Source organism: Deltaproteobacteria bacterium, from assembly GCA_020845895.1.
In the GTDB taxonomy this organism is placed as follows: domain Bacteria; phylum Lernaellota; class Lernaellaia; order JACKCT01; family JACKCT01; genus JADLEX01.
In genome coordinates this window covers 1-57,671 of record JADLEX010000017.1, presented here as the reverse complement: position 1 = coordinate 57,671, position 57,671 = coordinate 1, and the positions used below count along the sequence as shown (strand labels likewise).

Below are 57,671 nucleotides of genomic sequence, written 5' to 3'. Positions count from 1 at the left end.
GCGCTTCGCGAGGTCCTGCGTGTAGTACTTGCGCATGAGGCGCAGGACCTTGTCGTTGAAGCTCTCCATGCCGTACACGATGCTCTTGCAGCCAGCCTTGGCCATTTTGCCCAGGATCTCCGGCGTCATCTCTTTGCGGATGATCGCCTGCCCGCCCCACGCCACCTGATAGCCCGCCGCGATGATGAGGTCGCAGAACTCCTCGAGCACCTTCATGTGCCCGTTCATGAGCAGGTCGAGAAACGTGAAATGCACCGCGCCGCGATTGCGGACGTGCCACTCCATGTCCTCGAAGATTTCCTTGGCGGGGCGGTGGCGATACTTCTGGTAGATGTGGTGGTCGTTGCAGAAGGTGCAACGGCGCACGCATCCTCGACTACCAAGCAGCGGAACGGCAGTCCCCGAGTATTCCCACAGGTTCAACTCTTCCATCGTGGGATTCGGAATCGTGATGCCGCGCTCCACGATGGCTTTTTCGACCGTCGCGTAGGTGAAGCCGGATCCCACGCGGATGAGACCCTTGATGCCCTCCGGTTCGCGGCCGTTTTTCACGGCTTCGACCAGCGTCGGAAACCCGAGATCGCCCTCGCCGAAGAACACGTAGTCCGCTTGGTCGGGATGGAGCTGTTCGGCCTCGAAGCTGTTGGTCACGCCCGGCCCGCCGAGCACGATCACCTTGTCCGGCGACATCGCTTTCAGTCGCTTCGTCGTCTCGATCGTGAACATCCAGTTCGAGGTGCACGTCGAGAACCCGATGACCTTCGCGGGGTGCGCGGCGATCTGCTTCAGGTAGTGTTCCGTGAGCTCCCACAGCGACGCATACGTAAGTGGGAAATGCGCCGGGTCGGCCCACTCCTTGTACCGATCCATCCGCCACAGGCCGCGATCGTGGCAGCGGTTGTGGATCTTCACATTCAAATCGAGCGCCTGCACCGAGAACCCCGCCTCGCGGCAGCACTGCGCGAGGTAGGCGATCGCGAGCGGCGCGACATCGACGCCCCAGACGGGACACTTGATGAGCAGCACGTCGGTCGCCGAATGCGGCACGACCTCGAAGCGCGGCTCACCCTTCGCGGGATCGAATCCGTCGTCGTGATCTCCGCATCCCGACGTGTGCACCGACACGAGCGCCGCCTGCGCCGGCGCTGGCTCCGCTTCCGCGGGCGGCAGCACCGAAACATCCGCGGCGCGCTCCTGCGAATTCGTCACGCAGATGGGAATCTTCTCCGATTCGAGGAAGTTGAGGAATCGGGAGAGACGCCGTTCTCGCACCTCGGGTGTGTTCGATCCCAACACCCATTTCACATCACGGGTGGCGAAATCGGGCCACGTGATCCCCATCTTCGCCGCGTTTTTCTCGATCGGAGAATCCTCGAGCAGGATGAAGGAATTGACCGACGTGACGCCGCAAATGTTTGCGCGGTTGCGGCGCACGAACTCGATCGCCGCGTCGACGTCCTCTTCCTCCTCGCCGGGGAATCCGACGATGAAGTTGATCATCGTGTTGATGCCCGCGGACCGGATCTGGCCGAGCGCGCGCTCCATGTCGACGACGCGAAAGCCCTTGCCCATGCGCTTGAGGACGCGGTCCGAGGCGTGTTCGACGCCGAGGTTGAGCGTGTAGCACCCGGCGTGCGCGATCTTGCGCACCAGTTCGTCGCTCATGTCGCCGCGAGGTTGCGCGAGCGCGATCCAGCGGATGTCGAGGTTCTCCTCAATCAGCGTGTCGCACATCTGCTCCAGCACCTCGAGGTCGCCGTTGATGAGCAGATCGTTGAAGCGGAACCGCTTTCGCCCGAGCGAACGCGCCAGGTGCGCGACCTCGCGCGCCATATGCTCGCCCGGGCGCGTGCGAAAGCCCGTGTTCTTGTTGTTGTCGTTGCAGAAGGTGCAATGCGCGACGCACCCGCGCGAAAACTGCACGGGAATCTCGTCGTTGCGATACAGGTCGAGCGGCAACTGGTCGTAAGCAGGGGGCGGGACGGTCGTGAGATCGGCGATGCGCCCGCGCGGCGAAGCGCCCGCGAGGGTGGCCCCCACGAATCGGTCCACACCCGCGATCGCGCCGGCGTCGCGTCCGTCGAAGACCGCGTTCATGATCTCGACGAGCGCTTCCTCGCCCTCGCCCACCACAAAATAGTCGGCGATGTCCGGCGGGAAAAGCAGCCGCTCGTTCGACGTCTGCACCCCGCGCCCGCCGACCACGAGCACCTTGCCGGGATCGCGATCCTTGATGCGACGCATGACCTCGATCGTGAACAGGCGATTCGCCGAATACACGGTGAACCCGATGACGCGGCGATTCAGATCGACGATCCGCGCGACGAGGTTTTCGATGTCGCGGTCGAAGGCGCGAACGAGCCGCGCGCAGCTCTCCTCATCAGTCCAGTGGCGGAAACTGTTCTCCTCGAAGAACGGCTTGAGGTGCTCGGGCGAGCGCGCGAACAGCTCGATGTTGAAGTCGATCGTCGCCACGTCGTAACCGCGCGCGCGCATATAGCCCGCGACGGTGGCGAGTCCCAGCGGCGGGCTGTCCACGCCCCACACGGGGCATAGCACCAGGGCGAGCTGCCCGCGCCCGCGCACCGCACCGCCGTTTTCGCCGATGCGGGTATTCATTCGATCGGTCAGATCGCCCCAGTCCTGCGCGATCGCCGCGAGCCGCCGCGTCAACCGGTCCGCCTTTTCGGCGAACCGCATCTCGTGGGGCATCACTTCTTCCGTGTTCTGGAATTCCACCGCGATCCCCAGTTCCCGGAGGCGTTTGACCACCGTGCGCACGCGTGCCGCGCGCACTTCCGGCGTGTTCTCGTCCGATGACCAGTGCGTGGTCCATCCCGGCTCGTGGCGGTTCGGCTCGGCGATTCCGAAGCTGCCCGGTTTTCGCTCGATCGGCGTGCCGTGGATGATGACAAGGCCATTGACGCTGCGGATCAGATCGATGTGTGCGGCGTTTTGCTCCAGAAACGCGAGGGTCTCCTCAAACTCGATTTGCGTCTCGCGCGGGAACCCGACGATGAGGTAGAGCACCACCATGATTCCCGCGTCGTGCGCGTCCTTGAGCATCTGAGCGGCCAGCGGCGAGCGATAATCCTTGCCCATGCGCCGCAGGATTTCGTCCGATCCGCTCTCCACGCCGAATTCCAACCGGTAGCAACCGGCCTGGCGCATCTTGCGGAACAAATCGGGGCCGACCTCGCGATTCGGCGAAATCCCCGCAGCCCAGCGAACATCGAGCCCGCGCGCGATGATCCCGTCGCAGATCGCCTCCAGCGTCGGGACGTCGCCGTTCACCATGGGGTCGACGATGGAGAAATCCCGCGTGCTGTACCGGTCGGTCAGCGTCGCCAGTTCGTTCACGACGTGGCCCGCGGATTTGTAGCGGAAGCTCTTCCACAGGTCGTTGATGTTGCAGAACGTGCACTTACCGACGCACCCGCGATTCCACTCGACCACGAGCGCGGGTGATTCATAGAGTGACAGGTCGAAGCCATCGAAATCCGGTACCGTGAGCGCGTCCAAATTCGGCAGTTCCGCCGCCTCGTTCACGATTTCTTCGTCGGTCGTCCTGTTGAAGAGGACGAGCCCGGGCAGGCCGTCCCGCGGCGCGCCGGATTCGAGGCGTTCCAGCAAGTTCTCGAATGCCGCCTCTCCCTCGCCATAGAGGAACCCGTCGAACAGATCGCCGAGGATCGTGCGGATGTGCGCGCGCAGATCGGGGTGGCTCGTGTTCGGTCCGCCCACGAACACATGCACGCCGGGGCGCAGGCGGCGAAGTTCGCGCACGAAAATCGCCGTGGGGACTTCCTTGCGCGACACGAGACTGACGCCGACCACATCGACCTCGGCTTCAGCCGCTTCGCGCGCGAGACGACGCAGGCTCTCGCCGAAGAGTCGTTCGGCCGACGCCGCGTCGCTCCAGATTTCGCCGTGCTCCCACTGCCAAAGTTTGCGATCCGCGACATGCGCGTCGTGATAGACGCGTACGTTGGCGTCCATCACGGTCACGCGGCGCCCGCGCGCCTTCAAGTATCCCGCGATGGACGCGATGCCCAGCGGCGGCGCATGTACCAGCCACGGCGGCGGATTGAACAGGAGCGTGTGAAGTTTCGAGGTCGAAGTGTGCGCTGCGACCGGGCGCGATGGGCCATTTCTCGTGGCGACCGTCGCGGCAGCCGGGGTCGTACCGGATTGCGTTTCGACAACGGACGACACGAACCTCACGCGGGAGAACACCTGATCGGTCGGGATCGGCACCGGCGCTCGCGTGTCAACGTGAACGCCCTCGGCGGGGATGACGTCCTCGCAGCGAGAACACAAGAATCCCTCGGGGAGTTCCTCGCCCGAGCCAAGGTCGTCGAGGAAGGCGTTTCGACCGCGGCCACGCCAGACATCGAGGAGCGATCCGGCCTCGCGGATGTTGCCCAGCACCTTCGACCGTCGCCAATCCATGCAGCACGGCAGCACGTCGCCGTCGAAGAGAATGTGCGCCATTTTGTAGGCCCACAGCGTCCCGCATCCCGATGTCCGGCGAACATCGACCTGCACGTGACCCCAGACGTCCACGTTGCCCGCGCGGCTGATGTAGCCCTGATCCACGTCCACGCGGCGCACGCCCAGATCGCGCCAGTGCTTCGCCGCGCGCTCGAATTCCTCGTCGTCGATGAGCGGGCGCACCTTGGTGATGTTGACCTGAACGAACTCGCCGCCCCGTGCCGCCATCGCGCGATCCACGAACGTTTCGAGCCGGTCGCGGATTTTCCCGAAATCACCTCGCCCCGTGATGTTCTTATAAGTGTCGTTGTCGATCGCGTGGATCGACAGGCCAATCCACGACAAACCGGAATCGATGATCCGGTCCCCGAGTTCGCGGTCGAGCAGGATGCCGTTCGTGAGGAGATAGATCTCCGCGTTCGGCAACGCGCGGCGCACGCGGTCGATGCGTTCCGGCATCCGCCGGTCGAGCAGCGGCTCGTTCATCAGGTACATCATCACGCGCGTGAGATTTGGATAGGTCTTCAGCTCATCCACGAGCGACGCGAAAAGCGCGTCGTCCATGTCGCCCTGCGCCTGCGCCTTCGCCGTATCGGGCCACGGGCAAATCACGCACGCGGAGTTACACCGCGACGTGGTCTGGATCATCACGTGCTCGGGGAATGCGAGCGATCCGGCGTCACGCGCGTTCTTGAACATCCGCCTGCCCGCCGGGGAACGACGAACACATCATGGACCCGCCATGGGCCTGACGCTGCCGTTCGTGATTGCGCAAAAACTCCTCGTCCACCACCGTATCCGCCCAGGCGTCCGGCCCCGCGGCCAACGCCGACCCGTCGGCGACGAGCTCCGACTCGATCGTGATCCCGAGTTCGCGGATCGTCGCAAGCACGCGCTCGACACGGGCGGCGCGAATCGCCGGCGTATCCTCGCCCGCGCTCCAGTCGTCACGCCAATGCGTGTCCGACCGGTCGAGTTCGTCGATGCCGAACAGTTCCGCGCGGCGTTCCACGGCTGTCCCGTCTTCGATCGTCAGGCTCGACACCGAGCGCACCATATCGATGGCGCGCGCGTGGCGGCGAAGCCAGGCGATGGTTTCGTCCACCGTTTCGTCGGTCTCGCCGGGGAATCCGACGATCAAATAGAGCATGACCTCGATTCCGGCGTTATGAGCGTCGTCAATCATTTGTCCGGCGGCGTCGGCCCGATATCGTTTTCCCATCTTCTTCAGGATGCGGTCCGAACCGGAATCGACGCCGAATTCGAGCTTCCAGCACCCGGCGGCGCGCAATTTGCGGAACACCTCGGCCGACACGGTCTTGTTGGGCGAAAACCCCGCGGACCACTCGACGGATATGCCGCGCGCGATGATGGCGTCGCAAACGCGTTCCAAATGGTCGGGATTCCCGTTCACCATGGGATCGACCACGGTGAAACGCCGAATGCCGTGCCGCGTGGCGAGCGTCTCCAACTCCGTGGCGACCGCCTCCGCCGACTTGAAGCGGAACGCGTTCCAGTATTCATTGATGCTGCAATAGGTGCACCGCGCGACGCACCCCCGATTCCACTCGACGACGAGCGAATCGATATCGTACTCGGTCATGTCAAAGTCGCCGAAGTCGGGCACGGGAAGCCGACCCATATCGGTCAGAAACGGTCCGGGGCGAAATCGGCTCTCGCCCGATTCGTCGCCGGTCACGAATCCCGGCAGGTTGTCGGGCGATTCTCCCCGGCCGATGCGCGACAGCAGTTCGTGACACGTGATCTCGCCCTCGCCCACCACGAAGCCGTCAATCAGGTTCGCGGCGACGTGACGCATATGGTCGCGCGATTCCCGCCAGCCCGCGCCGGGGCCGCCGACGAACACAAGAACGTCGGGCTGCAACTCGCGCAACCGGCGCAGAAAGATCGCCGCGGCGGCCTCCTTGCGGTGCACCACGTTGACACCCACGACCGGCGCACCGATCGCCGCCGCATCCTCCGCAAGTGCGCGCAGCACATCGCCGAACGCTCGCTCGACGCGCTCGGCGTCCTCCCAAAACGCGCTGTAATCCCACAGCCACAGCTTGTGATAAGCGGAGGAACTGCGCCGATAGGTCTTGGCATTTCCGTCCAGAACGCGAACGCCCCACCCCTCGGCGCGCAGAAACGCCGACAACGCCGCCAGACCCAGCGGCGGCCCTGAGACCAGCCACGGCGGCGGCGAGAAGAGCAAGATGTCCGGCGCCCGGTCGCGCCGCGTGTCGGGCGCGCCTTCGCGCGGCGAATCCGTCACGCGATCCCTTTCACCACGAGGTGGCCGAGCACCAGATAAGGCAACCGCGCGGCGACGAATGCGCGCACGGCGTCTTCCGGCGTCATGACGATCGGTTCCTCGTGCATGTTGAAGCTCGTGTTGATGAGCGCGGGCAACCCCGTCTTCTCCTCGAACCGCTGCAGCAGGTCGTAGTAAGCGGGGTTTTCCTCGCGCGTCAGAATCTGCGGGCGCGCCGTGCCGTCCACGTGCACGACACCCGGGCACAGGCGTTTCATCAGGTCCGTGCAGTCAAAACAGATGTTCATGAAGCGCGCCGTGAACTCGGCACCGTCGACGCCGACGAAGCAATCCGCCGCGCGTTCCCGCCGCACCACCGGCGCGAACGGCATAAACTCCGTCCGGCGCAGCCGCTCGTTCAGCCAGTCGTTCACCTTCGGGTCGTCGGGGCGGTAGAGAATGCTCCGGTTGCCCAGAGCGCGCGGACCATACTCCATCGCCCCGTCGAATCGCGCGATCACATGACCGGCCGCGAGCAGATCGGCGACGTGATCCGGCCGGTCTTCGGGCCGTTCAACGACAAGTCCCGACGCCGCCGCCGCGCGTTCGATACGGTCGCGATCGTAGGCGGGGCCGAGGTACATCGTATCCACGGGGCGCGGGCGATTCGCGCCGAACGCCAGCGCCGCGCCCGCGCCGAGCCCGCCGTCCGACATATTGGGGAAGATGTACACGGCGCGCACCGTGTCGAGTTCGTGGATGCGCTGATTGAGCTTGACGTTCTCGAAGATCCCGCCCGCGAGCACGACATCGGGCACACCCGTCTTGCGGACCCAGTGGTCCACAAACGCGCCCATCTGAACCTCGAGGTTCCTCTGGCAGCCGGCGGCGATCAATTCCCGTGAATAATGCCCGATTCTCCCAAAGAATCCGTAGTGTTTCAAACCGGGATGCCAGAAACGGAAGGAATTGAAGCCCGGCCCACGAAAGTGCGCGGCGCGCTCGAAGTCGGACCTAAGCACCTCGGCGTCGCCGTAGGCTGCAAGGCCCGTCACTTTGCCCTCGTGGCGATTCGGAACAAAGCCGAGCAGCTCGGTCACGCGCGAGTAGTACGGGTTGAACGCGCTGCGTCCGTCCTGTGCCCAGATCCGCTCGATGCGCCCCTCGCGCGCAATTCCGACGGTGACCGAAACTCCGTCGCCCATCGCGTCGGCCGTGATGACCGTCGCGTGTTCGAACGGCGACGTGAGAAAGGCCGAGTACGCATGCGCGGTGTGGTGGTCGAGCAGGTGGATCTCGCACGCGAAACCGCGCTTGGTGAACTGCCGACCGAAGAGCGCGCGGGACAGGAGCGTTTCGATCCGCGTGGCGAGCCGCGAGTTGCGGACCAGAATCTGGTAGTAGATGTACAGATCGAAGAGCAGGCCGAACTGGCTGGCGCGCCGCTTGATGAACTGATGAAAAGGCCGAAGCAGCCGCAGAAAAAAGATCGGCGTGAACACGCTGCCGACGACGACGAGGTCGATGTCTCGCGGCGCGAGCCCTTCCATGCGCAGGACCTCGTCGATGGCGCCCCACGGGAACGCCAGCGAGTTTTTCTCGCGATCGATGCGCTCCTCGTTGACGGCCGCGACGAGACGCCCGTTTCGAACCAGGGCCGCCCCCGATCCGTGGTTGTCCGAGATTCCCAGGATATTCATATCGATCGATCCGCGCCGATCCGGCCGACTCGCACCGACCGCGCGCGGCTCACAACTCCCGCAGGGGTGGAACGGGATTTTATATCAGCGCGCGACAAGGTTGGCCAGATTCGGCGCGCCGTTCAGGCGACGGGTTCCGAGGCGTTTCGAGCCCAGTCGATCGTTCGCCGCAGGCCTTCTTCAAAGCCCACCTGCGGCTTCCATCCGAGCACGGCGGCGGCTTTGCGGATGTCGGCCCGCGTATGATCCTGATCCCCCGGTCGACGCGGTTCGAATGTTCGCGGATACGCATCCGCGTCATGACCGAGAACGCGGCAGACATGCGTGACCAGATCGCGCACGGCGATGCCCTGCCCCGAGCCCAGGTTGACCGCCTCGCCCGAAGCCACACCCGGCGTCGCCGCCGCGGCCCACGCGCGGGTCACGTCGTCGATATAGACGAAGTCGCGCGACTGCGCGCCGTCGGCATGGATCACGCACGGCTCGCCACGCAGCACATGGCCGATGAAAATCGCCAGCACACCTTGGTAAGGATTGGTCAGGCTTTGGCCCGGACCGTACACGTTGAACATGCGAAACACGGTCGCGTCGAAGGGCGCGGCGAGATCGCGACGCAAGGCGGTGGCGAGCACGAATCGCTCCGCCGCCATCTTGCCGATGCCGTAGTAGGAAATCGGCGCAAGCACCGCGTCTTCCGCCACGGGCAGCGTCGCCATCGGCCCGTACGCGGTCATCGAACCCGCGTACACGAGCTTGGGCACGCGACGCAGCAGGCACATCTCAACGACGTTGATCGTTCCGATCACGTTGACGTCCATGTCGAGCTGCGGGCGATCGAAGCTCTTGATGTTGCTCGCCTGTCCGGCGATGTGGAAAACGGCGTCCGGCGCGTCCGCGAACGCCTCGCGCAGGTCGTCGGTGTTTCGCACGTCGCCCTTGAAGTAGCGGCACTCGGCGGGGACGTCCTCGCGCCGACCGGTGCTCTCGTTGTCGATCACCGTCACCGCCCAGCCCTCGCTGAGCATGCGCCGCGCGAGATGATGGCCAATGAAGCCCGCGCCGCCGGTGATGAGTACGCGCCGCGTCATCGCGCTTCGCCCCGCACGACAAAACGCACCAGGTGCTCCCGCTCCTCGGCGCCGAGCGCCGTGAAGCGCGCGTGTTCGGTCTCGTTGTGCATCAGGTTGTCGCAGGTCCGGTGGCAGCCGATCTCTGCGAAATACGGGTGCGATTTTTTCTCGCGCAGCGCCATGCGACGAAACTCCCGATAACGGTGATCGGCCCAGATCTCGGTGAACGTCTGTTTGTGCAGATTCCCCATCGGTTTGTCCACACCGCGACAACACGGGACAACCTGCCCGTCCGGCGTGATTCGGCAAAACGTCCACCCGACGTAACATGGAATCGCGTCCACCGCGTGCGCGTCGTAGTCACCGCGCGTCGCGCCGATGCTCTCCAGCCGTCGCATCAGGCCGTGGTAGTTGTCGAGTACGAACGGCACCGCGCGCGTGCGGTTGAGTTCGTCCACGCGCGTCTTGACCTCGGCAAGGTGCTCGCGCAGCACGCGAATGTGCGGCGGCGTGAGCAACAGGCCGTCGGTGCGCGTCGCGACCGAATCGACGAGTGCGAAGTAGATGCCGTCCGCACCGCACCGGTTGGCGAGGTGGTACATCTCGCGCGTCTCGACGTAGTTCATCGAGAATAGCACGTTGGCGACGTACAGCCGCGCGTGACCGGGCTTCGACGCCGTAAATTCCTTGAGCAGCGCCTCGATCTTCTCGAACGTGCGCGCGGTCTTTTTCGGATGACTGCGCGCGTACATGTCCGGCGTTCCCGCCCAGATGCTCGCCGTGACCTCGTCCACGCCGATTTCCGCCATGCGGCGGACCTTTTCGGACGTCAGCGCCGTGAAGTTCGTCGTCACGCACGCGATCATGCCGCGCGATTTGACGTGTTCGAGAAACTCGATCATCTGCGGGTGCACGAAGGGCTCGCCGCCGCCCGTGAACCGAATTCGCCGCGTGCCCAAATCCGCGAGTTCCTCAATCGTCCGGTGCATCAGCTCCGGCGACATCTGCTGCCTGAACCACTCTTCCGGCGGGGCGGCGTCGCCGAGCAGCGGCGAATAGGTCCAGCACGCGAGGCAGTTGTTGTCGCAGCGGTTGGTCGGATCGATGACGACCTGCTCCGGCCCGACGAACGCGCGCTCACCGTCGAGAATTCCCGCGATATCGCGGTGATCGTAAAGAAACATCTCGAAGGGATCGGTCGGTCGTCGCGGGTCCGCCGCGTGACCATTTCCGTTTTTCGGATGTGCGGATAACCCTTCGTCCGAACGACTTGCGTTTTCGACCGCCGCGCGTTCGTAGTCGTCAGGCGAGGCCGCGTAAACCTCGAAGTGATATTCGAGACCGCCCCGCGCCGCGATGGGCAGATGCGCGACGTGCCGGCCGCTTCCCGCATGACGCATGCGCGTACGTTCGAAATCGCGGTCGCCCGGCCCTTTCCACAGCACGTCCACATGCCACGTGAACGGCAACGAATCGAGGTACTCGATCTCGACGAGCCCCTGTTCGAGCTGCTCCACGAAGGCCGCGCATTCGGCGTCACGGTCGGGCCCGAGGAACGCGCTGCCCATGCGGAATGCCGCGCCGTCGCGGCACTCGTCCAGAACGTAGTCACCGAAGAGCGCGAAGCCCAGCGCGAGGCCGTCATCCGACGCGGCGGGCTGGATGAAGATGTTGTCGAACCCCGCCTCGCGAAGAACGACGCCGTTGCCCACGGAGTTGAGCGCCACGCCGCCCGCGAGCACGAGGTTTTTCATCCCGCTCACGCGACGCAGGTGTTTCGCGACGTGCACCATCGCCTCTTCGAGGCGCGCCTGCGCGGCGTGCGCGAAATCCATGTGCCGCTCGGTGATAGGCTCGAAGAACTTGCGCCCCGGCCCGAAGGTCTTCATGAACGCGGTCGAAAGGCGACGTATGGAAACGGGGTCCTCGAGCACGTGCCGGTCTTGCCAAAAGTGCATCATGTCCGCGTCGATACGGATGCGTCCGTCGTCTTCGAGGCGAATCACCTCGCGCATGGCGTCCAGCATCGGCCCGGACTTTCCGTAGCTGGCGAGGCCCATGAAGTGCCCTTCCTCCATGTCGAGGAAGTGGCTGCACTGGGCATAGAAATACCCGAGAGACGACTGCGCGAAGTCGTCCCACAATTCGGTCATCGCCTCGCCACGACGGGCCGTCCCCGCGGTCAGGCTTTCGGCGGGATAGTTGCGCGCCTCCCCGCCGGGAAGCGCGGAGAGCAGTTCGGTCAGATGCGGATGCACGTGAGCCGCCCGAAATCCGCGCGCCATGAAATCCGTCTCGCGCGCCGTCATGCTCCAATACGCCTTGCCGGTCTCCGATTCCGCGATCGGCGCGATTCCCCCCGACGCGTCGATTGTCAGAAACGCCGCCTCGTCGAACGGGCTTGGCAAAAACGCGCTCGCCGCGTGGCCGACGTGGTGCGTGATCTGGTAGATGCGCGCGGGATCGGGGTAGTCGGGGAAGACCGGCACCGGCACGTGATCGGGAGCGAAGTAGTGGTCGGTGTCGCAGAAGATCGCCGACACGTCGCCGAGGCGAATGCCCGCCTCGGCGAGCACCGCCGTGAGCGCACGGCGAATCGAATTGCGCCGGTCGCCCTTGCGCACGCGACACAGGCGCTCCTCGTTCACGCACGCCACGAGCGCGCCGTCGCGCAGCAGGCACACGGAGCTGTCGTGATCGGACACGACCGCGCCGATGACGTAGCGCGGCGTCATCGCGCGCCCTCCGGGCGGATCTTTTGCAGCAGGCACGGGCCGATCACCAGGGCGTCGAGTTCCGTCTGCGCGAAACACGCGAAGGCGTCGATCGGCTTCTCCACGATCGGCTCGCCGTGATCGTTGAAGCTCGTATTCAGGATCATCGGCACACCGGTGAGCCGCTCGAACGCCTCGACCACGCGGTAAACGCGCGGCGAATCCTCCACGCGGATCGTCTGCACGCGCGCGGTGCCATCCACGTGCGTGATCGAGGGAACGAGCGCGCGTTTGTCCGCGCGCACGTCGCCGACGAGCAGCATATGCGGGCTCTCGACGGGCAGATCGAACCAATCCGGCGCGCGATGCGCGAGCACGATCGGCGCGAAGGGCCGAAACCATTGGCGGTGTTTGACACGGTCATTGAGGTAGTCGCGCATGCCCTCCCACCGAGGATCGGCGAAGATCGAGCGGTGGCCGAGCGCGCGCGGACCGAACTCGCCTCGACCCCAGAACACGCCGACGATGCGTCGATCGGCGATGAGGCGCGCGACCTCGTCCTCGATGCACGGCGGGCGCTCGACGCGAAACGCGGGCCAGCCGACCTTCCATCGCCGGCCGTCGCGATCGTCGTGGTAAACAAAGTCGTTCATGCGGGCGTCAGACGGAGAATGGTTTCAGGTACTGCCCCGTGGCGCGCAGGTAGAGCTGCGCCGCCTTGAGGACGGCGAGTTTGTACCAGGGCATCGCCTGCATGCGTCCCCAGAGGTGCTCGTTGCGACCCAGATCGTCGCAGGATTTGTAGCAGCCGCATTTCGCGTCGGGATCGTTGCCGATGTTCGAGAACCAGGGGTCGGATTTCGTGAAGACGTTGGTCTTTTTGCGAAACTCGACCTGATGCCGGCCCGTCCAGATGTCCTGGAATCTCCGCTCATGCACAGTCCCATGCGGAATGCGGTGCGACTTCAGGCAGCCGTTCACGTTGCCATTCGCGAGCAGTCGCGAAAAGCTCCAGCCGACCGTGCACGGCATCGAATCGATCACCAACCGGTCGTGCTCGCCCACCGTCGTGTGCTCGCCCGAGACGCGTCGCAGGAACTGGTCGTATAGGTAGAGCTGCACGCGCGCTTCCTTTTCGTCGTCCACGATCCAGCGCCGCACGCGCAGCGCTTCTTCGTAGAGCCACCGCTGCTGTTCGCCATTCAGGAGCAGCGAATCGGTGCGTCCGGGCATCGTGTCCACGACCGTGAACTCCACGCTCTCCGACTTCGTGTCGATCGCAAAATCGACCATCGCCTTGAACTCGTGGAAGTTCAGGTTCGTGAGCACGTTGTAGGTCTTGATGAAGGGAACCGTGTCCTTGACCTCGTTGAGATAGGTCAGCGATTCCCTCAGGTCCCAGTACGATTCCTCGGTCTTGTTGGGATGCGTGAGGACGTAGGTCTCGGGGCTCGCCGCCCACACCGATACGGTCATGAAGTCGACCTTCATGCGGGCGAGTTCGTGCGCGACCTTCTTGCCGACGTTCAGAAAGCTCGTGTTGATGTTGCAGATGAGCCCTTTTTCCTTGATCCGCTCGCACAGCGGCAGGATCTTGGGGTAGGCCATCGGCTCGCCGCCGCCCGCGATGTAGATCTCCTTCGTTCCCATGCGCACGAGGTCGTCGAGCACGTCGCACAGCACGTCGAAATCGAGGCGCTGCTTCTGCTCCTCGACCGGCATCGTCTTGTCGACGAGCAGCGGCGAGCGGCACCAGCACGCGATGCAGTCGTGGGGACAGGTGTCAGTGGGATCGAACTGCACCGTGTGCGGGCCGACGAATGCGACGCGCCCGTCGAGCACGCCGGCGATGTCGAGATTCCCCTCGACGAACCGGCGCAGCGGCGACAGCGGCCCGAGGCGGTAGTGCGGGGGCTTCGGCGGATTCGGCACCCAGGGCCGTCGTTCCGTTTTCCCGTTCACGACCGCGGCGGGTTTCGCGAGGCCGTTCGTCCCGTGACCGTTGCCGTTTCCGTTCGAGCGCTCGTGCGTGCCCGGCAGCCGCCGGGGCTCGGCGAAGGGCGCGTCCTCGGGGATCGCCACCGGGGACGCGGCAACGACGGTCTGGAGTCCGCCCTGGGCGCTCACGGACGATGCGCCGGAAATGAACTGCACGCGCGAAAAACCCGGTTCGGGCGCGGCGTGGACTCCGTGGCCGTTCGTGCCGGGCGATCCCCCGGTGACGGGCGACGGCGCGGAGACATTCACGTCCGGCATCGGCGCCGCCGGCGTCGCCGAACGCGTCAACGGCTTTTCCGCGGGCTTCGGCGTCAGGTATTTGCTTTTCGAGATCGGCCGGGGCGGCCCGGAGGGCTGCACAAAGAACGGAGTGCGCGCCTGACCCTTTTCGATCTTCCAGTTCAGCCATCGCGATTCGTCGAGAATCATCTCGTAGGCGGTCAACAAATTCTGCGCGGTCGCGCCCCAGTTGAATTCGTCCTCGGCGCGCCGCCGGGCCTTGGCCGACAGCCGTTTGCGCAGATCCTCGTCGTCGAGCAGGCGAATGATGCCTTCGGCCAGCGCGGCCGGATCGCCGGGCGGAACCAGAATCCCCGCGTCGCCGATCATGCGCGGCACCTCGCCGACGCGGCTCGCGACGATCGCCTTGCCCGCCGCCAGGTATTCGCAGACTTTCAGCGGGGATTTCGTCGCCACCTGCGCCGTGTCGGCGAAGCACGCGACGGCCACGTCCGCCGCGGCGACGTACTCGGGCACCACGTCGTGATCCACCGCCCCGGTGAAGATCACCTGGTGACCCACGCCGATCGTCTCGGCAAGCTGGAAAAGTTCGCCGAACCGCTCGCCGCCGCCGACCACCAGGAAATTCGGCGTGCGTCCGCTGTCGACGACGATTTTCACCGCTTGCAGAAAGAGTTCGAGGTACTGCGCGCCGTGGAGCTGGCCGAGATAAAGGACCGTCGGCCCCTCGATGTGGTGTTCCGCGCGCACGCGGGTGCCGTCGTTATCGGGCTTGAAGCGCTCGAGGTCGCCGCCGACGTGCCCGTCGAACAGGCGATTGTCCGGCACGCCGAGCTCCATCGCCATTCGCCGTAGCGCTTCGGACGCGACGCTCACCGAATCGCACAGGCGAGGCAGCATGCGTTCGAAGACGCGGATGCCGGTGCCGACGAGGCGGTTCATCGGATTGTAGTTGTAGATCCCCCACTCCCAGTCGTCCCAGTCGTAATGCACGGGTTTGCCGAGCCGATATCCGGCCCAAAGCGCGGGGATCGACACGTGCGGAAAGCATTTCTGGAAGTGGATGACGTCGGCCCACCGGGCGAGTTCGGTGACGAATTTCATCTTGCCGACGAGCGCCATTTGAAAGCGGTACGAGGGAATGGTCGTGAACGGGAATTCCTGGCGGGCCGTCGCCTCTTCGAGGCTCATGCGCGGGTCGATCAGGTGATACAGCAACCGCACGTTGTGGCCGCGCTTGACGAACTCGGTGGCGAGATAGGTGACGCGAACCGTCCACGGCTCGGAGTTCGAGTAGATGTCGTGCGGATGGAGCATCAGGATGTTCATCGCGCCATGGCTCCCGGCAACCCTCGTCCGGCGCGGCGTGCGCGCCCGGGGGACGAAACCAATCGAATTTGACCATGATAGTCAAAGGTCCCCGGTTTTCCTAGTGACCCCGCACACCGGATGCAGGCCGAATTGCACGGGAAATCGACACTTTGCGGGACTTTTCGCTCTCAACATGACCGGGATCACGCGCCGGGAATCCCGAGCGCATCCAAGGTCGCCGGCCGAAGCAGCGCGTGGGGAAGATAGCCGTTGGCGCAAATGGCGTCGTGGAAGGCGCGCTCGAAAAACCGATCTCCCAAACTCTCACGACACTCGACGCGAAGCCGCGCGATCAGCCACTTGCCGACGAGATACGACAGGAGCCGGCCCGGCTGGAGTCGCGCGCGGCGCACTTCGGACCGCGCCCCTTCGGCATCGAGCGACGCTTCGCGCGCCATGTACGCCGCCGCCTCTTCGTCGCTCCACTCCCCGCACGCGAGCCGCACATCCATGACCACTCGCGCCGCCCGCCAGACCGTCGCTCGCGCCTGCGCGTGCCGCGCCGCCGCCGTATCGTGGAAGCCTCGGTCCAGCATCAACTGCTCCGCGTAGTGCGCCCACCCTTCCACGGTCTCGGGCGCCTGCACGAGCCAGCGCGTTTTCGACCCGAACCCCGTGACGAACGACTGGAGAAAGTGACCGGGGTACGTCTCGTGCGCGACGAGATTCGTGATCTCGCCGTCGGAGAACCGCGCGGCGAGGGTCGCATCGTCCGGCGGTCGCGTCACCATGCATACACCGCGACGCACTCGATCGAATTTTCCGGGCGGAAAGACGGCGGCGAAGGGAATGAACGCGCGCAGGAACGTCGGCGTCTCGACAACCTCCACCGCATCGCCGTCCGGGATGTGGACGAGGTCCTCGTCCACGACGAACTGACGCGCCTCGGCGACCCGGCGACGCACCGTGGCGAGCACACCCTCAAACCCGGCCGCCCCGCCGTCATGGAGCCGCATGCGCGGATCGGCGGGCCCGAGCCCGGATGCGAGTTCTCGCGACGTCTGCGCAAGGCGCGATTTGCCGCGATCAAGCGCACCCTGCGCGAGGTCGAGGATATCCGGGACGTCCAGCCCCAGTCGGCGAATGCTGATGAGCTCGTTGAATCGGTCGCGACCGATGGCGCCGTCGCCCGACGCCCGCGAGGCGAGCGAGTGGAGCCATTGGAGGTGCGTCTCGACCGCCGACGTCGCCTTGCGGCACGACCGCTCAAAGATCTCGGCGGCACGCGCCTCGGTCGATCCCGCGTACGCGCACAACTCCATCAAGAACCCGGGAGCCGCGCGCGCGGTCTCCACGGCGGCCTCGAATAGCGGTACGGCGATTCGCTCGCCCCCGATTCGACCGCGAAACTGTTCGAGATAGACGGGCAGTTCCCACAGCCGAGCGGCCAGCGGCGCCAGTCGCTCAGCCGGCGGAGCGTCGTCGCGAGCGATCGTCAGAAAGCACACCGCGAGAAAGTCACCGAGGGCGTCGGGATTCATGCGACCCGACCTCTGATCATCCATCGCGAATCGGGCGAGATCGTACGCGTACCGGATCACCGCCTTGTCGATCGCGCGCGAGGGTGACAGCCCTCGGTCGTCGAGCGCGTTCGCCGAATCCAGATATTCCTTGAGAACGACGACGCTCTCGCGCACGGCCTGGGGCCCACCGTCCGGCATGAGCCGATTATAAGGCTCGCTCAGGCCCAGATACGACGCCAGGAGGGGATTCATCGCGAAGGTGCGATCGAAGAACTCTTTTTCCGCCTTGGCGAACTGCGCGTCGGACATTGGTTTCAGGGGTGATTCACTTCGGTTCGGCCCGGAGTTTCGCCGAGGAAGCCCGCCGCCTCCAGATGTGACATCGTGAGGGCCAAAGACCCGCGCGCAGTCTCGACCGCCCGACGACCGGCCTCACCCGCCCTCGCCGCATCATCCGGCCGACGTAGCCACCGAAGCAAAACCTCCGTCAATTCCGCGCCGTTCGCCGCGCGCGCCGCCGCGCCCGCGCCTTCGAGCAGTTCCATCTCGCGCGCAAAGTTCCGCATGTGCGGACCCGTCGCCACGGGCGTGCCCGCCCGCGCCGCCTCGAGCATGTTGTGCCCGCCGACCGCCACGAGCGATCCACCCATGAACGCCCCGCGCGCAAACGCGTACACATGCGCGAGTTCGCCGTGCGTGTCGAGCAGGAGCCAGGAGCGGCTCGCCGCATCGTCCGGCATCGCGGATCGTCGTGCACCGGACGGATCGAGCCTCGCGAGCAGATTCCACACGTCGTCGAACCGTTCGCGATGGCGCGGCGCGAAGATCCCGACGACGTCCGCCTCCTCGCGGCGAATCCGAGCGAGCACGTCCATGGCGATCTCCTCCTCACCCGGATGTGTGCTGGCGAAGACGATTGCACGGCGATCGGCGATGAACGCTTGCAGAGCTTCCGCGAGTTCAACGGGCGTCTCCGCGACAGGTGGCGGCTCGAACTTCAGGTTGCCGGTCACCAAGCACCGCTTAGACGGCATGCCGATCGCGCGAAGGCGCTCCGCGTACAACTCGTTTTGCGTGAGGGCGAGCGAGTAGGCGCGCAGCAAGGGCTTCAAGACAATTCGCGCGGCACGGAAACGTCCAAAGCTGCGATCCGAGATTCGCCCGTTGACCATTGCGACCGAAATGCCCATGCGGCGCGCCGCGAGCAGAAATCCCGGCCACAGTTCGGTTTCCAGCAAGATGGCGCGAGAGATTCCCAGCCGCGAAAGCCAGCGGGTGGGAATGCAGCCGCCCTCGGCCGGAAAGAACCGCGTTTCGAGATCCGGGAATCGCCGACGCAATTCGTCGTACCCCGTCGGCGTGAGGCACGAGAGAACGAGCCGCTGGTCGCCGAGGCGCTTCGAGAGTGAGGCGACCAGTCCCGCCGCCGTGATGACCTCGCCGACGCTCGCCATGTGGACGAGAACCCGATCGCGCCTCCCGCAGCGCGGCACGAACCCGAGCCGCTCGCAAAATCCCTTGCGCCAGCTCCCGCGCGTCGCGACGACCAACGCCGCGAAAGGCAACGCGATGATCGCGACAACTCCGGTCACGATTCGGTAGAGGAGCGCGAGCACGTCTTATCCCTTCCCCTCGTCGATGCGACGACGCAGCCGCTCCACGGCGTCCGCGAAGGGCCGCGCGAAATATCCGCGCAATGGACCCTCGACGTCAAACGAACGAAGTCGCCAGAGGTTGAGCTTGCGATCGGCAGAGCCCATCACTTGCGCGGGCAAATCCTCGGCGCCGTCGAAGTGGAGGAAGAGTTTCGCCGCGCGGCCCTGATAGTCCACGTAGATGACGTCGCGCCCGATGAGCTCGTCGAAACTCTGCCAGATGTCGAACTGCGTGCCGCGACTCGCGTAGGAGGCGCAATAGACGTCGATGTCCGCGGGCAGGTAGAAACGCAGCTCCGAGGCGACCTGATAACGCCGTGCGAGAACAGCGGTGCGTGCCGCACCGGAGCGCGCATCCGCCTCGACGCGCGTCGCAAGGTCCTTCCATCCGCGCGACTGCGCCGTGATGTCAGCGCTCGGCGGAATCGGCAGAAACGGCGTGAGGGCGTGAACGTGGATGAGAATGGTCGTGACCGCGGCGAGGGCGACCGCCGCGACAGCCCATTTTCTCGGGCGCGCGCGCTCCCACAGATCGATCATCGCGTCGGCCGCCAGCAGCGCGCCGGGCAGGTACGCGAGCGCGGCCCAGTTGCCCTGCACCTTCGCGCGAAGGGACTGCAAGACGAAATACCCGAAGAGCGTCGCCGCGAAGCCCGCAAGAAAACGCCGCCCCGGGTCGTTTCCGCGCAGCGCGAGCCAGATGGCGTAGGCGGTCCATCCGAACACGATCGGCGTGACAAGGGCGACCTGCGACGCGAGAAAATCCCCGAGCGACGCGACACGATCGGCGAGCGTGAACGCGGCGTTGGTCGACAGCTTGGTCACCGCGAGGTACGCGACCCAGTCGTGTTGCGCGTTCCACGCGAGCGCCGGGACGAAGAGAATCGCAACCCCCAGAGCGGCGAGATACGCATGCGGGCGACGCAGCACGTGGGCGGTGCGACCGCACGCGATCGCCGCGATCAGCACGGCCGGAGCGAGGATGACCGCCGAAAATTTCGCGTAGAGCGCAATCGTCGCGCAGACCGCAGCGACGTACCACCACCGGGGCTCGTCGTGCAGGACGGCTCGCGCGAAACACGCCATCACCGCCGCCGATGCCGCGGCGAGCATCGTATCGTGCATGATCAACACCGCACCGATCGAGGTCAGCGGCAACGCCTGCAGCAGGAGGACGCCGAGCATCGCGCGTTTTGCATCGCCGAGCGTGACGCGGCCGAGGTCATAAACGAAGACCGACGTGACGACCGACAGCACCACCGCGCCGATGCGCAGCGATGTCGCCCCGCGCCCCAGCAACTCCATGACGAGCGCGTTCCACCACGCGATGCCGCCCGGTTGGTCCCAGTACCCGGCCGCGAGCCGGTCGGCCCAGATCGCGTAGTACGCCTCGTCGGGAATCAGATCGGTACGTCCGATGAGCGCGAGGCGAACGATGGTGAGCGCGCCGAGGGTGAGCGCGAGTGTGCGCCCCGGCCGCGTCATTCGCCGTTTCCGGATCGATCTTCGAATTGCAGGTGATAAAGGCGCGCGTATTCGCCGCCCGCCGTGAGCAGATCCTGATGTCGGCCGTCCTCGACGATGCGTCCGCTGGATAGAACGAGGATCCGGTCGGCGCGCTGGATGGTCGAAAGCCGGTGCGCGATGACGAAGGAGGTGCGCCCCACGAGCAGACGCTCGAGCGCCGCCTGCACCTCGCGTTCGCTTTCGGTGTCGAGCGAGCTGGTCGCCTCGTCGAGAATCAGGACGGGTGCGTTTTTGTAGATCGCGCGGGCGATGGCGAGACGCTGCCGCTGGCCGCCCGAGAGCTTGACGCCGAGTTCGCCGATCGGCGAGTCATACCCCTGCGGCGCCTGCGTGATGAAATCGTGCGCAAACGCGGCTTTCGCCGCGTCAATCACGCGGTCCATGTCGAGGTCCTCATGCCCGTAAGCGATATTCGCTTTCACCGAATCGGCGAACAGGAACGTCTCCTGCGTGACCATGCCGATCTGCTTTCGCAGCGATACCAGCGTCACGTCCGCGATGTCGCGCCCGTCGATCACGATCCGCCCGCCCGTCGGCTCCCAGAATCGCGGCAGCAGGTTGACGAAGGTGGTCTTGCCCGATCCCGACGAACCGACGAGCGCGATCATCTGGCCGACCGGCACGTCGAGGTCGATGCCGCACAGGACGTCGGGGCCTTCCTCACGATATCGGAACCGCACGCCCTCGAAGCGCACACCTTCGCGCACGTCGTCGATCTCCACGGCTCCGGGGCGGTCGACGATGGTGGGCGTGCGGTCGATGACCTCGAAGACGCGCGCGGCGGCGGCCAGGGCCGCCTGGAAGTTCAGGTACATCTTGTTGATTTTTTTCAGCGGCTCGTAAGCGAGGCCGAGGGAAGCGAGAAACGACATCAACTCGCCGACGGACATCGACCCGTGAATGACGAGGTATCCGCCCACGAACAACACCCCCGCCGCGCCGAACGCGCCGAGCGCCTCGATGGTCGGGTTCGACGCCTCGTCGAAGATCATCGTCTTCATGTTCGCGGTCAGCACGCGCTCGTTCTCGCGCTCGAAGCGCCGGATCTCGTACTCCTCCATGCCGAACGCCTTGATGACCCGCACGCCGCTGAAATTTTCCTTGAGGATCGAGTTCATCTCGCCCATGCGTTCCTGCCCGCGGCGCACCCACTTGCGCGTGCGCTTGCCGAACGCGGCGATCGGCCAGACGACGAGCGGAAACAGGACGAAAACGACAAGCGCGCCCTGCCAGAACATGTAAAACGCGACAAAGACAAGCGAGATGATCGAGAGCGGTTCGCGAAAGAGCGAAACGAGGTGCGCCACCGCCCGCTGGATCATGTTCACGTCGTTCGTGATACGGCTCATCATCACGCCGACGTTGGTGTCGCTGTAGTAGGCCACGTCGAGGTACTGGAAGTGCCGGTAGAGCTGGGAGCGAACGTCGCGCACCACGCGCTCGCCCGACGCGCGAATCAGATAGTTCTGCAAAAACCGGAACAGGCTCTTGGCGATGTACAGGATCATGACGACCCAGCACATCACGACGAGGATGCTGTAGTCCTTGTCCGTGAAAACCCGGTCCATGACCGGTTGGATCAGATAGGCCGTCGCTCCGTTGACGCCGGAGACGAACAGCGCGCACGCCATGGAGCCGGCGACATGGTAGCGGAACGGCCAGAAGTACCGCGAGAGCCGCCGAAAGTCGTCGACCTCCTCGCGGTTTTTTTCATAATACCGATTCCACAGGTTCCGCAGCATTGCCCTCGGCCAAAACGGACAGAATGTCGTCCGCGATCGCTCCGCTCACGTCGCCGCCGGTCAGCTTCGCGCGGACCTCGGCGCAGGCGGCGCGGAGTCTTTCATAGTCGTTCGGCGACCGCAAGATCCCGAGCGCCCTTTCGGCGAGTCGATCCGCCGTCGCATCCTGCTGGATGAGCTCGGGGAAAGTTGGTGAATCTCCGCCCAAAATGATGTTCGGCAGACCGATCCGGTCGATCTTCACCAGTCTCCTCGCCAGCAGCATGTTGAGCGGATGGCCGCGATAGACGACGACGTGCGCGAGTCCCGCGAGCGCCGCTTCCAGCGTCGCGGTGCCCGAGCAGATGAGGCCGAAATCGGCGATCGAAAACAGGTCGAAGTTGTCGCCTCGCGTGAGGATGATGGGCAGGCCGATGCGATCGGCCTCGGCGCGAAAGTCCGCTTCGTCGGCCTTGGGCGCGAGCGGAACGGCAACCTGCCATCCCGCCAGCGTGTCGCTGACGCGTTTCGCCGCGCCGAACATCTCCGCGAGCAGATACTTGAACTCGTTTCGGCGCGATCCCGGTGCGACGACCAGCGTTCGCTTCGTGGGGTCGAGACCGAAATGCGTCATGGCCGCGTCGCGCGATTCGAATCGCCGCGCGAGCTCCTCCAGAATCGGATGGCCGTGATACGAAACCGGCGTTCCGACCTCTTCGTAGAACGGTTTTTCGAACGGAAACGCGACGATCATGCGGCTGATGCGCCCGGCGATCTTCGGAATGCGCCCGCGACGCCACGCCCAGAACTGCGGGCTGATGACGAACACGACGGGCACGCCGAGCGCGCGGGCCTGCGTCGCGAGCATGAGGTTGAAATCGGGAAGGTCGATGCACACGAGCACGTCGGGCCGACGCGCGCGCATCGCGCTCATGAGACGTGTATAGATGCGCACGATCGTGACGATCGACGTCGCGACCGCCGTGAAACCCACGATGGAAAGTTCGTGGGCGTCGGCAACGGCGCGAAATCCCGCCGCACGCAGTCGCTCGCCGCCCACGCCCCACGCCTCGACGGAGCGCACACGCTCGCGTAGCCGTTCGAGAATCCGCGCGCCGTACACGTCGGCGCTCGCCTCGCCCACGACCATCATCACATTCAAGTCTTCGGGTCCGTCGCGCCTTGGCCATGGCCTCGGCACGGATGCCAGACCGTGAAACATCTCGAACGTGCGCAGAAACGCAACCGACGACACGACCCCGACGACTGCCCCCGCGAGCACGTCGAGCGGGTAGTGCACGCCGCACACCATGCGCGACGCGCCGACGAACGCGCCGAACATGAGCCACAACCAGCGGGCACGCCGCCGACCGGCGTAAATCATCCCCGCCGCGAATGCGAACGCCGCCGTCGTGTGACCGGAGCCGAACGACTCCCGTCGCAGCGGCGGACCGATGACCTTGAGGCGTCGGACGTCGTGCGTTTGCGCCAAAAACTCGTGATCGCGGATCGGCAAGCCGAATGTCTCCGGCAATCGCGGAACACCGATGGAATCGGGCGCGAACGCGGCGTCGGCGAGCGGGCGCGGGCGGTCGACCGCGTCCTTGATCGCGCCGTTCACGAGGCCCGCGAGCGCCATGCCGAGGCCGATGAGCGCGAAGTTTTTCGGAAAGCGCCGCCGATCGAACGTCCGCGTAAGAATGAACAGGATCAGTGTGAGCACGAGGCCGTCGCCCAGCCACGTGCCCCAACCGAAGACGGCGTTCCAGACGGGGTGGTCGATGCCGTTGATGGCGAGGAAGAGGTCGCGATCGAACTGAAGCACGCTCTCCCACGCCGTCATGCGTTGGTCACCAGACGAGCCGCCACTCGAAGCGGAACGTCGCCGCGTCGTGGGCGTCGGGTCGGAAGTAGTCTCCCAGCATGAACAGGTGGCCGCCGTAGAACGCGCCGACCATGTTGTTCGAGAAGTAATAGTCCACGCGCATGTCCACCTCGACGCCGATCATGGCGTCATCGGTGATCGGGTTGGGCTCCGACGCCTGGATGTAGCCGACGCCGACGAAGTAGTGGTGGTTCGTCTGGGCGCGCGTGTCCCACATCAGGTGGGCGAAGGTCGTGTTCTCGATACCGCCCGAGCCGAGATTCTGAAAGAGCGCCCCCGGCACCCCCGCGCCCGGCGAGAGGTATTCGTAAACGTGAAAGTACCCCTTCTCGATGTTCTCGTTCTCCGTCTCGTCGCGGATGCCGAAGTCGTTGTTCGGCGCGAAGAATCCCTCGTACTGCTGCGTCGCGGGGTCGTCTCCCGAGCCGTATCCCGCCGCGAGCGATAGAATGTTTTTTCGCGGGAAGCGGTAATCGAGTTTGCCGAACCCGGCGAAACCGCGGAACTCGGTGGGCACCGCGCCCGGCGTCTTCGCGTTCGCCTTGATCTCGCCCCACTGGTGGTCGTATTCGAGATTCACCCGCCACGCACCGCCCGCGTCGTACACGTAATTCGCGCCGACCGTGCTCAGGTCCGAACCCTGTTCCGCGTTGTTGTCGGGGTGTTGGAAGTTCGGCAATTTGAAGAGCGGGCTGTTCGGGTTGATCTGCCCGTCCACCACGGACAGCTCGAACAGGACCTGTTCCCCGAACAGAGAAAGCTTGTGCGCCTTCGAGGGCATGACGTTCGCCCAGACGACAAAGCCGTCCTCGTCGTCGTTGTTCTTCATCTCCATCTCGACGTTTTCGCCTTCGTACGAGCGGAAACCTCCGGCGCCGATCTCGAAATATCGGTGAGGATACCAGATGCTTGCGCCGTCCTGTTCGTTGCCCTGAATCATGCGGTTGCCGAGGACCCACGGCATCCGCCCGAACTGCATCGTCAGCGGGATCGGGTCCATCTCCCAACGCACCCAAAATTCGCGGATGAACAGGCGCGCGTCGTCGAATTTGCCGTTGCCGTCGCCGCCGAAGGCCGGGGACTGCGTACCCCACGCCCAGTCGCCGAGCTGGAGTTTGAAGCCCAGGTCGGCCGTGTCGCCGAAGTTGATAAGCCCCCACGTCAGCAGACGCGAATCCCACCAGCCGTAATCGTTCTTGAACGTCGTCTTGGGATCGTACGCGTAGACCACCTCGCCCGCCGGGTTGGTGTAGGCGTTCTGCGTGTTCGCATCGACGATCGCGCGGGTACGCATCTCGCCGTGCCACGTCACCGCCCAACCGCGCTCGTTGCGCACGTAGTCGCGGTTGTCGTCCCAATCGAGGGCTCGGATACGCTGCTCGGTCCAGTATTCCTTTTCCTCCATCGCGCGCAGCTTGTTTTCCAGTTCCTCGACCCGCTTCTTCAACGCTTCATCGTCCTCACCGTCTTTCTTTTCCTCCTTATCCGACTCCTCCGATCCGTCCGATTCCGCCGCATTCCCCGTCGATTCTTCGTCGGCCCAAGCGCCCGCGGCGATCAATACCGAGAATCCCACCGCGAATATCCAAGCACTACGCAATACGATTGGCATCGCCCCCTCCCATGAAATCGGGCGCGCGCACGCCGACCACGCATAGGCCCAAGCCGCGCGCGTCCGCAAAAAAACGATCCCGATGCATCACGAGCGTCCGGCCGGCCTCCACCGCGAGGACCCGCGCCCCGGCGGCGCGCATGGCGCGCAGCGTCGCGGGGCCGACCGCCGGCACGTCGAACCGAAAATCCTGATCGGGCCGCGCCACCTTCACGATCACCGCACCCGGCCCGGCGAGTCGCCCCGCGCGGCGAATGGTCGCGTCGGTGTGCTCGAACGCCTCGACCGCGATCACCGCCCCCGCGCGCAGCACCACGGTTTGGCCGATGTCGAAACCGGCTACGGCGCGCGCGAGGCGCAGTCCCTTCTCCACGTCGGCGAATTCCTCGGCGGTCGGCTCGCCGACGAGGTTTCCCTCCCCCACCAGCAGATCGCCCAGCCACTCGGTCTGCGCGCAGACGCGGAATCCGCGTTGTTCGATCTCGTCGATCACCACGCGCGCGATCTGCATGTCGGCGCGACCCGCGAGGCGCGACAACATCGCGAGCGCCACCTCGTCGAAGTCGAGATCGGCGAAGTTCAGCGACTTGTCGACCTTGCCGATGACGAGGATTTCGGAGACGTGTTCGCGGCGAAAGAATGCGATCGTGTCGCCGGCCCGGCCCAGCGAGTGGGTTTCGACGGCGTCGGCAATGCCCCGCGGCACAGAGGCGCGCGCCTCGCGGATGAGCGAAACGGCTACGCGCCGCCCCGCCGCCTTGGCGTTGCGGATTGCGTGCGCGGGGAAAGCCCCGCGTCCCGCGATCACCCCGAGCGTCATGTCCACGCCTCTGTCGTTCGCGCCGTCAGATCGCCTTCAACCGGCGCAGTTCTTCGAGCACCCTCGTCGCGGCGATCAGGCTGGAGAGCTCTCCGTCGATCGTCGTCATGCGTTCGCGAAGCCCCAACGCGCATTCCAAAAAGTGCAGGAGTTCGAGCTTCAGGGGATTCTGCTTGTGCACGAAAATCCTCTCGATAAAGCTTTCCTGCCGGTACTTGAGCTCGCTCGACGTCAAACGGTAGCTGCTCGACGCCTGCCGGTGGATGTCGATCTCCTGGTCGGTATAGTCGAGCAGCACGTACGCGCCCTTTTGCGTGATCGCGAGCGTACGGCTCTTGTGCTCGGTGACGCGGCTCGCCAGAAAGTGCGCGACGCAACCGCCTTCGAATCGAATCTGGACGGTGACGAGGTCCTCGTGGTCGGACACGATGCATCGCCCCAGCACCTGCATGTCGGAGATGGGCTTGCCCACGAGGTTGATGACGATATCGAGATCGTGGATGAGCAGGTCGAGCACCACCCCGGCGTCGGTGATGCGCCCGTTGAACGGGCCGATGCGGCGGCTCTCGATCAGATACGGTTCATCGACGATATTGCGCAACTCCAGCACGGCGGCGTTGAAGCGCTCGACGTGGCCGATATGGAGCTGCTTTCCTTTCTCCGCGGCGATGCGGAACAGATCGCGCGCTTCGTCCAGCGACGACGCGATCGGTTTCTCGACGAGCACGTGAATGCCCGCTTCGAGAAATTCCTTCACGACCGGGTAATGCAGGTGCGTCGGCACGGCGACCGAAACGGCGTCCACCTTGCCGAACAGCTCTCGGTAGTCCTCGTGAACCTCGATGCCGAACTGGCCCGCCAGTTCACGGATCGGTTCGGGATGCGCGTCGCAAACGCTGACGATTTGAACGTTTGGGATCTCGGAATATGCCCCCACGTGATAGCGGCCCATGTGGCCGACACCGACCACGCCGACCCGCACCGGGGGGATCTTGCGTCCTGACAGCATGTGGTCCTCGTATCGCCCCGACTACACGGCGATGCCGCGGGGGCTTTCCTCGACAAAACGAATGATATGTTCAATCTCCGGCGTGGCGGGCAGTTCATCCCGCAATGCGCGAATTGCGTCGGGCACGGCCAGAGAGCGACGGAACAGGATCTTAAACGCCTCGCGCAGGGTCGTGCGACGCTCCTCGGGAATGCCGTTACGGCGAAGTCCAACGAGATTCACGCCGACCGGCCCGGCGGGCACGCCCAGGTAGGTCATATACGGCACGGCGTCCTTGTTGAGCTTCGAGTCGCCGCCGATCATGCACATCGTCCCGACGCGCACGAACTGGTGCAGACCGACGTAGCCCGCCAGGATCGCGCGATCCTCGATGACGCAGTGCCCCGCCGCCGCCGCGTAATTGGTGAACACGACATGGTCGCCGACGAGCGCGTCGTGCCCGACGTGGGAATAAGCCATGAAATAATTTCCGTTGCCGACGCGCGTGGATTCGCCGTCGCGATACGCGCGGTGCAACGTGACGAACTCGCCGATGACGTTGTCGTCGCCGATTTCGAGAAAGGTGCGCTCGCCGCGATACGCCGCGTGCTGCGGATCACCGCCCAGCACCGCATACTCCTTGAGCGTGTTCCGGCAGCCCAGGCGCGTCCAGCGCTTGACCACCGCGCCGGACCCGATCCGGCAGCCGTCGCCGATCGCGGTCTCGTCCTCGATCACCGCACCCGGGCCGACGACCACGCTTTCGCCGAGAACGGCGGCGGGATCGACCGTCGCGGTGGGGTGAATCTGGGGTGATGTCATGAGCGGCCTTTGCGGCCCGGGCTCGGTTCGTCCGAACCTTCCGGCGCGCCACCTTTTATCCCGCGCGTGCCTGTACGATCAAGTGCGTCCAGTCGGCGTGAAAGGTCGCGGACGGAATCCTGCAAATCCTTGAAATGCTTGAGGTTTGCGATCCCGCGTTTCCATTCGAGGTGCGGCACGGCGGGGATCCCCGCCACGCGCGCGCCATCGGGCAGGTCGCGCACCACACCCGCCCCCGCCCCGACGATGACCCCGGACCCGATCGTGATGTTATCCGCCACGCCCGCGCGGGCGGCGAGAATCGAATAATCGCCGACGTTCACGGAGCCCGCGAGCCCGACTTGCGACACGAGAATGCAGTGTTTCCCGATACGGCAATTGTGGCCGACCTGAACCTGGTTGTCGATCTTCGTGCCCTCGCCGATGACCGTTCGCCCGACGGTTGCCCGGTCCACGCACGAACCTGCGCCGACGTCCACGTCGTCGCCGAGGACCACGATCCCCAGTTGCGGGATCTTCTCGTGACGTCCGTCGTTCATCGCGTAGCCGAATCCGTCCGCGCCGATGACCGCGTTCGGCCAGAGCGTGCAGTTGCGGCCGACGCGGCAACGCTCGCCCACGTAAACTCCGGGGTACAGCCGTGAACCATCGCCGATCGTGGCCTCGTGCATCACAACCGCGCCCGGCATGACCACCGCGCCCGCGCCGATGTGCGCTCCGGTGCCGATAAACGCGCCGGGCATGATCGTCGCGGTGGGGTCCACGGTGGCCGACGGGTCCACCGAGGCGCCCGGCGCGACGCCCGGGTCAAAGGTTGGCTGCGGCGCGAAGTGCGCGGCCAGACGCAGAGCGGCGGACTTGGGATCGGCGACGACGATGTGGGGTCTTCCGAAATCATGAGCGTCGAACGGAAGGAACGCGGCCCCCGCCCTCCCCGTGCGCAGGAGTTCGATCCACGCGGGCGCAATGGCGTACGCGATCTCGTCGGGACCGGCGTCCAAAACGGACGCCACACCGACGATCTCGACATCGACCGGCCCGACGAGCCGGCCGCCGACGAGCTGCGCGATGTCCGCGAGTCTCATCGTTCCGCGCGTTTCATGGAACCGCCCGATGCGTTATTTCGCGGCCGGCTGCTCGTTCAGCGCCTTCACCACGGCGTCGGTCACATCGACGCTCGGGTCGCCGTAGATCACGATCGGCAGCGAGAACATGGGGTCCTCGATCTTGACGATGACCATCTTGAAGCCCTTGGCTTTGCCGACCTGCGACGCGACGGCTTCCAGATCGCCCTTGAACTGGCGGACGAGTTTGACCCGGTAGCCCTCGAGCTTCTGGTTGCCTTCCATGGCCTTCTTCTGGTACTCGCCCATCGCCTTCTGGAATTCGCCGAACTTCGTCTTTTTGGCGTCCTCGGAGAGCACGTCCTTTTGCGTCTCGAGTTCCTCCTGCATCTTCTGCAGGTTCATCTCGATCTGCCGGATTTCGAGTTCGAGCTCGTCCTTCATGGCGGACAGCTTTTTCTGCATGTCCTTGCCCTTCTCGGTCAGCTCGAGCACCTTGTCGAGATTGACGAAGGCGACGTCCTCCGCCTGGGCGGATGCCGCGGCGATGAGCGCGAAGGCCATCGCAAAAAGTCCCACATACGCGCGTTTCATATCCTCTCCCATCAACCGTTTCGTTAGAAGAACGTCCCGATGCCGAATTCGAAGTTCTGCGTCCGCTCGTCGTCGCGCGGGTGCAGCGGATAGCCCCACTCGAAGCGCAACGGCCCGATCGGGCTGATCCAGCGCACACCGAAGCCCCAGCTCTGGCGGAAGCCGTCGAGGGCGAACCACTCTTCTTCCGCGAGGGCGTTGCCGGCGTCGTAGAACAGGACGCCCTTGATATTGAGTTCCTTCACGATCGGAATCAACAGCTCGATGTTTCCCTGAAGGTACTTGTTGCCGCCGATGACCGTGGAGACCTCGGTCAGCGTCGAGGCCGGGTCACCCGGGTCGGTGGCGATGATGGACGAATCCTCGGGCCCAAGGCTGCGCAGCGGGAAGCCGCGCACGGTGTTGAGTCCGCCGAGGAACCAGCGCTCGGTGATGTGCAGCCGTTCCTCGTTGAGATCGTAGCCGTAGCCGCCCTCGCCGTTGACCATGATCGAGATGCCCTTCCAGATCGGGAAGTAGCGCCGCGCCTGGCCGACGTATTTCATGAATTCGAGTTCGCCGCCGAAATATTCGCTCGCCCACTCCACCGACGCCGACACACGCGACCCGTCGGTGGGATCGAAGGGCGAATTCACCGTGTCGCGCGACAGCGTATAGGTGGTCGAGGTCGAGATCGTGCGGCCTTCCTGAAGCGTCAGGAACAGCGCCGCCTGATTTTCGACGTTCTTGATCTCCACCGACCGATAACCGTAAGAGACGTGCGCCTCGACGTCCCAATAGAGCGGATAGCCGAATCCCGCGCTGATTGCCTTGTCGAAACGATCGAACTGGAAGTAGTCCTGTTCCGAGTTGACGAGTCCGAGGGTGCCGATCCACCGCGAGTCGAGCAGGTAGGGCTCGCGCAGTTTGAGCTGGAAGTTCTTGCGGAATTTGCCGACCTCGGCGTTGAGCGAAAGCTTGGTGCCGTATCCGAACAGGTTGTTGTGGCTGATCGTCGCCGTGCCGACGAAGCTTTCGAGCGACGAGAAACCGACGCCGACCATGAAGCTGCCCTGCATGCGCTCCTTCACGCGAATGAGGAGACTGACGGACTCGTCGGTGCTACCGCGCTCGGTGGAGATCGCGACCTCGTCGAAATAGCCGAGGCGCATCAGCCGCTCCTTGCTGCGGCGGATGCCCGGGCCCGAGTACAGGTCGCCTTCCTTGATCGACAATTCACGGCGCACGACCTTGTCGCGCGTCGAGGTGTTGCCCGTGATGACGATCTTTTCGAAGTACGCCAGCTTGCCCTTGTTCACCTTGAAGGTGATGTCGATGATCCGCGTCTGCGGATTCGTCGGCGTGTCGGCCGTGACCTCGGCGAACGCAAAGCCGATGTCGGTGTACTTCGCTCGAAGCGCGTTCGTGCTCTCCTCGAACTTGCCCCGGTGGAACAGATCGCCGGTTTTGAGGGTCACGAGCTTCATCAGCGACTCTTTTTCGAAGAGCAGATCGCCCTCGATGTCGAGCTTGCCGACGTAATACTGCGGGCCTTCCTCGACGGTGACCGCGACGAACATGTTGCGCCGGTCGGCTGAGAGCGACACCACGGGCTCGCTGATCTGCACCTCCAGAAAGCCGTGGTCCAGATACCAGCCGCGCAGCATGTTGACGTCGTTGAGCAGGATCTCGGGCTTGTAGATGCCGCCCTGCCCCATGAACGACCACAGGTCGCCCTCGCGCGTCATCATGTGCTTCCGGAGTTCCTCGTCGGTGAACGCCCGATTGCCCAGGAAGTTGATGCGCTTGATGTAGACCTTTTTGAACTCGTTGATCTCGATGACGACCTTGACCCGGTTGTTCGGCAGCTCTTCGAGGCGATAGGTGATGTCCACCATGAAGTAGCCGTCGTCCTCGTACATCTTGACGATCTTGTAGATGTTTTCCTTGATCTTCGCGTCGGACAGGATCGTGTTCGGCTTCAGATCGGTGTTTTCCTTGATTTTTTCCTCGCCGATGTGCTTGTTGCCGACGAAGACGTACTCCTGCACGGCGGGCTTTTCGGAGACGGTCACGGTGAGCGAGACCCCGCCCTCCACGTCCGTGCGGTCGATCGAGACGTCGTAGAAATAGCCCATCCCGTAGATTGCCTTGATGTCCTGATCGACGGATTGGAGCGAGAAGTCGTCGCCCACGCGGGATGTCATCTTCGAGATCACCGCGTCGGCCTCGATGCGACGCACGCCCTCGACGTCGATGCGCACCACGGTCTCGGCGAGCGCGACGGCGGGGATCGCGCAGACCAGCACGAAAACGAGCGCGGCGATGGCGCGGCGGGCGTTCACTTCAGATGCTCCGCCTTTCCGTCGTGCAGCCTGACGACGCTCGTCATGCGCCGGGCGAGTTCTTCGTTGTGCGTCACCACGACAAAGGTGATGCCGAGTTCCGTGTTCAGGCGGACGAATTCGTCGTGCATCACCGCCGCGGTGCGTTCGTCGAGGTTGCCCGTTGGCTCATCAGCCAGCACGAGCCTCGGCCGCATGACAAGCGCCCGCGCCACGGCCGCGCGCTGCTGCTCGCCGCCGGAAACTTCGCCGGGTTTGTGGTCCGCCCGATGATCGATGCCGAGCTGCGCGAGCGCCGCCAAGGCCGCATCGCGCCCCGCCCGCTCGGACATTCCGGCGATCACGCACGGCATCATTACGTTCTCCAGCACCGTGAATTCCTGAATGAGGTGGTGGAATTGGAACACGAACCCGATCTTCCGGTTCCGAAAAGCCGACAATTCGGCGTCAGACATTTGCCCGAAAACCGGCGCGCCGTCAAAAAGCAGTTCCCCCGCGCTGGGCCGCTCCAGCAGACCCATCACATAGAGCAACGTCGTCTTACCCACACCCGAAACGCCGACCACGGCCATCATGTCGCCGGATTCGACGCGCAGATCGACCCCGCGCAGCACCGCCACCGGCGTGGTCGTGTTGGAGAAGACCTTTTCCAGGCCCCGGCATTCCACCACCGGCGCCGCGAGCGCGTCATTCATAGCGCAGCACCTGCACCGGGTCCACCCGTGCCGCCGTGCGCGCGGGGATGATCGTCGCCGCGAGCGACATGACGAGCGCCGCCGCCGCCACGATGACGAAGTTCGCCATCTCCAGCTTCATCGGCAGCGTTTCGATCAGATAGACCTTCGGGTCGATCCGCACGAGATGGAACTTGATCTGCGCGAGGCACAGCCCCGTTCCCAACAGGAGCCCGAATACCGCCCCGATCGCGCCGATCACCATCCCCTGCACGAGAAACAGGCGAAGGATGGAGTTTTGCGTCGCGCCCATGGTGCGCATCACGGCGATCGCGCGCTTCTTGTCCATCACCGTCCAATAGAGCGTCGTAAAAATGTTCATCGACGCGACGAAGATGATGAGCGAGAGGATGACGAACATGACGAGTTTTTCGAGCTTGATCGCGGCGAAGAGGTTCTCGTTCATCCGCGTCCAGTCCTTGACCTTGAACGGCCAGCCCAGGTCCTCGTTCATCGCCATCGCGATCTCGGGCGCCTTCATCACGTCGTTCACGATCACCTCGACGCCGCTGATGCGGTCGCCGATGCCGAAAAACGCCTGCGCGTCGGTCTTGTTGATGAATACGAACTTCGAATCGAACTCGAACAGCCCGAGCGTGAAGATGCCGGTCACGACGAACTGTTTCATCTTTGGGACCATGCCCATCGGCGTCACTTCGCCCAGCGGAGTGACGAGCCCAATAACGTCGCCGGGAAACACCTGCAGGGTCGCCGCGAGTTCCGATCCGATGACGACCGCCGGAAGCGGCGCGGTTTCGCCGCCCGTCTGATCCTCGGTGGTCGGCGCGTGAAGCGTGTTCAGGTCGTCGAGCCGCCCGATGTCCATCGCCTCGCCGACCTTGGACACTCGCGAAAAACTCGCCGTGTCGACCCCGCGCACGATGACACCCGCGACGTTGTCCCGGCGCGTCATCATGACCTCGGAATAGACGAAGGGGCTCGCCGCAATTACGCCGGGAAACTTCTCGACGCGCGAAAGCAGATCCGGATAGTTCTCGATCTGTCCCGCAAACGAGAGCACGACCATGTGCGAATACGCCTCGAGGCTCTTCTGACGCATGTAGTCCTGGAAGCCGGTCATCACGCTGATGACGACGATCAGGACCGTGACCCCGAGGGCGACGCCGGAAACCGAAATCACCGTGACGATCGACCAGAGAATCTGCTTGCGCCGGGGACGCAGAAAGCGCATCCCCACGAATGTTTCGAATCGTTTCAACGCGGCCCCTGGTGCTCGGGGCGAAGTTGCGGGAAGAAAATCACGTCGCGGATCGACGCCTGGTTCATGAGCAGCATGACCAGCCGGTCGATCCCGATTCCGCAACCCGCGGCGGGCGGCATGCCGTACTCCAATGCGCGGATGTAGTCGGCGTCAAAAGGCTGCGCCTCGACGTCGCCTTCCGCCTTCGCTTTCATCTGCTCTTCAAAACGATCGCGCTGATCGTCCGGGTCGTTGAGTTCCGAGAAGGCGTTGGCGAGCTCGCGCCCGAACACGAACAGTTCCCAGCGGTCGACAAGGTCGGGATCGCTTTCGTTGCGCCTGGCGAGCGGCGAAACCTCCGTCGGATAGTGGTAGACGAAGGTCGGTTGAATGAGCGTCTTCTCGACGCGCTCCTCGAAAATCTCCGTCACGTAACGGCCCCAGCCCCACGACGGCTTCGACGCGAGGCCGAGCGACTCGGCGAAGACGCGCACGCGGTCCACGTTGCGAAGATCCGCCGCCGACAGCTCGGGGCAGTGCTCCAGCACGGCCTGCTCGACACTCACCCGTCGGAACGGGGCCGCGAGGCGGATCGTCGCGCCCTGGCACACGATCTCCGTCTTGCCGTGCAGCGTGACGCATACGTCGGCGAAGAGCGCCTCCACCACGTCCATCAGCTCCTGGAAGTCCGCGTAGGCCTGATAGAATTCCAGCATCGTGAATTCGGGATTGTGCTGGATGCTGATGCCCTCGTTGCGGAAATTCCGATTGATCTCGAACACGCGCTCGAATCCGCCCACCACCAGACGCTTGAGGTACAGCTCCGGCGCAATACGCAGGTAGAGATCCATGTCGAGCGCGTTGTGGTGCGTCACGAAGGGCCGCGCCGCGGCGCCGCCGGCCAGCGGGTGCATCATCGGCGTTTCGACTTCGAGGAACTCCCGCTCGACAAAAAACTCGCGGATGCGCCGGATGATCCGGCTGCGCGCGACAAAAACGTCCCGCACGTCGGGGTTCATGATGAGGTCGGTGTAGCGCTGCCGATAGCGCGTTTCGACGTCGGTCAGGCCGTGCCATTTTTCCGGCAGCGGACGCAGGCTCTTGGTCACGAGCCGCGCCGACTCGATCATGAGCGACAGTTCGTCGGTTTTCGTGCGCATCGGCTTGCCTGTCACACCGATAACGTCGCCGAGGTCGAACGACTTGACCGCCTTCATCAGGTCCGGGCCGATCACCTTCTTGTTCGCCACGAGCTGGATGCGGCCGGAGACGTCGCGCAGGTCGAGAAACGCCATGTTCCCGAAATCGCGCACCGCCATGACGCGCCCCGCCACGGTGTGCCGCGTCTCGACCGCTTCCAGATCCGCCGCCGTTCTTGCCCCGTAGAGATCGTGGAGGCTCCACGTCTTCGTGTCGGGCTTAAAGTCGTTGGGAAACGGATTTTCGCCGCGTTCGCGCATGGCGACCGCAGCCTGGCGGCGCTGTTCGATGATGCGGTTGGTGTCGAGCTCCATGACGGGTTCCCGGGAAAATGCAAATGGCCGATCCCACGGCGTTTTTGATCCGTGCGGCATCGGCCGAAAAAACGCAGCGCACTTTACTTTGGGGTCCCCACTCCGTCAATTGGTGCGCGGCGATGCGCACGTCTCGCAAACCCGCGAAATTTCTCGGGTCTCTCGCCGCACGGCGCATCGTGACCGCGCGGAAATTTCGCACTCAGCGGTGCGAACCGCGGATCTGCTCGCTCTTGGCGCGGGCGGTGCCGACGAACGCGCCGGCCGTGCGCGCGGCCATGTTCAAGATGCCGACGCCGCCGTCCATGATTCGACCGGAACGCAGATCGGAGACGGAAGTGCGTGCGAGGTGCGCACAACTGTCGGCGAAATACGGCGCCGGCGATTCGCCGTTTTTGCCGAGCGCGTAAGTTGCGAACATCGCATGCTTGTACGCCTGACGGGTGATGTCGACGATTCCGCCGCCCGGCAGGTGCTGCACCACCGCCATGGGCTCGTACACGAGGCGATGTCCCGCCTTGCGCACGCGCAGTGACATGTCCACGTCTTCGCCCGCGCGGCTGAAACTGCTGTCGAAGCCGCCGATCTCGAGCGCAACGCTCCGGCGAAACGCGAAGCAAAGGCCCATGATCATCCAGTCGTCCTGGATCAGCTTGACGCCGTGGTCCTGCGGCGTGTTGCGCGCGCGCCACTTCTGGAAGCGATTGCTGTGGCAGACCTCGAGCCCGCGCCCGCCGACCCCGGCCACCGCCTTGTCGCGGAAATGACGCATCAGATGCTTCAGACAGTTGCGGTCGGGCACCGCGTCGGCGTCGAAAAACACCACCACGTCGCCGGTCGCGTTTTCCAGAATCGTGTTTCGTGCCTGCGCCAAGCCCAGATTGTGGACGTGGCTGATGACGCGCACGCCGCGCGCGAGGCCTTCCGCCCCGCTGCCGTCGCGTGAGCCGTCGTCCACGAGAATCACTTCGTCGGGCAAGCGCGTCTGCGCCAGCACAGCGTCCAGCACTCGTCCGACCGTCGCCGAATCGTTGTACGTGGGAATGCCGACCGTGACCTTCATGGTGTTCCCCCTCAAGGATCTTGCCGCCGGAATTCGGATGCGAGCATCCCTCTCGGGACCAAATCCGCCCGTAAAAAAGGGATGTTCAGATCAATGAAAGGATCATAACACAATCGCCACAAGTCGAGCGGTTTTTTTTCGTGACGATCAATACGATATTTCGCGAACATAACGCGACGCGTCAAGCGATGCCCCCGCGCGACGCGTCAGGCGATGTCTTTGATGGTGAGCTGAACCTCGCGCCGACCGTTCCAGGTGTTGAGCCCGATCTGATACGCGACGTCGATCGTATCCCCGATATCGGGAAAACGCTCCGCCATCCGCCAACCCATCGCGGTCACGACCTTCGCGCCTTCCGCGAGCCGGAGCCGCAGGTGCTGCTCCTTCATGAGGCGTTTATCGATCACGCGAACGCCGCGCGTCGCGAATACCGGCATCGGGTTGCCGATGCCGAATGGCGCCATCGACTCGATCCGGGTCGCGGTGCGTTCATCGAGGTCGGCGATGCGACACTCGGTCGCGATATCGAGTTCGGGCACGAGATCGTCGTCGCGCAGGTGTGCGCGGGCGTATTTTTCAAACGCCGACATGAAGTCGAAGAGCCGCGCGCGTTCGACCGTGAGACCCGCCGCCATCCGATGCCCGCCGAACTGGATGAGATGCGGTGCGCACGCGGCGAGCGCGGCGTGCAGGTCGAAGCCGCGCACGGACCGCCCGCTCCCCTTCCCCACGTCGCCGTCAAACGCGATCACGATGCAGGGGCGATAAAACTCCTCGAGAATCCGTCCGGCCACGATTCCGATCACACCCGCGTGCCAATTCTCGCCCGCGAGCACAAGAGTTCGCAGTTTATCGGCGTGGGGATTCGCGGTGACCTTCTGTCGCGCCTGCTCGTGGATGGCGTGTTCGACCTGCTGGCGGCGTGCGTTTTCGGCGTCGAGTTCCTTCGCGATCGCGTTCGCCACCTCGGGGTCGTTCGTCGTCAACAGGCGCACGACCTCGCCCGCGTGCGCCATGCGCCCGGCCGCGTTCAGGCGGGGCGCGAGACCGAAACTCACCGAGCCGTACTCCATCGCCTTGCCGGCGATGCCCGCCGCGGCCTTGAGCGCCTTGATGCCAAGCCGCGTCTCGTCGCCCAGCAGACGCAGACCGGTCGAGACGAGCGGACGGTTGATGCCGTTCACCGGCGCCATGTCCGCGATGGTGCCGAGCGCGACGAGGTCGAGCATCGGGCGCAGGTCGAGGTCGTCGCGACGCGCCATGCCGCGCCGGTCGAACTCCGCTCGCACGCCGGCCGCGAGAAAGAACGCGAGGCCGACGCCCGTGAGGTGATGGTCGCCGAATTCGCAGCCCGCTTGATGCGGATTGATGACGGCGTCCGCGGGCGGCAGCGCCTCGCCGATCTCGTGGTGGTCGGTGATGATCGTTTGCACGCCGAGTTCGCGCGCCCGCGCGCAGGCCTCGTGACCCGTGATGCCGGTGTCCACGGTGATGACGAGGCCGATGCTGCGCGCGGCGAGGTCCTCGACGAGATGCGCGTGGAAGCCGTACCCCGATTCGAACCGGTTGGGGATGAGATGTTCAATGGGAAATCCCGCGCGCGCGAAAAAGTCGACGAGCAGGCTCGTCGCCGTCGTGCCGTCGACGTCGTAATCGCCGTAAACGCAGATCCGGCGGCCGGATTGGAGCGCGTCCGCGATGAGCGAAGACGCCGCGCCGAGTCCGGCGAGCGCGTCGGGCGACGGCAGCGAAGAAAGCCGGGGCTGGAGGTAGTCGTCGATCGCGTCGGGATCGGTGTAACCGCGTTGCGCGAGCACGGTCGCGACGAGCGGCGGAAATCCGTCCTCGACGAGTTTTCGCACGAGGGCGTCCGACGGGGCCAGAAGCGTCTTCCAGCGCGGACGCGCCATGGCGAAGGTCAGCGTTTCTTCTGGGCTTTGCGCCGGGCGAGCGATTTCTTTTCGAGCCAGATGTAAACCGGCGAGGCCACGAACACCGACGAGTAAGTGCCGATGACGATGCCGATGAGCAGCAACTCGGCGAAGTCGCGGGTGATCTCGGACCCGACGAAGTACATGACGACGAGCACCGCGAGGGTCGTCATGCCGGTCAGGATCGTGCGCGAGAGCGTGTCGTTGAGCGACTCGTTGACAGCGTCCTCGACCGATTTGCCCCGATACGTGATGCCGCCCTCGCGGATGCGGTCGAAGATGACGACCGTGTCATTGACCGAATAACCCGCGATGGTGAGCAACACGGCAATGATCTGCAGGGACATCTCTTTGTCGAGCACGATGCAAACACCCGCGATGATGAGCACGTCATGCGCGAGCGAGGCCAGCGCGCCCGGGGCGTATCGGAAATTGAATCGCCATCCGACATACACCATGATGCCGAGGAGGGCGTAAACAATCGCGAAGATGCCTTTCTTGCGCAGATCCTTGCCGACGCGCGGACCGACGAGGTCGGTGGAGACCACCGCCACCTTGTCCGCGCCGAAATCCGCCTGGATCTTTTCGAAGAGCAGCTTGGCGACGTCGGGCAGATCGCCCTCCTGGTGGCCTTCCTGCGCCTGGGCGGTCTCGGCGGTTGCGAGTTGCTCGCCCTTCGCCTTGATCGAATAGACGTTCTTGCCCTCGACGAGGAACGAGATCACCTCGATCCCTTCGAGGTTCATCTTCGACACGGAGTCGCGCACCTGACCGATCGTCACATCGGCGGGAAACTCGACGCGCATCTCGACGCCGCCCGCGAAGTCGATGCTGTAGTTGAACCCCTTGAAGAGGATCAATGCCAGCGCCGCGACCGTCAGCAAAGCGGAAACCACCGCAACCGCGGGCATCCACTTGACGAAGTTGACATGCGTTCCGGGCTTGATGATTTCCATCGTTCGCCCTCCTCAAATGCTCAGGGACTTCAGACCGCGGCGGTTCTGAAGGATGTAATCATAAATGAGCCGCGTGCCGACGACGGCGGTGAACACCGACGAAGCCAGACCGATGAGCAGCGTCACCGCGAAACCCTTGATGGGACCGGTTCCGAATTGGTAGAGCACCACGCCCGCGACCGCGGTCGTGATGTTCGCGTCGAGAATCGCCCAAAGCGCTTTTTCGTAGCCCGCCTCAACCGACGCACGCGGCGTCTTGCCTGCGCGGATCTCCTCGCGAATGCGCTCGTTGATGATGACGTTCGCGTCCACCGCCATGCCGACCGTGAGCAAAATACCCGCGATGCCCGGCAGGGTGAGCGTCGCGCCGAAAAGCGCCAGAACGCCGAGCAGGAGCACCACGTTGGCCAGCAGCGCGATCACCGCGATGATGCCCGCTTTTCGGTAGTAGACCACGGTCATGAAGATGACGACGAGACCGCCGACGAGGAACGATCGGAGCCCCTTGCGGATCGAGTCTTCACCCAGCGTCGGGCCGACCGTGCGCTCTTCCTCGATTTCGACCGGCACCGGTAGCGAACCCGCGCGCAGAACGATCGCCAGGTCGCGCGCTTCCTCGTTGGTGAAATCACCCGTGATCTGCCCGCGACTGTAGATCTTGCTCTGAATCACCGGCGCGCTCACGACTTTGTTGTCGAGCACGATGGCGAGCTGCTTCTGGATGTTCGAACCGGTGATGTCGCCGAAGCGCTTGCCGGCCGCGGAGTTGAACTGGAAATCGACGGCCGGACGCGAATACTGATCGAGCGCGCGCCGTGCGTCGGTCAACTCGGCGCCCGTGATCTCGGCCACCTTCTTGAGCAGGTAGACCACGGCGCCAGCGCGCGAGTCGTCGGCCGAAGTGTAGATGTCGTAGCCGACCGGCACCGATCCGCCGATCTGGCTCATCAGTTGCTCGCGCGTGCGGGCCTGATACTCGGGCTTTTCGACGATCTTGAATTCGAGCACCGCCGTCTTGCCGATCAGCCCCTTCGCACGCGTGGGATCGACAACACCCGGCAGACGCACGACGATTTGGTCCGCTCCCTGCGTGTAGATCTGCGGTTCTTTCACCGCGAATTCGTCGATGCGGTTCTCGATGGTTTCCTTCGCCTGTAGCAGCGCGTTTTGCTTCAGCGCGTCGCGCTCCTGCTCGATCATCGTGAGACGCAGGCCGAGCGGCCCGTGGTTCTCGGCGGTGTAGATCGTCCAGTATTCCCGGATGAACGCCGCGGCCTGTTCCCGCGCCTGTTCCGACGCGAACTCGATGTCGATCCACGATTTGTCGGTGACCTGCGACGACACCGGGGCGGCGTTCTTCTCGACCAACGCCTCTTTAAGGCGATCGGCGCTATGGCCCAGCTCGTCCAGAATCGCCTTGTCGGTGCGCACCTTCAGGACGACGTGCATGCCGCCCTTGAGGTCAAGTCCCAGGTTGATGGAGTCCATCTTAAACGGGCCGAAACGCAGTTCTTCCCGCTTCAGGATGTTCGGCAACAGGAAAAACGCGCACAGGCCCAAAACGCCCAGCACCAGAATCGTGCGCGGCCAAAGGTTTTTCTTCATCGGTCCCAAACCCCGTTCAAAACCCGCGAATGGTCAGGAAAGCCTCGCAAAAGGCGGCGAACTCTAGCCGATCGATCCCGGGATGACAACGTGCCTTCCATCGGCCCGCGACGCCGCCCGCGCGACACCGACTCAGCCGTTCTTGGCGTCTTTGTCCTTGGCCGGCTCGTCGGTCTTCACGTAGCTGGTGATGGACGAGCGCGTGAACTTGACCTGCGTGTCCTTGGCGATTTCGATCGTGATGATCCCCTTGGAATCGTCGATCGACGCCACCGAGCCGATGATGCCGCTTTGCGTAACCACCTTGTCGCCGCGCTTGAGGCTTTCCAGGAACTTGCCGTGATCCTTGGCGCGCTTCGACTGCGGGCGGATGATGAAGAAATAGAAGACGATCACGATCAGGACGAGCGGCAGGAAATTGGCGATCGCGCTCGCGCCGCCGGGCGCTCCGGCCCCCTGCGCATACGCCACGTCACAGAAAAACCACGGCATTTTCGGTCCCTTCCACGCTTTGACGGGGAGTGTCAGGCCTGTTCGCCCGCGAGGGCGCGCGAACAATAGTCCAAAAAACGGCCGTCTTCAATGGCGCGGCGAGCCCCGTCCATGAGCCCCAGATAAAACGCCAGATTGTGGATCGACAACAGTCGGCTGGCGAGAATCTCCCCCGCGACATACAGGTGGCGCAGGTAAGCCCGCGTGAAATTCCGGCAGGTGTAGCACGTGCAGTTCGGATCGAGCGGCGCGGTGTCGGTCCGGTAGCGGGCGTTCTTGATGATGACGCGGCCTTCGCTCGTGAATAGATGCCCGTTGCGCGCGTTTCGCGTCGGCATCACGCAGTCGAACATGTCGATGCCCCGCGCGATGCCGTCGAGCAGGTCGCGCGGCGTCCCCACGCCCATCAGATAACGGGGCCGATCCGCCGGCAGAAGCGGAGCGATGCGGTCCACCATCTCCCACATCAGGGGTTTCTCCTCGCCGACCGACAGCCCTCCGATCGCGTAACCGTCGAAACCGATCTCCATCATCTCGTGCGCGCTGCGTTCGCGAAGGTCGCCGAACATTCCGCCCTGCACGATGCCGAAGAGTGCCTGATCGTTCGCCGATTTCGCCGCCCGGCACCGTCGCGCCCAGCGGCCCGTGCGCTCCATCGAGAGCCGGGCGTAGTCGTGCGTTGCGGGATACGGCGTGCACTCGTCGAAGATCATGATGATGTCGGCGCCCAGCGCCTCCTGAATTTCGATGGCTGATTCGGGCGTGAACTGGTGATAGCTCCCATCGATGGGACTTTGGAAGCGCACGCCGTCTTCCGTGATCTTGCGCAGCGCCTGAAGCGAATAGACCTGAAACCCGCCGGAGTCGGTGAGCATCGGCCGATTCCAAGACGCGAACTTTGCCAGCCCTCCGAACGAGCGCACCGCCTCGTGCCCGGGACGCAGATACAGGTGGAACGTATTGCCGAGAATGATTTGCGCGCCGAGCGCGTCGAGGTCGTCCGGCCCGATCGCCTTGACCGAACCCTGCGTGCCGACGGGCATGAAAACCGGCGTCTCGACCGGCCCGTGGGCGGTCGTCATGACGCCGCGCCGGGCGGCGCACGCGGGATCGGTGGCGGTGACGTGAAACGAGAATGCCGACATCTGGAACCGAGCGTTGTGAAACGGCGTCCTTTTACGGACGGTTGGCGCGATTGACAAGCGCCGTCGCGATTGACACTCCGGGGTCGAAAACCTAAATTCCCGCGGTGTTTTCGGCCATTCGGGCCCGTTACGGAGCCACAAAATGAATCGGTCCCGCATTTTCGGACTTGCGATCTGCGCGTTTTTTCTCGCGACGGCGATCGTCGCGTGCACGCAGGGCGATCAGCCCGCCCCGAAACCCGCCGAGGTCCCCGTGGCGACGCAGGCGACGCCCGAACCGGTCAAGGTGGACAACAAGGTGCGGGTCGAACTCTTCGTCATGTCACAGTGCCCGTTCGGGAAGGGCGCCGAAGGCGTCATGATGAAGGTGGTGAACACGTTGCCCGGCGCGATCGACCTCGACCTCGGTTGGGTCATCAACAAGACCGATGGTCCGGAGAAATTCAAGTCGCTCCACGGCCCCGAAGAGGTGGCGCTGAACCAGGTGCAGGCGTGCGTGGGGATCGTGTATGGGGACAAACAGCTTCCCTTCATCACGCAGGCCAATGAAACCACCGACCCGTGGCAGGAAACCGCGAAGGCCATGAGCCTCGATATCGCCCAGATCGAGGCGTGCGTGAGTGACGGTCGCGCCGACGCGGAGATGGCGAAGGACGCCGAGGTCAACAAGGCGCGCGGCATCAACGCGAGCCCGACGATCTTCATCAACGGAACGGAGTACGGCGGGACGGTCAGCAGCCTCGATCTGTTCGACGCGGTCTGCAAGGCACTTGGTCCCCAGCAGCCGTCCGTCTGCGCCAACCCGCCGCAATCGCTCTCGCGTTCCGACGGATCGAGCGCCGGCCGATGCGGCGACGACGAAGCCGCGGCGCAGGTCGATCCCTCGCTCGTGGACGAGATGACGATCACGCACACGGTCATCCTGCCGGCCGGTGCGTTCAGCGACCACTCCGCCAAGGTGCTCCAGCAGACCAAGGGTCTGTTTCCAAAAGCCGAGATCGTGCAGATCCCTTCGAGCGATGCGAAAGCGAAAAAGATGATCGCGGACTACAAACTCGAATGGCTGCCCGCGTTCATCTTTCCGAAAGACGTGGAGAAGGCGAAGAGCTTCGCCCGCATGAAGGCCGTGATGATCCCGCTCGGCGACGGCTCGGCGGGCTACCAGCTCGACCCCATGAAGATCGCGTCGAATTACGCGCTCGCGCGACCCGCGACGCCCGGCAGCATCGACATCATCTACACGCCCTACTCTCCGCGGTCGCTCACGATGCTGCTCGATATCGTGGACACGCTCGCCACGCCCGAATTCGCATCGGCGAAGGACAAGGTGCGCCTGCTGCCGTCGCCTCGCATCGACCCCAAGGGCAATCTGGTCGCGCAGCGCGGCGAGGCGGAGATGGAAGAGATCGAGCGCCACGGCGCGATCCTGAAGAACTGGCCGGACAAATTCCGCGCGTATCTGGAAGCGAGGCGCAAGAATCCGGGCGGAACGTATTGGGAAGAGTTCTGCGAGGCGGCCGGGCTTGTTCCCGCCGACGTGAAGGCGAAGGCGCGCGACGCGGCGATGATCGAGTCGCTCAGGACGAGCGCCACGCTCGCGACCGAGCTCGGCATCGGCGTGGACATCATCTTTCTCGTGCACAACCGGGAACTGGTGCAGGTGCTGGATCGCGACGAGTTCCGCCGGCTCGTCAAATACGCGCTCGCCGCGAAGTAGAGGACGGGTTTCGGAATGCGCCAACGCGGAATGGGGTTGTCATTCCGAGCGAGGCCGTCAGGCCGAGTCGAGGAATCCCTTTGAATCAGCGCACATAAGGGATTCCTCCACTCCGCTTCGCTCCGGTCGGAATGACAGCGCAGCGTGCGGAATGCGCGTGTGATGTTTCACATAGACTCGAATTTACCGAACGACCGGAATTTATCGGCGAAGCCGCGCTTCACGTCGCGCTGAAGCGCGGCGGGGGCGGTTTTTCCGAGCACCAGATCATAGGCGAGAATCAGCGCGCCCACGCACGGCTCGTCGGCCAGGCGCGTGATCCTCACGCCCGGATAGACCTTACGGACCGCAACCGAGAGAGCGTCCACCATCGCGGGGTCTTCACCCTTCTGGAAGACACTGCCACCGAGCACGACACGCACCGCCTGCGCTCGATCGGGAAACAGCCGTTTCATGCACGACACGATATTCGCGGCGCACTCGCGACCGGTTTTTTGCAGAATGCCGCGCGCAACGCGGTCGCCCAACTTCGCGGCGCGAAACACGAGCGGCGCGAGTCCGTTGAAACGGTACTCCGACCGCTCCGAATCGAAGTACGTGAGTTCCACGATGTCGACCGCCGTCGCACAGCCGAGCTCTTCCGCGATCAGCTTTGAGAGAAGCGTCTTCGGGCCACGTCCGTCGGCCTCGCGAAAACACGCGACAATGGCCTTCCAGATCAGGTCGGCGGAACTGCCTTGGTCGCCGGAGAACGGCCCGAAGCCGCCGACTTTGACGTGCTCGCCCTCGGCGTTGAAGCCCATCGTGTTCGAGCCCGTGCCCGCCACGCTCGCCACGCCGATGCCGTTCGTCGTCCCGGCGCGCAACACGAGGGTGGTGTCGTTGCACAGCACGAATGCGCCCGAAGGATCGATGGGGTCCAGAATTTCCCGCACGATATCGAAGTCGGCCTCGCGATCGGCGCCCGCCACACCGTAGCCCGCTGCGATGATATCGCCGGGTTCGGCGTTCGCGGCTTTGATCGCCTGTTCGATCGCGTTTGCGATCTCGATGCGCGCGAAGGATTTGCCGTTGCCCTGAAAGTTGCCGCAGCCCGCGCGGCCGAGCCCCAACACGCGGCCTCTCATGTCGGCCACGGCGGCGAGCGTTTTCGTGCCGCCCGCATCGATGCCGAGCACGAGCCCTTCGGCGCGCGCCGGTTTGCCGACTCTCTTCATGGCATCACGCCTTCTTGGTCTTGGCGACCGCCCGCGCCGCCTTGCGCCGGGCCTTCAGCCAGATCTCCACGGGGGTCTTGTAGCCGCCGGGGTCCTTGAACGGAAAGTCGATTCGCTTGCCCGTCGCCGCGGAGAGATATCCCGCGATCATGATTTCGAGCACCACGCGCCCGTCGATGCCGCTCTCCAGCGGCGTGCCCCCATTCCGGATGCAGTTCACGAAGTCCTGCATCTCCTGCGGGTAGCCGTTCTGCCAATTTTCCGCCCAACCCGGGTGCGTCCAGCCCTTGCCGGCGTGATCCTCGTCGCCCGCCGAGCCGGGTTCGGAGAACATCTTCATCCCGAATCCGTCCTGCAGCAGCGACGTCTGAATGACGCCCTTCGTCCCGTGGATTTCGGCGCGCGATTCCATGCCGCCCTTGAGCGTCCAGGACGACTCCACAAGCGCTTTCTTGCCGCCTTCGAACTCGATGATCATCACGCAGTGGTCGTCGAGTTCCATCATCCCGGCGTACGAATACAGTCCGAGATCGCAATACACGCTCTTCACGGCCGGCTTGCCGAGCGTCCAGCGGCAGTACTCGATGGCGTGGCAGCCCATGTCCATCAGGATGCCGCCGCCCGCGAGATCGGCCTGAAAGAACCACGGCGAATACGGCCCCGCGTGCTTTTCCGACTGCTTCACGAAAAACACATCGCCGATCGCTCCCGAGTCGGCGAGTTCCTTCGCGCGGACGAATTTCGGGATGTAACACAGCTCCTCGGCGTACCCGATGATGACACCCGCTTTTTTCGCGGCGGCGATCATCTCGTCGGCTTCGGCGAGCGTGAGGCACAGGGGCTTTTCGACGATGACGTGTTTGCCCGCGCGGATCGCCTGCAAGGCGTAGGGCGCGTGGAGCGAGTTCGGCAGGCTCACCGTCACGGCATCGATGTCCTTGCGCGCCAGCATCTCTTTCAGGTCGCTGTGATGGGCGGGGATCCCCTGCGCCTTGCAGAACGCCTTCGCGCGGATCTCGTCGCGGCTGTGCTGCGCGACGACCTTCACGCCCGCGAGCGCGCGAAACGCCTCCATGTGCGTGACGGAAATCCAGCCCGAACCGATAATGCCGATGCGTACGGTTTTCATGGAATTTGCCCTCGAAGAACGCCCGATGACCGGCGAGCACGAATCGCCGTTCGCGACCGACGAAGCTATACACGCCCCATCCCCGCGACGCAAGAAAAACACCGCGCGCGACACCGGGACTCTCTGCGCTTCATCGGGAGGCTTTCGGAATGAACCCGGGGAAAGGGCGATGGGAACCTTTCGAGCGGCGACGTCTCACGCCCGCCGCACGAATTCACTTCGGCGGAAACGAAACCCCCGACTTGAATCCGACGAGTTCCGCCTTCAGTTTCTTCAGCAGGTCCTCGTGACGCATCCGGAATTGCTCGAAGAACGTCTTTTGATTTCCCAGCAGGTCCTTTTCGACGCGTACGTAATATTGGTGCGTCTCCAACTCGGCCTGCCCCATCGCCCGAACGAGCTCCGCGCCGCCGGAAATCGTCGGAAACGGCTTCATCTTGGCCTGAAACTTCGCGAACTCCTGATCGACGGCCGCGGCGACCGCCTCGCGGGCGCTGTCGAACTTGGCCAGCTTGCCGGATTTCTGAAGGCGATCGTAGGTCTTTCGCACGGCGTCGAGATGGTCGTGCCGTTCCTTGGCCATGTCACGAAGGATTTCGCGGGTCGATTCGTAGGGAGACTTCTCCGAGGCCTCGCGGTAGGCGTCACGCGCCTTCATCTCATATCGGATTACGGCCTCGAGCGCTTCCCTCACGTTCATGGCGCACACCTCGCGGGCGGGCATCGCCCTTCGTGAACTTATGATAACAAATCCGTGACATATGAGTATAGCCCCTGCTTAACTGAAAGTGAGGTCGCCGGATCAGTCGATCGGATACGCGACGGCCAGTTCGCGCGGGACGCCACCGATCGCCGCGACGCGGGCGTAAACGTCGGCAATCTCACGCGGGGTGCGAGGTTTGGACGGGTCCGCGGCATCCATGGCGAAAAGGCCGACGGGGAACGTGGAGCCCTTGTTCCATTCGATGTTGTCGATGAGAGACCAGTAAAAATATCCCCGAATATCCGCGCCATCCTCGATTGCGCGCGAGAGCCAAGACAGATACTCGACCAAATATCTTGTCTCGAGATCGACGCGGTCTTTCGCGATCATTCCGGCGTTGTTCTCGGTGATGAAAATCGGCACGTGGTATCGCTCGGTCATGTAGAGCGTCGTCTCGTAGAGCCCGCGTGGGTAGACCTCGTCGAAGACGACCGTGAGCGGATTGAGGGTGAGCAGCGGCGTCGTACCGGGCAGCAGCGAGAACGGCAGGCCCTCGACGGTAATTCGCACGTAGTAATTGAGTCCCCAGAAATCGAGGCGGTCGGTCCAGCCCTCGCGCACCTCTCCCTGCCCGTCCAGGTCGTCATCCCATAGACCGAGGCCCACGCCGTCCATTACGAGCAGGTTCCACAGATAGAAAATGTTTTCGGCGGTCTGCGTATCGAGTGGATTCGTCTCGTCCAACGCGCGGACCGGGGCCATGTTGTAGACGAGCCCCACCTGTTCGTTCACGCCGTCGCCGTCCGCGTCGTCGGTGTCGCCGTCGCGCACGGCGTCCACCATGCGGGCGTGCGCCTCGATCATGGTTTCGGTCGCGAGCACGAAACTGTCGCCGTCGAGAATCGCGGCGGGGGGATTGGTGCGGTCCGGCGTCGGCAACAGGAAGCCCGGAAGCAGCACCGAGATCGGCTCGTTGAGCGTGAGCCACCAGTCCACGTCACCGCCGAATTCGCGCGCGACGAAACCGGCGAACTTGGCGATTTCCGGTACGATCAAATCGGGATCGAGCCACCCCCGCGGCGAACACGACGCGAGATCCACCGTGCAGCCCACGCCGTCGTGAATCCACAGCGGCAGCGTGTAGTGGTTAAGCGTTACGACCGGCGTCAGGCCACGTTCGCGCATGGCGGCGAACAGATCGTGATAGTGCGCGACCGCACCCTCGTTCGCGACGGCGCGAAGTTCGTCGAATCCCACGGTGCCGACGGTGGACGTCGGAAAGATCCGGCTCCACTCGATGCCGAGGCGATAGGCGTTTCCCGCCAGATCGTCCGCGATCAGGTCGAAATCCTGCTCATAGAGTTCCCACTGGCCGGGACCGATGACGGCAGGGTCTTCATCCGAGAGAAACGTCCGCGCCATGGCGCGGGTTTCGTCCGCGACCATGTACGCGTACCAGTCCGAGCCCCGGTCGGCGCACTCCTCGTCGGAGAGCGTCGGGCAGCCCATCTCGTGCTGAAATCCCGCCGAGGCGGTCCCGAAGAGGAACCCATTGGGGAAGGGATACGCGATGTCGGGCGAAGCGTCGTCGTCGACATCATCGTCGGCGGCGTCATCGTCCGCGTCGTCGTCGCCCGGCCCTGAATTGGCCGAAGGGTCATCGTTGCCGGACTCGCAACCGGACGCGATGACCCACACCGCGCAACCGATCAGGATCAGCGCGGCGCGGCGAGTCATTGCGTGATCTGGTAGGTATCCACGAGATTGTCGTCGATATCCCATGCCTCGATGTCGATGGTGGGGCCATCCACCGTCACGCCGGTGAAGTGATGAACGCCGGCCCAGACCTCGACGTGCTCGTAGTCGCGCGCCCAGGGGTCAAGCCCGCCGCCGCCACCGCCCGAGATGATGTAGGTGACACCGTTCTTGGTGCCGCGCTCGTAGTTGTGCGTGTGTCCCGAGAAGTAGATGTCCACGCCGTACTCCTCGAAGAGCGGAACGAGAAACATGCGAACCATCGGCTCGCCGTCGTAGCCGACCCAGCCCTCGCTATAGGGCGGATGATGCGCGTAGACCACGATCCAGTCGGCATTTTGGGCTGCGTCGCTTTCGAGCTGGTCCACAAACCAGCGGTATTGCTCCGACCCGGGGATGTAGATCCACGTCGTGTTGAGCGCAACGAAGAACGTATTGCCGTACGTGAAACTGTAATAGCCCCACGAACCCGGCTGGTAGAACGAGTCGAAGTAGAAGGGCGAATTGCCGTCGTGGTTGCCCATCGCCGGGAAAAACGGCGTTGACTGAAGGAACTGCTTCGCCGGTCCGAAAAACTCGTTGTCGTAGTCCCCCGGTCGCCAGCCGCTGCCGACCAGATCGCCGACGTGAAGCGCGAAATCGGGATCCCAGTCGTACGCCGCGGCAGCCACCTGTTCGTGGACATCCGGGTGGTCCTGCGTGTCGCCCCAGACCGAGAACGTGAACGGCTCCGACGGATCGTCGGGCGCGGTGATGAAGTCCTCGGTCGTGCTTTGCACGCCGCACGACTCCACGCGATACGGATACACCGTGCGTGGATCGAGCCCCGTGATGACCATCTCGTGCTTGCGCACCAGATCGTTCGACAGAATGCTCTCCTCGGCGCGGTCCTCCACCCCCCAACGCACCATCGAGTAGCCCGGTTCGTCGGTGCGCCAGCGCACGCGCACGCTGTCCGTCGTCACCCACTGCAGGTAAGGCTCGCGGACGATGCTCGCCTCGCATTCCGCGGGCACCGAGTCGTCGTCGCCCGTGTCGTCGTCCACGTCGTCGTCCGCGTCGTCGTCCGCGTCGTCGTCCGGCAGCGGGGGAAACGTATCGTCATCGGCTGCGTCATCATCCGATGTGTCGTCGTCGGTCGCGTTGTCGTCGTCGATCGCGGCGTCGTCGTCAACGGCGTCGTCATCGACCGCCGGACCGCCGCCGCCGTCGCCGTTATCCGAATCGCCGCCGGAACACGCGGCGAAAACCAAAGTCATCGCAAAGACACACGAAAGCCATTTGATCGACATCCAGACAACTCCCGTGAAAAATCTCCGGGTCGTCCCGAAGACAAATCGCGAGATCATACGACGCGTCGAAGCGGTTGCCTATCGGGTCGGTAACGCTTTTTGGCGTATGTTGTTCATGGAATGGGACGGCGCAACGCAACCGTTGCTCTTCGCAAACTCTCATCGTTTTGCGCGGCTGCGACCGGATTCCAGAATTTCTCGATGAATCGCTTCATTTCCGCCGTATAGCCGGGTCCAACGAGTCCCTTGCTTCCCCGTTCCGGAATCAAGGCATCTCGGATTTCACGACGCTTCGACCGCCTCGCGAGGTTGACGATCACGGTTTTCGGGTGAACGGACGGCAGCCGAACTTCCTTTTCGACGACGGCTTTCGAAATCCCGAGAAACTTCGCCATGGCGTCGTGATCCGCAAGCAGCCAGTTTTCGAGCATTCGAACGGCGAGTCGCAATCGAAACGTCGTTGCCAAGCCTTCCGGAAGTTTTTCGGCGATGATCTCCGGCGCGCACGAGTCAATCTTTTCCAGATCGGCGAACCCAGCAATGCGAACTCCGGATCTTTTCGCAGCCTCGTTTCGTCGCTTCGCGTCCATCCAGAATCGTTCGTTTGATCCCGAGATCACGGGGCGCCATTCTCCGGGAAGTGCGTGTACCAATTCTAGGACTTTTCGAGCAGCCACCGCGTCGAGCGGTCCTTCCGTCACCACGACCTGAGGAATGAACGTCAAAGGTCCGCTCCCGAAAACAGAGACATCTGGTCGGTAACCGTCCGCGGCGAAATCGTCTCGTGCGCCGTGAAGCCCGCGGCCATCAGGTTCGCAACCTCGGGGATCTGAGCCCCAACGACGATCTCGGAGCCCTCATGCACGGGTCGAACGAGCAATACCTCCTCCGGTGCGACACCTTCGTCCTGAAGGATCTGCTCGCTGTGCGTCGAGAGAATCACTTGTCGCCCGGAACGCGAACGTTGAGCCTTGTAAATGAAGGGCGCCATCTGACGGACGATCGCGGTGTGCAGGGAGAGCTCCGGCTCCTCCAGAAGCAACGGGCCCGCGCGCTCCTGCAACGACCAAAGCAGGCCAATCAGACGGAGCGTGCCATCGGAAAACTGAACCTCATATTGCTTCGCACCGTATTGCCGCCAGTGCCGGAAATTGGCGAACAGTCTGGGGCGCCCGTCCTGGTCGATCTCAAAGTCCAAACTCTCCAATTGCGGAACGACGATCTTCATAATCGCTCCGATGCGTCTCAAGCGCGCCGTCCTCGTTCTTGGCGTTACGTCCTTGATCTGATTGAGGAGGTCGCGACCGAACTGGTCCGGGGATTTCCCCGAACGTCGTGGGAGTTGCTCTTCCCGAAGTAGCTGCGGAACCAGATGGAGGTACGTGATCGAATCGAAGAACGCGACCATTTCGCGAAATTTTTTATTCGCCGTAACCTGCTGAATCGCCGTCTGCGTCAGACGCTCACTGTCGCGCCTGTCCGCTTTGTCCGGCCGATCGAGAAGCGTCTCGATTTTTCCGTCGGTCGTAATTCTCTCGACCGCTTCCCGAAGCACTACTGGCGTCTGGTCGCGCTTCGTTCGGCTGTTGAACACAAGACCGTATCGGAAGCCATTTCCTTCTTCCGATCGAACGTCGACCTGAATCTCGACGTTGGGATTCTGGCGTGCGAACAGCGATCGGACGTGACTGACTCCTCCGCGCCACTTGTCAACCGCCTGTGCCAGACCGCCGCCGTCCGTGGCGAGATCCCGGAGAAAGCGAATGGCATCGAGAAAGTTCGACTTGCCCGTCGCGTTCGGTCCCACCAGAAACGCTCGCCGCGCCAGTTCGACATCGACCGACTTGAAGTTCTTCCAGTTTTTCAAAACGACTCGCGTGAACCGGAATGTCGAGGAACTCATCGACTTTCTCCCGAAGTTTCAGCCATTTGAGCGAGTCGAAGCATATCACGTCAACGAACCGCCGGTCGATATGGGCTCGACCGAGTTCGCTCATTCCACCGGAACCTTCAAATCCTGAATTCGCCACAGGTACAGGCTGGCGAGGCTGCGGTACGGCGCCCAGCTTTCGCCGACGGCCAGCACCTCGGTAGGACTGGGCAGCTCGGGCCGCCGATGGACGATCTGGACGCCCTTGCGCACGCCCAAATCACCCTCGGGCAGCACATCCGGCCGCAGCAGTGTGAACATCAGAAACATCTGCGCCGTCCATCGCCCCACGCCCTTCACGTGCGTCAGCGAGTCGATCACATCCTCGTCGTTCAGATGACCGATGCGCGTGAAACGCACGGTCCGATTCCGGGCATGCTCGGCGAGGTCGATGACGTACGCGGCCTTCTGAGCCGAGAGCCCCGCCGCGCGCATGTCCTCGAAACGCAGCGCGCCGATCGCCTCGGGTGTCACGCGCCCTCCGGGGCAAAGCGCCGCGAAACGACCCCAGATCGTCGAGGCCGCCTTGCCCGAAAGCTGCTGGAAGACGATCGCCCGCGCGAGCATCTGAAACGGCGTGTGACCCGTCCGCTTCGCATAACGCTGCACCCCGTGCGCGTCGATCACCGCGGCGATCGCGTCGCCGAGTTTCGGGTCCGATGCCGCGAGCGTTCGCTCCGGTTCGGGCAGGTGCGCGTGGCGGTCGCGTGCGGCCCGGCCGCGCGCCATCAGTCGTCCATCTCCACGCCGATCAGGCGGCCCGCGATGGCCGAGACGATCGACAGAACGAGCGCGGCGAAGATCGTCGTGCCGCAGCCCTCGACATGGAATCCCGGCGTGAGCCACGAAACGAGGCCGAGCATCAAACCATTCACGACGAGCGCGAAGATGCCGAGCGTCACGATGGTGATGGGCAGGGAGAGAATCGTGACCACGGGCCGGATGACCGCGTTGACGATCCCCAGCACCAGCGCCGCGAAAATGAACGCGAACGCGCCCGAGAAATGGATGCCGCCGAAGAGGGCTTGAATGACGACCAACCCGGCGATGTTCGCGAAAAACCGTCCCCAGAACGGGTTCATGTCCGTCTCCCGCGCATGGCGATGCCCGCCCGCGCTTGTGTTCCGGAAAACGTAATCACCGATCGTCCTGTTCGCAAGGGCGGCGCAGTTCGTCCAGCGCGTCCGCGAAGCCCTCATCCAGACACGAGGCGACCACACGGTCGGCCGCGTCGCTCACATCGGCTTCGGCATTGGCCACGGCAAAAGCGAGCCCCGCCCGGCGCATCATGGTCAGGTCGTTCTCGCCATCGCCGATCGCGACTGTGTGGAAGCTCGGCCAGTCCGCGTTTGCGAGTATCCACTCCATACCGTGCGCCTTTCCGTCCTCATTGCCGAGCATCTCCAAAAAATCCGGCGCGGTGCGCACGCACGCCACGCCCGCCGACGCCGCCAGCGCGCGCACGTCGGCCTCACGCGGATCGCCGCTCGGCACATAGGTGAGGATTTTGAACGGTTCGTCTTCAGGGACAACGCGCTCGACGCGGCGCGGAGCGGACTCGTAGTAACGCGTGAGCCGCCTGATCTGTTCGTCCGTCAGGTGCGGAGAATCCGAAAGCAACTCGGCGCGCACATAGACGATGTACGCGATCCCCATTTTTTGAAGCTCGTCGGTGAGGGCCAGATGTTCGGGATCTAGGTGGTAGAGCGCACGAACGTCGTCTCCGTCCACCACGAGCGCGCCGTTGCCGGAGACGTGCGGCCCCGGCAGGCCCAGCGCCCGCTGCAACAGGCGGATCGCCTCGACATGCTTGCCCGTCGCAAGACTCACGCGCCCGCCCGACGCGACGTAGTCGCGAATCGCCCTGCGCGTCCGCTCGCGCGGCATCTCGCCCGGGCCGACCAGCGTGTTGTCCACGTCGACAAAGACCCACGGCAGCGAGCCTTGACGTTGCGCGATCCGAGCCAGCACGCGCGTCCGCGCCGCAAACATGCGCGGCTCGGCGTCCGGTTGCGACCGCGTGACGATGTGCTCCGCGCCGTAACGCACCGCGATTTCGCGCAGGTGCTCGTTCGCGGTGATGCGCTCCCCCGTCGGCAAGGTGCGCAGATCGCAGAACGTGAGCGCGTCGGCGAGCGGCGTCGGCGCGATAGGCGGAAGCGCCGCGTAGAAGTCGCGGACACGGGGATCGAGCGCGGCTTCTTCCGGCGCACCTGAGTGCGTAAGCACGGCGGCCACGACTTCGTCCGAGTAGCCGCGATGAGCGCACCACACCGCGCCGTCGAGTTGGTGGAATCCGGTTCGCGACACGTCCGGGGTGTAGCCGATGTCGTGCAGATACGCGGCCGCGACGAGATCCGCCTCGAACACCACCCCCAAACCGAGCTGCGGCCCCAGTTCGCGCGCCCGCGCGGCCACGGCGCGGATGTGCCGTCCGCGATGCGAATCGCCGAATAGCGACGCGACGAATTCGTCGCCCAACGCTTCGACGGGTAAACGTCCAGGATCAGGGAATCGTTCGCGCAACCAGTTCGCGATGGAGCCCAAAGGAATTCTCCGCGGGATCGAACGAATCGGTGCGTTTCGGTATCGCGGACACGCGGAAAAGTCCAGATCGAAGGTCGCCCCCTCCTCGTCCCTCGCATTCGCTCGGCCCCCCTCTCCCGCCGGGCGGGAGAAGGGTCGGGGGTGAGGGTCTCAAGCTTGTGGCACAGCCGCCCCTGGCTGTGCCAATATGCGTGCCTTCCAATGACACGCACGCGGTCGCCAGCCATCGACTCGACGCATTCCACCTCAAACCCGGTGGGCGCTTGGGCCGCGCGCGCGGTTTGCGTCGTCGCCGTTTTTGTACTGCTCGCAACGCTCGGGCATCCGCCCACGCTGCCTCCGGGCACGCCGTCCGATCTCGCCGTCACGGCAGTGCAGTTCGACCTCGGCCTGAAACTCTTCGCCCTCGCGATCTGCGCGGGCTTCCTCGTCTTTTCTCGAAACGCATTGCGGACCGACGGGAGCGCCGTACGCGACGCGTGGAGATCACGAAGCGACGCGATACCCGCCTTTCTCGTCGCATTTTTCGCGCTGGCGGCGCTCGGGCTGTTCGCTTTCGGTATCGTCAGCCGATTGGCGACCGCATGGGCAACCGGGTCGTCGATCCTGAACGAGTTCGCGTTGCTGGTCGGGCCAATTGCGCGGATCGGGATCGTGTGGGTCTTCGCGGCGCTCGTGCTCGCGGGTGTCGGGCTTCTCGTCGTGGATCGATCGCCGGGCCGGGTTCCCCGAATCGGCGAGACTTTCCTGATCGGATGGGCGGTTGTCACGATTTGGCTCGTCGCGTGGCACCTGTTTGCGCGGATCGGACTCGCGAGTTGGCTCGTGCCGGCCCTGGCGTCGATCGTGGGTTGGATTCGGTACGCGCGCTCGGGCGGTTTGCGCGCCGATGCGCGACCCGGCGCGTGGACGATCGCGGCGCTCGTCGCCGGGGCGCTATGGGTCGCCAACCGCGCCCTGCTCGGCCCGCGTCTGCCGGACTTCGGCTTCTATCACCTGCCCGCGATCAATTGGGCGCTCGCATACCCGGCAGTCCCCGGGCTCGGAAACCTGCACGGGCGGCTGGCGTTCAACAACGCGTCGCTGCTCTTCTCCGCCGCGCTCGACGCACTCTGGCGCGGCCACAGTCACTTGCTCGCCCACGGTCTTCTCTTTCTCGTCGCAACGGCGCGGTCGTTCGCCGCGCTAGGACGGTTCTGGCGAGGTGAATCGCCCGCCGCAAACCTCTTCGTCGCCGCGTTCGCCCCGATTCTCGTCGTCTGGTCCGCCGGGCCTTTCGTGAGCAGTCACGCGCCCGATGCCTCGGTGGTGATCGCGAGTTTGTTCGCCGCGGAGTTGTTCGTAAGCCGCGCGGCGACAGGGCTCCACCGGCCTTCGCGCGTGGTGTTCACGCTCGTTTGCGCGGCGGGCGTGGCGATCAAGCTCAGCTTCGCGGTCTTCGCCGCCGCCCTCTGGATTTTCGATGCGCTTCGCACCCGCGCGGACGAAAGTCCCCGCGAGCGTCACTGGGTCGCTTTCGCCCTCGGCATCGCCATCCTGATGCCGTGGATCGCACGCGGTTTCGTCCAGAGCGGTTATCCGGCGTACCCGGTCGCCGTCGCCGGGCTCCCGGTCGAATGGACGATGCCGCTCGACATGGCCGCGCACGACGTGAAGATCATCAAGGCGGTCGCCCGCGACGGGCATCGCGATCCCGACGCGGTGCTCGCCGACGACGCGTGGTTCCGGCCCTGGCTCGCCCGTACGGCGACCCGACGGCTCGACGTGACGGTTCCGCTGGCACTGTTTTTCGTCGGTTCGCTCGCGGCGTTGCGTCGGCGAGCAGTCCCGCGGGGGATGGCGCCGCTTGCCGCCGCGTCGCTCGCCGCGCTCGTCAACTGGTACGTCATGGCGCCCGATCCGCGTTTCGCCGCCGCCATGTTTTGGGTTCTTGGGGCAATCGGGGTGTTGATGATCTCCGGCAGCGAACCGGAGACCCCGCAACGGACCGGGATGGCGGTCGGCGTGATCGCCGGGGCCGTGGGGATTCTCATCATCACGCACGTCTTCACGCCAGGGCTCCACGTGGGCGTTCGCACGCTGCCCGACGTGAAAATCGAAATGAAATCAACGGCTTCTGGACTCGAAGTCGTCCTCCCGCCCGATGAGTTGTGCTGGAACGGACCACTCCTGTGCATGCCCCGATTGGACATCCGACTGCGTCTGCGTCGCGCCGAAAACCTCGGTGCAGGGTTCTCCGCCCGACCCTGATCGCCACGGATTCGCCACGATACCGAATGCCGGTCATGAAAAATTCTGTTCTTCGCCGATCTGAGCGGATGCCTGCCGGACAGGGGCGGTCCTTTCGTCGTTTGGGCTTGTTGACGACTCAAACTTCGAAGGGGGTCCGCCGATGTCCGCCGATCAGGAGCTTGTCGCGCACTT

40 protein-coding genes (1 of these 40 running past the window's edge) are annotated in these 57,671 nt (G+C 64.2%); 3 read left to right on the top strand and 37 right to left on the bottom strand.

Annotation, left to right across the window (positions count from 1 at the left end; all coding sequences use genetic code 11):
• The 28 genes from IT350_02035 to tgt all read right to left on the bottom strand — a co-directional run.
• Positions 1 to 5,193 carry the 5' portion of a radical SAM protein gene (locus IT350_02035; protein MCC6156803.1) on the bottom strand. It extends 1,893 nt beyond the left edge of the window, so 5,193 of the gene's 7,086 nt are visible here — the first part of the coding sequence; the start codon lies at positions 5,191 to 5,193; the stop codon falls past the left edge of the window.
• Complete coding sequence (locus IT350_02030) at positions 5,174 to 6,769, bottom strand: radical SAM protein (protein MCC6156802.1); 1,596 nt, start codon at positions 6,767 to 6,769, stop codon at positions 5,174 to 5,176. Before IT350_02030 ends, IT350_02035 begins: the two co-directional genes overlap by 20 nt.
• Positions 6,766 to 8,448 carry a carbamoyltransferase gene (locus tag IT350_02025; protein MCC6156801.1) on the bottom strand — a complete coding sequence of 561 codons (1,683 nt, stop codon included), beginning with the start codon at positions 8,446 to 8,448 and terminating at the stop codon, positions 6,766 to 6,768. Before IT350_02025 ends, IT350_02030 begins: the two co-directional genes overlap by 4 nt.
• A 122-nt stretch (positions 8,449 to 8,570) precedes the next feature.
• Entirely contained in the window at positions 8,571 to 9,536 is a 966-nt protein-coding gene (locus tag IT350_02020; protein MCC6156800.1) for an SDR family NAD(P)-dependent oxidoreductase, read from the bottom strand.
• Positions 9,533 to 12,253: a radical SAM protein gene (locus IT350_02015; GenBank protein MCC6156799.1), complete on the bottom strand. Its 2,721-nt coding sequence runs from the start codon at positions 12,251 to 12,253 to the stop codon at positions 9,533 to 9,535. The genes IT350_02020 and IT350_02015 overlap by 4 nt, the downstream gene beginning before the upstream one ends.
• Entirely contained in the window at positions 12,250 to 12,885 is a 636-nt protein-coding gene (locus IT350_02010; GenBank protein ID MCC6156798.1) for a hypothetical protein, read from the bottom strand. The genes IT350_02015 and IT350_02010 overlap by 4 nt, the downstream gene beginning before the upstream one ends.
• A 7-nt stretch (positions 12,886 to 12,892) precedes the next feature.
• Positions 12,893 to 15,799, bottom strand: a complete 2,907-nt coding sequence (locus IT350_02005) for a glycosyltransferase (protein MCC6156797.1) — start codon at positions 15,797 to 15,799, stop codon at positions 12,893 to 12,895.
• 185 nt (positions 15,800 to 15,984) lie between these two features.
• Positions 15,985 to 17,613, bottom strand: a complete 1,629-nt coding sequence (locus IT350_02000) for a DUF885 domain-containing protein (GenBank protein ID MCC6156796.1) — start codon at positions 17,611 to 17,613, stop codon at positions 15,985 to 15,987.
• Positions 17,614 to 17,618: 5 nt separating this feature from the next.
• On the bottom strand, positions 17,619 to 18,920 hold the full coding sequence (locus IT350_01995; protein ID MCC6156795.1) for a hypothetical protein: 1,302 nt from the start codon (positions 18,918 to 18,920) through the stop codon (positions 17,619 to 17,621).
• Positions 18,921 to 18,923: 3 nt separating this feature from the next.
• On the bottom strand, positions 18,924 to 20,444 hold the full coding sequence (locus IT350_01990; GenBank protein MCC6156794.1) for a glycosyltransferase family 39 protein: 1,521 nt from the start codon (positions 20,442 to 20,444) through the stop codon (positions 18,924 to 18,926).
• Positions 20,441 to 22,228, bottom strand: coding sequence for an ABC transporter ATP-binding protein (locus IT350_01985; GenBank protein MCC6156793.1), 1,788 nt, complete (start codon positions 22,226 to 22,228; stop codon positions 20,441 to 20,443). Before IT350_01985 ends, IT350_01990 begins: the two co-directional genes overlap by 4 nt.
• Entirely contained in the window at positions 22,197 to 24,050 is a 1,854-nt protein-coding gene (gene lpxB / locus IT350_01980; protein ID MCC6156792.1) for a lipid-A-disaccharide synthase, read from the bottom strand. Before lpxB ends, IT350_01985 begins: the two co-directional genes overlap by 32 nt.
• A gap of 7 nt (positions 24,051 to 24,057) precedes the next feature.
• Positions 24,058 to 25,704: a hypothetical protein gene (locus IT350_01975; protein MCC6156791.1), complete on the bottom strand. Its 1,647-nt coding sequence runs from the start codon at positions 25,702 to 25,704 to the stop codon at positions 24,058 to 24,060.
• The gene (gene lpxI, locus IT350_01970; GenBank protein MCC6156790.1) at positions 25,685 to 26,524 is read right to left on the bottom strand and encodes a UDP-2,3-diacylglucosamine diphosphatase LpxI; all 840 of its coding nucleotides are present in this window, start codon (positions 26,522 to 26,524) and stop codon (positions 25,685 to 25,687) included. Before lpxI ends, IT350_01975 begins: the two co-directional genes overlap by 20 nt.
• Before the next feature lie 25 nt (positions 26,525 to 26,549).
• The gene (locus IT350_01965; GenBank protein ID MCC6156789.1) at positions 26,550 to 27,515 is read right to left on the bottom strand and encodes a Gfo/Idh/MocA family oxidoreductase; all 966 of its coding nucleotides are present in this window, start codon (positions 27,513 to 27,515) and stop codon (positions 26,550 to 26,552) included.
• A gap of 39 nt (positions 27,516 to 27,554) precedes the next feature.
• On the bottom strand, positions 27,555 to 28,334 hold the full coding sequence (gene lpxA, locus IT350_01960) for an acyl-ACP--UDP-N-acetylglucosamine O-acyltransferase (protein MCC6156788.1): 780 nt from the start codon (positions 28,332 to 28,334) through the stop codon (positions 27,555 to 27,557).
• Positions 28,331 to 29,419, bottom strand: a complete 1,089-nt coding sequence (lpxD, locus tag IT350_01955) for a UDP-3-O-(3-hydroxymyristoyl)glucosamine N-acyltransferase (protein MCC6156787.1) — start codon at positions 29,417 to 29,419, stop codon at positions 28,331 to 28,333. Before lpxD ends, lpxA begins: the two co-directional genes overlap by 4 nt.
• Positions 29,420 to 29,452: 33 nt before the next feature.
• The gene (locus tag IT350_01950) at positions 29,453 to 29,992 is read right to left on the bottom strand and encodes an OmpH family outer membrane protein (GenBank protein MCC6156786.1); all 540 of its coding nucleotides are present in this window, start codon (positions 29,990 to 29,992) and stop codon (positions 29,453 to 29,455) included.
• A 23-nt stretch (positions 29,993 to 30,015) separates the two neighbouring features.
• Positions 30,016 to 32,316, bottom strand: a complete 2,301-nt coding sequence (bamA, locus tag IT350_01945; GenBank protein MCC6156785.1) for an outer membrane protein assembly factor BamA — start codon at positions 32,314 to 32,316, stop codon at positions 30,016 to 30,018.
• Positions 32,313 to 33,011, bottom strand: a complete 699-nt coding sequence (locus tag IT350_01940; protein MCC6156784.1) for an ABC transporter ATP-binding protein — start codon at positions 33,009 to 33,011, stop codon at positions 32,313 to 32,315. The genes bamA and IT350_01940 overlap by 4 nt, the downstream gene beginning before the upstream one ends.
• On the bottom strand, positions 33,004 to 34,248 hold the full coding sequence (locus IT350_01935) for a lipoprotein-releasing ABC transporter permease subunit (GenBank protein MCC6156783.1): 1,245 nt from the start codon (positions 34,246 to 34,248) through the stop codon (positions 33,004 to 33,006). The genes IT350_01940 and IT350_01935 overlap by 8 nt, the downstream gene beginning before the upstream one ends.
• A 17-nt stretch (positions 34,249 to 34,265) precedes the next feature.
• The gene (gene lysS / locus IT350_01930) at positions 34,266 to 35,765 is read right to left on the bottom strand and encodes a lysine--tRNA ligase (GenBank protein ID MCC6156782.1); all 1,500 of its coding nucleotides are present in this window, start codon (positions 35,763 to 35,765) and stop codon (positions 34,266 to 34,268) included.
• Positions 35,766 to 35,967: 202 nt separating this feature from the next.
• Positions 35,968 to 36,828, bottom strand: coding sequence for a glycosyltransferase family 2 protein (locus IT350_01925; protein ID MCC6156781.1), 861 nt, complete (start codon positions 36,826 to 36,828; stop codon positions 35,968 to 35,970).
• Between the two features lie 206 nt (positions 36,829 to 37,034).
• Positions 37,035 to 38,738 carry a single-stranded-DNA-specific exonuclease RecJ gene (recJ, locus tag IT350_01920; GenBank protein ID MCC6156780.1) on the bottom strand — a complete coding sequence of 568 codons (1,704 nt, stop codon included), beginning with the start codon at positions 38,736 to 38,738 and terminating at the stop codon, positions 37,035 to 37,037.
• A gap of 8 nt (positions 38,739 to 38,746) precedes the next feature.
• Positions 38,747 to 39,715, bottom strand: coding sequence for a protein translocase subunit SecF (gene secF, locus IT350_01915; protein MCC6156779.1), 969 nt, complete (start codon positions 39,713 to 39,715; stop codon positions 38,747 to 38,749).
• Between the two features lie 12 nt (positions 39,716 to 39,727).
• Complete coding sequence (secD, locus tag IT350_01910; protein MCC6156778.1) at positions 39,728 to 41,320, bottom strand: protein translocase subunit SecD; 1,593 nt, start codon at positions 41,318 to 41,320, stop codon at positions 39,728 to 39,730.
• A 132-nt stretch (positions 41,321 to 41,452) separates the two neighbouring features.
• Positions 41,453 to 41,812, bottom strand: a complete 360-nt coding sequence (gene yajC / locus IT350_01905) for a preprotein translocase subunit YajC (GenBank protein MCC6156777.1) — start codon at positions 41,810 to 41,812, stop codon at positions 41,453 to 41,455.
• A gap of 32 nt (positions 41,813 to 41,844) precedes the next feature.
• Complete coding sequence (gene tgt, locus IT350_01900; GenBank protein ID MCC6156776.1) at positions 41,845 to 42,957, bottom strand: tRNA guanosine(34) transglycosylase Tgt; 1,113 nt, start codon at positions 42,955 to 42,957, stop codon at positions 41,845 to 41,847.
• Between the two features lie 142 nt (positions 42,958 to 43,099).
• On the opposite strand from tgt, the gene IT350_01895 reads away from it, so the two are divergent.
• Positions 43,100 to 44,674, top strand: coding sequence for a thioredoxin domain-containing protein (locus IT350_01895; protein MCC6156775.1), 1,575 nt, complete (start codon positions 43,100 to 43,102; stop codon positions 44,672 to 44,674).
• A 167-nt stretch (positions 44,675 to 44,841) separates the two neighbouring features.
• Here IT350_01895 and IT350_01890 read toward each other — a convergent pair whose 3' ends face one another.
• From IT350_01890 to IT350_01870, 5 genes are all read right to left on the bottom strand, one after another.
• Positions 44,842 to 45,891 (bottom strand): hypothetical protein, encoded by a 1,050-nt coding sequence (locus IT350_01890; GenBank protein MCC6156774.1) that lies wholly within the window; start codon positions 45,889 to 45,891, stop codon positions 44,842 to 44,844.
• Positions 45,892 to 45,895: 4 nt separating this feature from the next.
• Positions 45,896 to 47,020: a Gfo/Idh/MocA family oxidoreductase gene (locus IT350_01885; GenBank protein MCC6156773.1), complete on the bottom strand. Its 1,125-nt coding sequence runs from the start codon at positions 47,018 to 47,020 to the stop codon at positions 45,896 to 45,898.
• A 214-nt stretch (positions 47,021 to 47,234) separates the two neighbouring features.
• Positions 47,235 to 47,720, bottom strand: coding sequence for a hypothetical protein (locus IT350_01880; protein ID MCC6156772.1), 486 nt, complete (start codon positions 47,718 to 47,720; stop codon positions 47,235 to 47,237).
• 102 nt (positions 47,721 to 47,822) lie between these two features.
• Positions 47,823 to 49,460 carry a glycoside hydrolase family 1 protein gene (locus IT350_01875; protein MCC6156771.1) on the bottom strand — a complete coding sequence of 546 codons (1,638 nt, stop codon included), beginning with the start codon at positions 49,458 to 49,460 and terminating at the stop codon, positions 47,823 to 47,825.
• A complete protein-coding gene (locus IT350_01870) occupies positions 49,457 to 50,770 on the bottom strand; it encodes a metallophosphoesterase family protein (protein ID MCC6156770.1) in 1,314 nt (437 codons plus the stop codon). Before IT350_01870 ends, IT350_01875 begins: the two co-directional genes overlap by 4 nt.
• A gap of 167 nt (positions 50,771 to 50,937) precedes the next feature.
• Between IT350_01870 and IT350_01865 the strand changes: the two genes are divergently transcribed.
• Positions 50,938 to 51,378 carry a hypothetical protein gene (locus IT350_01865; protein ID MCC6156769.1) on the top strand — a complete coding sequence of 147 codons (441 nt, stop codon included), beginning with the start codon at positions 50,938 to 50,940 and terminating at the stop codon, positions 51,376 to 51,378.
• Between the two features lie 113 nt (positions 51,379 to 51,491).
• On the opposite strand, the gene IT350_01860 is transcribed toward IT350_01865, so the two are convergent.
• The 4 genes from IT350_01860 to IT350_01845 form a co-directional block, all read right to left on the bottom strand.
• Positions 51,492 to 52,637, bottom strand: a complete 1,146-nt coding sequence (locus IT350_01860) for an ATP-binding protein (GenBank protein MCC6156768.1) — start codon at positions 52,635 to 52,637, stop codon at positions 51,492 to 51,494.
• Positions 52,638 to 52,763: 126 nt separating this feature from the next.
• Positions 52,764 to 53,429: a DNA-3-methyladenine glycosylase 2 family protein gene (locus IT350_01855; GenBank protein MCC6156767.1), complete on the bottom strand. Its 666-nt coding sequence runs from the start codon at positions 53,427 to 53,429 to the stop codon at positions 52,764 to 52,766.
• Positions 53,429 to 53,782: a phage holin family protein gene (locus IT350_01850; GenBank protein MCC6156766.1), complete on the bottom strand. Its 354-nt coding sequence runs from the start codon at positions 53,780 to 53,782 to the stop codon at positions 53,429 to 53,431. Before IT350_01850 ends, IT350_01855 begins: the two co-directional genes overlap by 1 nt.
• 55 nt (positions 53,783 to 53,837) lie before the next feature.
• Positions 53,838 to 55,181 carry an HAD-IIB family hydrolase gene (locus IT350_01845; protein ID MCC6156765.1) on the bottom strand — a complete coding sequence of 448 codons (1,344 nt, stop codon included), beginning with the start codon at positions 55,179 to 55,181 and terminating at the stop codon, positions 53,838 to 53,840.
• A gap of 267 nt (positions 55,182 to 55,448) precedes the next feature.
• On the opposite strand from IT350_01845, the gene IT350_01840 reads away from it, so the two are divergent.
• On the top strand, positions 55,449 to 57,497 hold the full coding sequence (locus IT350_01840; protein ID MCC6156764.1) for a hypothetical protein: 2,049 nt from the start codon (positions 55,449 to 55,451) through the stop codon (positions 57,495 to 57,497).
• The last annotated feature ends 174 nt before the right edge of the window (positions 57,498 to 57,671 follow it).

Excerpts from the sequence above, each read along its gene's own strand:
- IT350_02025 (MCC6156801.1), bottom strand. The coding sequence starts at position 8,448 with ATGAATATCCTGGGAATCTCGGACAACCACGGATCGGGGGCGGCCCTG.
- IT350_02020 (MCC6156800.1), bottom strand. The coding sequence starts at position 9,536 with ATGACGCGGCGCGTACTCATCACCGGCGGCGCGGGCTTCATTGGCCAT.
- IT350_02015 (MCC6156799.1), bottom strand. The coding sequence starts at position 12,253 with ATGACGCCGCGCTACGTCATCGGCGCGGTCGTGTCCGATCACGACAGC.
- IT350_02010 (MCC6156798.1), bottom strand. The coding sequence starts at position 12,885 with ATGAACGACTTTGTTTACCACGACGATCGCGACGGCCGGCGATGGAAG.
- IT350_02005 (MCC6156797.1), bottom strand. The coding sequence starts at position 15,799 with ATGAACATCCTGATGCTCCATCCGCACGACATCTACTCGAACTCCGAG.
- IT350_02000 (MCC6156796.1), bottom strand. The coding sequence starts at position 17,613 with ATGTCCGACGCGCAGTTCGCCAAGGCGGAAAAAGAGTTCTTCGATCGC.
- IT350_01990 (MCC6156794.1), bottom strand. The coding sequence starts at position 20,444 with ATGACGCGGCCGGGGCGCACACTCGCGCTCACCCTCGGCGCGCTCACC.
- IT350_01985 (MCC6156793.1), bottom strand. The coding sequence starts at position 22,228 with ATGCTGCGGAACCTGTGGAATCGGTATTATGAAAAAAACCGCGAGGAG.
- lpxB (MCC6156792.1), bottom strand. The coding sequence starts at position 24,050 with ATGACGGCGTGGGAGAGCGTGCTTCAGTTCGATCGCGACCTCTTCCTC.
- IT350_01975 (MCC6156791.1), bottom strand. The coding sequence starts at position 25,704 with ATGCCAATCGTATTGCGTAGTGCTTGGATATTCGCGGTGGGATTCTCG.
- lpxI (MCC6156790.1), bottom strand. The coding sequence starts at position 26,524 with ATGACGCTCGGGGTGATCGCGGGACGCGGGGCTTTCCCCGCGCACGCA.
- lpxA (MCC6156788.1), bottom strand. The coding sequence starts at position 28,334 with ATGACATCACCCCAGATTCACCCCACCGCGACGGTCGATCCCGCCGCC.
- lpxD (MCC6156787.1), bottom strand. The coding sequence starts at position 29,419 with ATGAGACTCGCGGACATCGCGCAGCTCGTCGGCGGCCGGCTCGTCGGG.
- IT350_01950 (MCC6156786.1), bottom strand. The coding sequence starts at position 29,992 with ATGAAACGCGCGTATGTGGGACTTTTTGCGATGGCCTTCGCGCTCATC.
- IT350_01940 (MCC6156784.1), bottom strand. The coding sequence starts at position 33,011 with ATGAATGACGCGCTCGCGGCGCCGGTGGTGGAATGCCGGGGCCTGGAA.
- lysS (MCC6156782.1), bottom strand. The coding sequence starts at position 35,765 with ATGGAGCTCGACACCAACCGCATCATCGAACAGCGCCGCCAGGCTGCG.
- IT350_01925 (MCC6156781.1), bottom strand. The coding sequence starts at position 36,828 with ATGAAGGTCACGGTCGGCATTCCCACGTACAACGATTCGGCGACGGTC.
- recJ (MCC6156780.1), bottom strand. The coding sequence starts at position 38,738 with ATGGCGCGTCCGCGCTGGAAGACGCTTCTGGCCCCGTCGGACGCCCTC.
- secF (MCC6156779.1), bottom strand. The coding sequence starts at position 39,715 with ATGGAAATCATCAAGCCCGGAACGCATGTCAACTTCGTCAAGTGGATG.
- secD (MCC6156778.1), bottom strand. The coding sequence starts at position 41,320 with ATGAAGAAAAACCTTTGGCCGCGCACGATTCTGGTGCTGGGCGTTTTG.
- yajC (MCC6156777.1), bottom strand. The coding sequence starts at position 41,812 with ATGCCGTGGTTTTTCTGTGACGTGGCGTATGCGCAGGGGGCCGGAGCG.
- tgt (MCC6156776.1), bottom strand. The coding sequence starts at position 42,957 with ATGTCGGCATTCTCGTTTCACGTCACCGCCACCGATCCCGCGTGCGCC.
- IT350_01895 (MCC6156775.1), top strand. The coding sequence starts at position 43,100 with ATGAATCGGTCCCGCATTTTCGGACTTGCGATCTGCGCGTTTTTTCTC.
- IT350_01890 (MCC6156774.1), bottom strand. The coding sequence starts at position 45,891 with ATGAAGAGAGTCGGCAAACCGGCGCGCGCCGAAGGGCTCGTGCTCGGC.
- IT350_01885 (MCC6156773.1), bottom strand. The coding sequence starts at position 47,020 with ATGAAAACCGTACGCATCGGCATTATCGGTTCGGGCTGGATTTCCGTC.
- IT350_01880 (MCC6156772.1), bottom strand. The coding sequence starts at position 47,720 with ATGAACGTGAGGGAAGCGCTCGAGGCCGTAATCCGATATGAGATGAAG.
- IT350_01875 (MCC6156771.1), bottom strand. The coding sequence starts at position 49,460 with ATGACTCGCCGCGCCGCGCTGATCCTGATCGGTTGCGCGGTGTGGGTC.
- IT350_01870 (MCC6156770.1), bottom strand. The coding sequence starts at position 50,770 with ATGTCGATCAAATGGCTTTCGTGTGTCTTTGCGATGACTTTGGTTTTC.
- IT350_01855 (MCC6156767.1), bottom strand. The coding sequence starts at position 53,429 with ATGGCGCGCGGCCGGGCCGCACGCGACCGCCACGCGCACCTGCCCGAA.
- IT350_01850 (MCC6156766.1), bottom strand. The coding sequence starts at position 53,782 with ATGAACCCGTTCTGGGGACGGTTTTTCGCGAACATCGCCGGGTTGGTC.
- IT350_01840 (MCC6156764.1), top strand. The coding sequence starts at position 55,449 with ATGACACGCACGCGGTCGCCAGCCATCGACTCGACGCATTCCACCTCA.